At 38.1% G+C, this 57,368-nt stretch carries 59 protein-coding genes, 2 tRNA genes, 2 riboswitches and 1 other annotated feature (2 of these 64 cut by a window edge); of the genes, 33 read left to right on the top strand and 28 right to left on the bottom strand.

All coding sequences use genetic code 11. The features are described from left to right. Positions 1–460: the 3' portion of a BspA family leucine-rich repeat surface protein gene (locus tag OZX58_RS00280; RefSeq protein ID WP_277141006.1), read on the top strand. It extends 203 nt beyond the left edge of the window; the window shows 460 of its 663 coding nt (coding positions 204–663); the start codon falls outside the window, past its left edge; it ends in the stop codon at positions 458–460. 120 nt (positions 461–580) lie between these two features. Here OZX58_RS00280 and OZX58_RS00285 read toward each other — a convergent pair whose 3' ends face one another. Further along, positions 581–1,723 (bottom strand): matrixin family metalloprotease, encoded by a 1,143-nt coding sequence (locus OZX58_RS00285; protein ID WP_277141007.1) that lies wholly within the window; start codon positions 1,721–1,723, stop codon positions 581–583. Between the two features lie 214 nt (positions 1,724–1,937). Continuing rightward, the gene (locus OZX58_RS00290) at positions 1,938–2,369 is read right to left on the bottom strand and encodes a hypothetical protein (RefSeq protein ID WP_277130993.1); all 432 of its coding nucleotides are present in this window, start codon (positions 2,367–2,369) and stop codon (positions 1,938–1,940) included. A gap of 398 nt (positions 2,370–2,767) precedes the next feature. Here OZX58_RS00290 and OZX58_RS00295 point away from each other — a divergent pair, with 398 nt between their 5' ends. Then, positions 2,768–3,175 carry a hypothetical protein gene (locus tag OZX58_RS00295; RefSeq protein WP_277141008.1) on the top strand — a complete coding sequence of 136 codons (408 nt, stop codon included), beginning with the start codon at positions 2,768–2,770 and terminating at the stop codon, positions 3,173–3,175. Positions 3,176–3,213: 38 nt separating this feature from the next. Next, a complete protein-coding gene (locus tag OZX58_RS00300; protein ID WP_277141009.1) occupies positions 3,214–3,693 on the top strand; it encodes a hypothetical protein in 480 nt (159 codons plus the stop codon). A gap of 183 nt (positions 3,694–3,876) precedes the next feature. Here OZX58_RS00300 and OZX58_RS00305 read toward each other — a convergent pair whose 3' ends face one another. From OZX58_RS00305 to OZX58_RS00315, 3 genes are read right to left on the bottom strand one after another with little or no spacing between them, the layout of a single operon-like run. Further along, positions 3,877–4,449, bottom strand: a complete 573-nt coding sequence (locus tag OZX58_RS00305) for a hypothetical protein (protein WP_277141010.1) — start codon at positions 4,447–4,449, stop codon at positions 3,877–3,879. 57 nt (positions 4,450–4,506) lie between these two features. Continuing rightward, positions 4,507–5,946, bottom strand: coding sequence for an SLAP domain-containing protein (locus OZX58_RS00310; RefSeq protein ID WP_277141011.1), 1,440 nt, complete (start codon positions 5,944–5,946; stop codon positions 4,507–4,509). A gap of 3 nt (positions 5,947–5,949) precedes the next feature. Further along, a complete protein-coding gene (locus tag OZX58_RS00315) occupies positions 5,950–6,921 on the bottom strand; it encodes an SLAP domain-containing protein (RefSeq protein ID WP_277141012.1) in 972 nt (323 codons plus the stop codon). A gap of 215 nt (positions 6,922–7,136) precedes the next feature. Here OZX58_RS00315 and OZX58_RS00320 point away from each other — a divergent pair, with 215 nt between their 5' ends. Further along, positions 7,137–7,298: a hypothetical protein gene (locus OZX58_RS00320; protein ID WP_277141013.1), complete on the top strand. Its 162-nt coding sequence runs from the start codon at positions 7,137–7,139 to the stop codon at positions 7,296–7,298. Positions 7,299–7,478: 180 nt separating this feature from the next. Here the strand turns inward: OZX58_RS00320 and OZX58_RS00325 are convergent. Then, positions 7,479–7,551 (bottom strand) — tRNA-Lys (locus OZX58_RS00325). A 303-nt stretch (positions 7,552–7,854) separates the two neighbouring features. Between OZX58_RS00325 and OZX58_RS00330 the strand changes: the two genes are divergently transcribed. Further along, positions 7,855–8,727, top strand: a complete 873-nt coding sequence (locus OZX58_RS00330; RefSeq protein ID WP_277141014.1) for a hypothetical protein — start codon at positions 7,855–7,857, stop codon at positions 8,725–8,727. Between the two features lie 129 nt (positions 8,728–8,856). Then, positions 8,857–9,807: a DUF4097 family beta strand repeat-containing protein gene (locus tag OZX58_RS00335; protein WP_277141015.1), complete on the top strand. Its 951-nt coding sequence runs from the start codon at positions 8,857–8,859 to the stop codon at positions 9,805–9,807. Positions 9,808–9,857: 50 nt separating this feature from the next. Here OZX58_RS00335 and OZX58_RS00340 read toward each other — a convergent pair. Further along, positions 9,858–9,930 (bottom strand) — tRNA-Lys (locus OZX58_RS00340). Positions 9,931–10,068: 138 nt separating this feature from the next. On the opposite strand from OZX58_RS00340, the gene yycF reads away from it, so the two are divergent. The 8 genes from yycF (at position 10,069) to OZX58_RS00380 (ending at position 18,771) form a co-directional block, all read left to right on the top strand. Further along, the gene (gene yycF / locus OZX58_RS00345) at positions 10,069–10,785 is read left to right on the top strand and encodes a response regulator YycF (RefSeq protein ID WP_277130980.1); all 717 of its coding nucleotides are present in this window, start codon (positions 10,069–10,071) and stop codon (positions 10,783–10,785) included. Positions 10,786–10,851: 66 nt separating this feature from the next. After that, positions 10,852–12,708, top strand: coding sequence for a cell wall metabolism sensor histidine kinase WalK (walK, locus tag OZX58_RS00350; RefSeq protein ID WP_277130979.1), 1,857 nt, complete (start codon positions 10,852–10,854; stop codon positions 12,706–12,708). Beyond that, on the top strand, positions 12,698–14,023 hold the full coding sequence (locus OZX58_RS00355) for a hypothetical protein (protein ID WP_277141016.1): 1,326 nt from the start codon (positions 12,698–12,700) through the stop codon (positions 14,021–14,023). Before walK ends, OZX58_RS00355 begins: the two co-directional genes overlap by 11 nt. A 1-nt stretch (position 14,024) precedes the next feature. After that, complete coding sequence (locus tag OZX58_RS00360; RefSeq protein WP_277141017.1) at positions 14,025–14,849, top strand: two-component system regulatory protein YycI; 825 nt, start codon at positions 14,025–14,027, stop codon at positions 14,847–14,849. 14 nt (positions 14,850–14,863) lie between these two features. Then, entirely contained in the window at positions 14,864–15,661 is a 798-nt protein-coding gene (locus tag OZX58_RS00365) for an MBL fold metallo-hydrolase (RefSeq protein WP_277141018.1), read from the top strand. A gap of 67 nt (positions 15,662–15,728) precedes the next feature. Then, positions 15,729–16,943: a trypsin-like peptidase domain-containing protein gene (locus OZX58_RS00370; protein WP_277141019.1), complete on the top strand. Its 1,215-nt coding sequence runs from the start codon at positions 15,729–15,731 to the stop codon at positions 16,941–16,943. A 481-nt stretch (positions 16,944–17,424) separates the two neighbouring features. Then, positions 17,425–17,904 (top strand): 23S rRNA (pseudouridine(1915)-N(3))-methyltransferase RlmH, encoded by a 480-nt coding sequence (gene rlmH, locus OZX58_RS00375; protein WP_277130970.1) that lies wholly within the window; start codon positions 17,425–17,427, stop codon positions 17,902–17,904. 15 nt (positions 17,905–17,919) lie between these two features. Then, positions 17,920–18,771, top strand: coding sequence for an ROK family protein (locus tag OZX58_RS00380; protein ID WP_277141020.1), 852 nt, complete (start codon positions 17,920–17,922; stop codon positions 18,769–18,771). 36 nt (positions 18,772–18,807) lie between these two features. On the opposite strand, the gene OZX58_RS00385 is transcribed toward OZX58_RS00380, so the two are convergent. Next, the gene (locus OZX58_RS00385) at positions 18,808–19,461 is read right to left on the bottom strand and encodes an energy-coupling factor transporter transmembrane component T (RefSeq protein WP_277141021.1); all 654 of its coding nucleotides are present in this window, start codon (positions 19,459–19,461) and stop codon (positions 18,808–18,810) included. Positions 19,462–19,470: 9 nt separating this feature from the next. Beyond that, positions 19,471–20,826, bottom strand: coding sequence for an ABC transporter ATP-binding protein (locus tag OZX58_RS00390; RefSeq protein ID WP_277141022.1), 1,356 nt, complete (start codon positions 20,824–20,826; stop codon positions 19,471–19,473). A 48-nt stretch (positions 20,827–20,874) separates the two neighbouring features. Further along, positions 20,875–20,964: riboswitch (TPP riboswitch) on the bottom strand. Between the two features lie 123 nt (positions 20,965–21,087). On the opposite strand from OZX58_RS00390, the gene OZX58_RS00395 reads away from it, so the two are divergent. Next, positions 21,088–22,023 (top strand): helix-turn-helix transcriptional regulator, encoded by a 936-nt coding sequence (locus OZX58_RS00395; RefSeq protein ID WP_277141023.1) that lies wholly within the window; start codon positions 21,088–21,090, stop codon positions 22,021–22,023. 45 nt (positions 22,024–22,068) lie between these two features. Here OZX58_RS00395 and htpX read toward each other — a convergent pair whose 3' ends face one another. The 3 genes from htpX to OZX58_RS00410 form a co-directional block, all read right to left on the bottom strand. After that, positions 22,069–22,965 carry a zinc metalloprotease HtpX gene (gene htpX / locus OZX58_RS00400; RefSeq protein ID WP_277141024.1) on the bottom strand — a complete coding sequence of 299 codons (897 nt, stop codon included), beginning with the start codon at positions 22,963–22,965 and terminating at the stop codon, positions 22,069–22,071. Positions 22,966–22,981: 16 nt separating this feature from the next. Then, a complete protein-coding gene (locus OZX58_RS00405; RefSeq protein WP_277130959.1) occupies positions 22,982–23,542 on the bottom strand; it encodes a LemA family protein in 561 nt (186 codons plus the stop codon). Positions 23,543–23,648: 106 nt separating this feature from the next. After that, positions 23,649–24,749 carry an SLC13 family permease gene (locus OZX58_RS00410; RefSeq protein ID WP_277141025.1) on the bottom strand — a complete coding sequence of 367 codons (1,101 nt, stop codon included), beginning with the start codon at positions 24,747–24,749 and terminating at the stop codon, positions 23,649–23,651. Between the two features lie 184 nt (positions 24,750–24,933). Between OZX58_RS00410 and OZX58_RS00415 the strand changes: the two genes are divergently transcribed. From OZX58_RS00415 to OZX58_RS00430, 4 genes are all read left to right on the top strand, one after another. After that, positions 24,934–25,338: an iron-sulfur cluster biosynthesis family protein gene (locus OZX58_RS00415; protein ID WP_277141026.1), complete on the top strand. Its 405-nt coding sequence runs from the start codon at positions 24,934–24,936 to the stop codon at positions 25,336–25,338. An 82-nt stretch (positions 25,339–25,420) separates the two neighbouring features. Further along, positions 25,421–25,561: a hypothetical protein gene (locus tag OZX58_RS00420; protein ID WP_277141028.1), complete on the top strand. Its 141-nt coding sequence runs from the start codon at positions 25,421–25,423 to the stop codon at positions 25,559–25,561. Between the two features lie 116 nt (positions 25,562–25,677). After that, complete coding sequence (locus OZX58_RS00425; protein WP_277141030.1) at positions 25,678–26,595, top strand: HNH endonuclease signature motif containing protein; 918 nt, start codon at positions 25,678–25,680, stop codon at positions 26,593–26,595. A gap of 60 nt (positions 26,596–26,655) precedes the next feature. Continuing rightward, complete coding sequence (locus OZX58_RS00430; RefSeq protein WP_277141031.1) at positions 26,656–28,557, top strand: BspA family leucine-rich repeat surface protein; 1,902 nt, start codon at positions 26,656–26,658, stop codon at positions 28,555–28,557. 51 nt (positions 28,558–28,608) lie between these two features. On the opposite strand, the gene OZX58_RS00435 is transcribed toward OZX58_RS00430, so the two are convergent. Both OZX58_RS00435 and OZX58_RS00440 read right to left on the bottom strand, forming a co-directional pair. Then, positions 28,609–30,048, bottom strand: a complete 1,440-nt coding sequence (locus OZX58_RS00435; protein ID WP_277141032.1) for an SLAP domain-containing protein — start codon at positions 30,046–30,048, stop codon at positions 28,609–28,611. A gap of 13 nt (positions 30,049–30,061) precedes the next feature. Then, the gene (locus OZX58_RS00440) at positions 30,062–31,006 is read right to left on the bottom strand and encodes an SLAP domain-containing protein (protein ID WP_277141033.1); all 945 of its coding nucleotides are present in this window, start codon (positions 31,004–31,006) and stop codon (positions 30,062–30,064) included. Positions 31,007–31,204: 198 nt separating this feature from the next. On the opposite strand from OZX58_RS00440, the gene OZX58_RS00445 reads away from it, so the two are divergent. Both OZX58_RS00445 and OZX58_RS00450 read left to right on the top strand, forming a co-directional pair. Then, a complete protein-coding gene (locus tag OZX58_RS00445; RefSeq protein ID WP_277130949.1) occupies positions 31,205–31,903 on the top strand; it encodes a TIGR00266 family protein in 699 nt (232 codons plus the stop codon). A gap of 162 nt (positions 31,904–32,065) precedes the next feature. Further along, on the top strand, positions 32,066–32,800 hold the full coding sequence (locus tag OZX58_RS00450) for a helix-turn-helix domain-containing protein (protein WP_277141034.1): 735 nt from the start codon (positions 32,066–32,068) through the stop codon (positions 32,798–32,800). 55 nt (positions 32,801–32,855) lie between these two features. Here OZX58_RS00450 and OZX58_RS00455 read toward each other — a convergent pair whose 3' ends face one another. From OZX58_RS00455 to OZX58_RS00480, 6 genes are all read right to left on the bottom strand, one after another. Continuing rightward, complete coding sequence (locus tag OZX58_RS00455) at positions 32,856–33,605, bottom strand: amino acid ABC transporter ATP-binding protein (protein WP_277130946.1); 750 nt, start codon at positions 33,603–33,605, stop codon at positions 32,856–32,858. After that, positions 33,602–35,221: an ABC transporter substrate-binding protein/permease gene (locus tag OZX58_RS00460; RefSeq protein ID WP_277141035.1), complete on the bottom strand. Its 1,620-nt coding sequence runs from the start codon at positions 35,219–35,221 to the stop codon at positions 33,602–33,604. Before OZX58_RS00460 ends, OZX58_RS00455 begins: the two co-directional genes overlap by 4 nt. Positions 35,222–35,323: 102 nt before the next feature. Beyond that, a riboswitch (Lysine riboswitch) is annotated at positions 35,324–35,500 on the bottom strand. 154 nt (positions 35,501–35,654) lie between these two features. Beyond that, positions 35,655–36,812, bottom strand: a complete 1,158-nt coding sequence (locus tag OZX58_RS00465) for an ArgE/DapE family deacylase (RefSeq protein WP_277141036.1) — start codon at positions 36,810–36,812, stop codon at positions 35,655–35,657. Between the two features lie 25 nt (positions 36,813–36,837). Next, positions 36,838–38,448, bottom strand: a complete 1,611-nt coding sequence (locus tag OZX58_RS00470) for an ABC transporter substrate-binding protein/permease (protein WP_277141037.1) — start codon at positions 38,446–38,448, stop codon at positions 36,838–36,840. Positions 38,449–38,809: 361 nt separating this feature from the next. Further along, entirely contained in the window at positions 38,810–40,030 is a 1,221-nt protein-coding gene (locus OZX58_RS00475; protein ID WP_277141038.1) for a hypothetical protein, read from the bottom strand. A 96-nt stretch (positions 40,031–40,126) separates the two neighbouring features. After that, a complete protein-coding gene (locus OZX58_RS00480) occupies positions 40,127–40,759 on the bottom strand; it encodes a DNA-3-methyladenine glycosylase (protein WP_277141039.1) in 633 nt (210 codons plus the stop codon). A 46-nt stretch (positions 40,760–40,805) separates the two neighbouring features. Here OZX58_RS00480 and OZX58_RS00485 point away from each other — a divergent pair, with 46 nt between their 5' ends. Beyond that, positions 40,806–41,165: a DUF488 family protein gene (locus tag OZX58_RS00485; protein ID WP_277141040.1), complete on the top strand. Its 360-nt coding sequence runs from the start codon at positions 40,806–40,808 to the stop codon at positions 41,163–41,165. On the opposite strand, the gene OZX58_RS00490 is transcribed toward OZX58_RS00485, so the two are convergent. The 5 genes from OZX58_RS00490 to asnA all read right to left on the bottom strand — a co-directional run bounded on the left by OZX58_RS00490 (position 41,160) and on the right by asnA (position 45,081). Continuing rightward, a complete protein-coding gene (locus OZX58_RS00490) occupies positions 41,160–41,954 on the bottom strand; it encodes a TerC family protein (protein WP_277130932.1) in 795 nt (264 codons plus the stop codon). The two genes, OZX58_RS00485 and OZX58_RS00490, sit on opposite strands and share 6 nt — an antisense overlap. Next, entirely contained in the window at positions 41,955–42,398 is a 444-nt protein-coding gene (locus tag OZX58_RS00495) for a methylated-DNA--[protein]-cysteine S-methyltransferase (protein WP_277141041.1), read from the bottom strand. It lies immediately after the preceding gene. Positions 42,399–42,445: 47 nt separating this feature from the next. Further along, positions 42,446–43,150 carry an NAD-dependent protein deacylase gene (locus tag OZX58_RS00500; RefSeq protein ID WP_277141042.1) on the bottom strand — a complete coding sequence of 235 codons (705 nt, stop codon included), beginning with the start codon at positions 43,148–43,150 and terminating at the stop codon, positions 42,446–42,448. 445 nt (positions 43,151–43,595) lie between these two features. Next, positions 43,596–43,886, bottom strand: coding sequence for a hypothetical protein (locus OZX58_RS00505; RefSeq protein WP_277141043.1), 291 nt, complete (start codon positions 43,884–43,886; stop codon positions 43,596–43,598). Positions 43,887–44,067: 181 nt separating this feature from the next. After that, positions 44,068–45,081 carry an aspartate--ammonia ligase gene (gene asnA / locus OZX58_RS00510; RefSeq protein ID WP_277141044.1) on the bottom strand — a complete coding sequence of 338 codons (1,014 nt, stop codon included), beginning with the start codon at positions 45,079–45,081 and terminating at the stop codon, positions 44,068–44,070. A gap of 56 nt (positions 45,082–45,137) precedes the next feature. After that, positions 45,138–45,379, bottom strand: a binding site (T-box leader). Between the two features lie 122 nt (positions 45,380–45,501). Here asnA and OZX58_RS00515 point away from each other — a divergent pair. From OZX58_RS00515 to OZX58_RS00530, 4 genes are all read left to right on the top strand, one after another. Next, positions 45,502–45,987, top strand: coding sequence for a hypothetical protein (locus OZX58_RS00515; RefSeq protein ID WP_277141045.1), 486 nt, complete (start codon positions 45,502–45,504; stop codon positions 45,985–45,987). Between the two features lie 107 nt (positions 45,988–46,094). Further along, positions 46,095–46,409 carry a DUF2628 domain-containing protein gene (locus tag OZX58_RS00520; RefSeq protein ID WP_277141046.1) on the top strand — a complete coding sequence of 105 codons (315 nt, stop codon included), beginning with the start codon at positions 46,095–46,097 and terminating at the stop codon, positions 46,407–46,409. A 362-nt stretch (positions 46,410–46,771) separates the two neighbouring features. Further along, positions 46,772–47,428: a matrixin family metalloprotease gene (locus OZX58_RS00525; protein ID WP_277141047.1), complete on the top strand. Its 657-nt coding sequence runs from the start codon at positions 46,772–46,774 to the stop codon at positions 47,426–47,428. Positions 47,429–47,468: 40 nt separating this feature from the next. Then, positions 47,469–48,158, top strand: a complete 690-nt coding sequence (locus tag OZX58_RS00530; protein ID WP_277141048.1) for a hypothetical protein — start codon at positions 47,469–47,471, stop codon at positions 48,156–48,158. A gap of 78 nt (positions 48,159–48,236) precedes the next feature. On the opposite strand, the gene cls is transcribed toward OZX58_RS00530, so the two are convergent. Beyond that, positions 48,237–49,694 carry a cardiolipin synthase gene (cls, locus tag OZX58_RS00535; RefSeq protein ID WP_277141049.1) on the bottom strand — a complete coding sequence of 486 codons (1,458 nt, stop codon included), beginning with the start codon at positions 49,692–49,694 and terminating at the stop codon, positions 48,237–48,239. A 26-nt stretch (positions 49,695–49,720) separates the two neighbouring features. Then, complete coding sequence (locus OZX58_RS00540; protein WP_277141050.1) at positions 49,721–50,653, bottom strand: alpha/beta hydrolase; 933 nt, start codon at positions 50,651–50,653, stop codon at positions 49,721–49,723. 72 nt (positions 50,654–50,725) lie between these two features. On the opposite strand from OZX58_RS00540, the gene OZX58_RS00545 reads away from it, so the two are divergent. After that, positions 50,726–51,577, top strand: a complete 852-nt coding sequence (locus tag OZX58_RS00545) for a ribonuclease H family protein (protein ID WP_277141051.1) — start codon at positions 50,726–50,728, stop codon at positions 51,575–51,577. Here OZX58_RS00545 and OZX58_RS00550 read toward each other — a convergent pair whose 3' ends face one another. Further along, entirely contained in the window at positions 51,578–52,543 is a 966-nt protein-coding gene (locus OZX58_RS00550; protein WP_277130918.1) for a DUF1002 domain-containing protein, read from the bottom strand. 137 nt (positions 52,544–52,680) lie between these two features. Between OZX58_RS00550 and OZX58_RS00555 the strand changes: the two genes are divergently transcribed. The 6 genes from OZX58_RS00555 to OZX58_RS00580 form a co-directional block, all read left to right on the top strand. Next, a complete protein-coding gene (locus OZX58_RS00555) occupies positions 52,681–53,523 on the top strand; it encodes a glycosyltransferase family A protein (RefSeq protein ID WP_277141052.1) in 843 nt (280 codons plus the stop codon). Next, a complete protein-coding gene (locus OZX58_RS00560) occupies positions 53,520–54,176 on the top strand; it encodes an alpha/beta hydrolase (RefSeq protein WP_277130916.1) in 657 nt (218 codons plus the stop codon). The genes OZX58_RS00555 and OZX58_RS00560 overlap by 4 nt, the downstream gene beginning before the upstream one ends. A 113-nt stretch (positions 54,177–54,289) precedes the next feature. Continuing rightward, positions 54,290–55,270, top strand: a complete 981-nt coding sequence (locus OZX58_RS00565; RefSeq protein ID WP_277130915.1) for a ribose-phosphate pyrophosphokinase — start codon at positions 54,290–54,292, stop codon at positions 55,268–55,270. A gap of 171 nt (positions 55,271–55,441) precedes the next feature. Continuing rightward, positions 55,442–56,125, top strand: a complete 684-nt coding sequence (locus tag OZX58_RS00570; protein WP_277141053.1) for a TetR/AcrR family transcriptional regulator — start codon at positions 55,442–55,444, stop codon at positions 56,123–56,125. A gap of 11 nt (positions 56,126–56,136) precedes the next feature. After that, on the top strand, positions 56,137–56,967 hold the full coding sequence (locus tag OZX58_RS00575) for a hypothetical protein (RefSeq protein WP_277130913.1): 831 nt from the start codon (positions 56,137–56,139) through the stop codon (positions 56,965–56,967). A 74-nt stretch (positions 56,968–57,041) separates the two neighbouring features. Continuing rightward, positions 57,042–57,368 carry the 5' portion of a GNAT family N-acetyltransferase gene (locus OZX58_RS00580; RefSeq protein WP_277141054.1) on the top strand. Its footprint extends 168 nt past the window's final position, so the window shows 327 of its 495 coding nt (coding positions 1–327); it begins with the start codon at positions 57,042–57,044; its stop codon lies beyond the right edge, outside the window.

Here is a 57,368-nt window from a genome sequence, read left to right on the forward strand (position 1 = left end):
AATTAGTTCAAGCAGTCGCGGGTCACAGTTAAGTACTAAAGTTTTGAGTGGGCAGATAAGTGGTCTTATTCCTTGGAGTGGTTGGATTGAACACATAAATTTTGCTACACCAGTTAGCTTGGCAATTAATTCTGGGGGTAAATTTAGTTATCTGTATAATTTAAAAACGATTGATAATTTTAACCTTGTTGATACTAGTAGAGTTGTCAATATGGCCGAATTGTTTAGTGATGATGAAAACCTGTATAAGTTGGATTTAAGTAACCTTAATACCAGCAAGGCAGCCAACATGACTAATATGTTTAATAGTGATAAAAAGCTAACGCAAGTTGATCTGAGTAAGCTTGATACTAGTCACGTGCCATCTGCTAAGAAAAAAGGAATGTTTGATAATTCGGGCTTAGTTCCGAATACAGATAGTGTCCAGCACAGTAAAAGTGCTCATGCCGGTAAAAAATAAAAAGGAAAATAATAAGCTGCCCCTCATACTGGGACAGCTTATTAAATTTCAACTTAGGACTAGCTTTTGATATTTTGTCGGGAGACTAGTCTTTTTTATTTTGCTTATTTCGTAATTGTTTTAACTGATACTTTGATATTTATTGCCAACATCTAATTTTGGTAGTTTTATCATTTTACTGGTTTTTTTACCACGTTCGTGTTGAGTTAATCTCAAATCGTCATAATTATTGTTTTCATTAGTATCTAAAGTGATATTGTCTTCAGGAATATCACTTATTGTTGAAAATATGGGTTTATTGTGTTCCCAAATTTTAATGATATTTCCAGGTTTAGTTAGAATATTTAATTCAATAGAATTTTTATTTCTTTTAGCATTAAGTATAGTTGGTTTATCGGTAGCATATTTTGATGCTGAGATTGTTTTAATTAAATGCTTACCACTATAAATTGTAAAGTCTTTATATCCTTTGAATGGTAAAACTATTTTGAATTTAGCGCCGTTTTTCTTCACTTTATAATTTTTAACAGTCTGCTTATTGTATTTGATATTTAAATTAGAAATATCATAAGTATTCCCACTAATAGCTAATTTATGAGTTTTTCCAGAATAATTCATATGAAAATGAGTGATTCTTGGATTTAATTTAATAGGTAAATCAATAGATACAATATTATTATTACTAATTGAATCTCCTAGATTTGCTATAGATTTAGAATATGCTTTTTTCATTCCTCGGATATCAGGCTTTTCAATAGAATAAATCCTATTAGCTGGATTCATTACAGATTTACTATTTTTTAAATTATGTTTTAAACCTAATGCATGACCTAATTCATGTTCGGCCACATTAATTTTTTGTTGAGTTGTGTAGTTATATTTTTTTAGTGAAGTTTTGTTGAGTTCGACTTTGTTGCTGACAATTAAGTGATTACTTGTATTATATTGCATATGGTCTACACCAGCCAGACCTATTAAGGTTTTATCTTGTTTTTGAGTGAGTGCCAATAAGTGTGTTTTTGATGAGCTAGCTTTTGTCCATTTAAAACCAGCTTTTGTCCAAGCGTTTGTTGCTTTTTTCCATATAGACTTGTAGTACTTAGATTGCTTGTTTATTACATAGGTTGAATGTTGTTCGGGAAATCTCCAACCATAAGGTGTTATTGCTTTCGTTTTAGCTGATACATTACTTGGGACAGCGCCTAAAAATACAAGTAAAGTTAATGATAAAATAGTGTAAAATTTCATTCTTTTGTTTTTCATGTTAACCTCCTAATATAAAACAATATATTATTATACGTTTATTTAAATATATTGCAAATTAATTATTTTATTTTTGATAAAAAATATGTATTATGTTAATGACTTAATAAAAGAGTTTAGATTATTCAGTAATAAGAACAAAGAAAAAAGTCCACTAATGTAGGACTTTAAAATTATTATTCATATACAAATAAATATTATAAGGAAATATTTATTATTTTTTTGCATAATGTATTAGTAACAAAATAACTGGTAGAATTTGGCAGATAGACCAATATGCTAAATTGACATAAGCAATAATTATAATTGTAGGATACTTTAATACTGTATAGTACAAAATTACCAGACCTATACCAACTACAAGAGATAATATTTCTATAAATTTTAAAGTCTTTTGTTTTGCTATGGCTATGCTTTCATTGCCTTCAATATCTTCGTTAGTTTCTTTTTTTACCTGTCTTGTAGACGGTGCATGATTATGAGTATTGTTTAAAGATGATGCCATAAAAAAGAAAATAATTGCTATAATTATATCTACTATTGAACTAAAAGTATTTGTTTTCCATTGATATATAGCAAGAAATAATAAAGCAATAGTTATTATTAAATCTAATAAGTTTATGGCATGTTTTCTTGTTTTTTTCATAGATTCTCCTCTTTATGAAATATAATTTTACATCAAGGTTGAAAAATAGGAAATCTATTCCACAGATTTAGTGTTTAATGTAGTGATAAGCGCTTCTAGCAAGGGACTAAAAATTAATGTTTATATTTACCTAACTGTGTCTCTAGGGATATGCTTTTTTATTAAAAAATAAAAAAGCAATTAGTTGAGTAGACCCAATCAGTTTATATAGTGTACTTTAAGATTGTAGTTTTATCTCTTATTTATAGAACGATAATTTGTTCTATTATTATATTTATAATATTACATAATATCAGTGTTTGTATAGTTTAATTTATAATAATAAAAGCCTTGCATATATAACATATGTTATATATAATATTATTAGTGTTATATATTTATATAAAAAGGAATAGTAAATGAAAAAGAAAAGTAAGTATAGATTAAAAATGTTTTGTCTTTTATTTATCGCAATAGCATTAGTTGTTGCAATACTATTAGTGGAAAGACACGATATCTGGGCAATGATTAGAGATTTAGTATCTCTTGCTGTAGTATTATTTATTTTTTATATCTCATTTTCAGTAGAAAAAGATTCTAAAGATTCAGATGATAGTGTAAAAAATAAGCATAATTATAGTGCTGTTATATTTATAGTGCTATTTGCTGTAGCGTTAATTTCTATAGCGTTATATTCGTTTTATAAAAAGTCAATTATATTTCTGGGTATATTTACAATATCAGGTATTCTTATTGGTTTGTCAGTTTTTGTGGATTTTGTGGATATTCTAGTTAGTTTGTTTAATTTTTTTAAAAATAAAAAATAAACTTTTTAAATATACTTACAGAGTAAGGGTAGAGATACATGAAAAGTAAATTACAACGTTTGTTAATTGTGTTATGCAGTATAGTAATGCTTATTCAACCAATAACGTATATTACTAGTAACACAGTAATTGCTACTACAACGCAAAAGGAAAAAATAAGTACTGCAAAGAAAGATTTAAAATTACAGGTTAAACTTAGCGATAAAGATTTAAAGCTAATTTCTAATAAGAATATTTTAGCTTTAGATAAACAAATTAATGAAGTTAGACCACGTGGTTTTGTTAGTGATGTAAAATTATGCGTAAAAGCGGTTAGAGTTGCATATAAGTTATTACCTAAAAAAGTACAAAAGAAGATTTTGAAATATGGCATTACGAAGACTGCAAAACTTATAGTTAAAGTAGTTGATAAGTATAGTGGGTATTCAAGTAAACTTGTACATACAATTTGCAAAAAAATACATATACCAAGAAAATATGCAAATATATTAGCGAAAGTAGTTAATTTTTTTCTTTAACTGAATAACAAATTTGAGTTAAAAATTTCCGAGTTAAGAAATGTCATGAATCCAAAAAATAGAACTAATTTCTGATATTTTATCAGGGCTAGTCTTTTAGAATTTCAGATTCCTTGAAGATATTTATTAAGAGAAGTAAAAAAAGCGATCCCATAGGAATCGCTTTTTTCTTTTGACGTATTTTTATTTTTGCTTTAAATATTGTTCATACAAAAAGTTTTCTTTGTTTAAAATGTCTAATGTTAAAATATCATCTATTAATATGGGTGATTTGTCTAGCTCATCGGTTATGCCAAAATCTTCATAATATTCTTGCTCAGCTAATAGTAATTCTTTTTTGTTGATATTGATAAGCTTCCCAGTATGAACATAATCGTCAGTAGTAGTGGTAAGTGTAATAATCGATTTTTGTTCACAACAATAATTTAATATGCTGTTTATATTACTTTTAGGAATATTTTTATAAATCCTTTCAAGGTGTAAGCGATCAAAATTATTCTGACTATTCTGATAGTTAATAAAAAAATCAAAAGTTGACGTATAGTTATTATCCTGTATGATTTTTGCAATATTATCTTTTTTGTATAAAACATAGCTATCTAAACAGCCATATTCATCGATTGATTTGAAAATATAGTATTGGTTTAAATCATCAATTAAATATCCTAATAAAAAGTCGTTGTCTTCTATATTTTGGTAGACACTTACTAAATTATTTTTATTAAGATATTTATTACAAATTTCATTATCATTCATAGTTTATAAAAATTCCTTGTTATTTACGGTGTTCTTACCATATTTACTTAGTAATCCTTAACTCCAATCTTCGAAGTAAAGTGAATTAAGTTGTTCTTTTGTTGTTTTAACAAGCCAAGTAACCTCTTTAACTTCACCGCGGCTAACAGAAGATGATCTTAGAGTAACTGCGGCAATTGCTAAAGCATTTTCGTAATTATTTTTAAGTCCTGCATCAATTGCTATGGCGCTCAAAGTATTTTGACCATCCATAAATACCTGCTCTAATTCCTTTTTGTCGCTGGAACTTGCTTCTACTTGATCGGATTTGGCACTTTCCGGCGTGTTTAACGGCTGAAGAGTAATGTAGTTGTTATCAAATTTGATTGCGTCGGCTTTAACAAAACTGTTGTTAAAAGTTAGACGGTCAGGATCAGACGCGGAAATTATGTCATGATTTTTTCGGAATAAGTGATAGTACAACTCAGCTTTTTGGGTTTTATTATCCCAAATATAGAATAAGCCATCAGCACTGATTGTTTCATCTTTTAGCGGGGTTAATGTAGATAATTCCTTACCCATAGATGAATAAAGCTGGATTGGCTTATCAGAAATAGAGGTAAAAGTGCGATAGGCCATGTCGTCATAATCAGCAATTGGCAAATCATTCCTAATCTTGAGCAAGCTTTCATCAAGATATTCATTAGGACAATCATGTAAATGGTAGATGTAACCGTCAAAGTCTTCTGCCCAAGGGCTAACGCACCGATCGATTGTTACTTTTTGACCCTTTTTAAGCTTACGACTAGTGTTGCGATTAGAGATGTATTGCGTATGGGTATTCTTAGTAACTATTGCGGTTGTAATGCCGTTATAACGAGCAATTTGGCCATTGATTTTACCAACATTCTTAGCATTTAGATAGCGGTTGTTTCCCAGCGCATAATAATCTTGGCCCTTAATTTTATGAGTTGGCAGGTAACTTTGTTTTTTAGAATTTTGATAGTAAAAGTACTTGGGAATTGTAGTAGTGGTTTTTATTTTACCAGCATACTTAACCAAAGTATTTTTGGCTAAAGTTTTTCCTACCTTTTTTCCGTTTTTGTTGTAAATATTAGACGCGTGGTTGAGCAGCAACTTGCCTTTTTGCAGCTGCTTACCATTAACTGCCATAACATACTTTGCCTTAATGTAAGCATTGTGGGCAATTTGGTAGTATTTTGTTCCGTGAATAAAAGCGGTTCGTCCCGTGTATGCAATATCAGTAGTGTCATAGTCACAATCTAGGTAAGCGTAGCCTTGATTGTCGGTATTAATAATACGTATTCCTGGTATGTTGTTATAGTAGCGATAACGCTTGCCGTTGGCCTTGTAGATAAACGGATCATCGATAACTGTGATGGTATTTTTCTTGGTTTTACTAATAGCTTGGACATTCTGTGGCTCAAGCATTGATAAGATAGGACTGCTGAGTAGTACAGCAGCTAGAATAATAGTTATTTTTTTACTTAGTTTCATTTTTTACCACTTTACTTTAATTAATTTGCCCTTACCAACAATGTAGTAAGATGTGTTCTTGACTTTAATTGGATCGCCATAGATATTGTATGGTGTATGTGCTGGAATTTTGCCGCGTGGGTTACCCTTAGTGTCATAAAGAGTTATTGCTTTATCATTCCAAGTAATTCCGCGGCCGCTAACATTACTTGCTGGTATATAGAAGTCGTTATCAATTAAGTAAAAGGACCGTCCACTAGCGTAATGTGCGTTTTTATTTTCGATAGTATCTTCGTTAATTTTATGAACTTTAACTCGTGAACCAGCCTTTAAAATTATCGCGTTTGCGCGGTGACCTTTGTTGTTATATAAGTAAGTACTGTGCATGACACGCTTAGTGTTCTTAGGAGATGTAATTTGGTTTTTCTTGCTAACTTTGAAATTTTTAACGGGTAAGTAATGTTTCTCATCTAGAAGATAAAAATTATGTCCGTTAACTTTTTTGGTGCCATTGATGTTAACAGTTGAATCAGCTTTTAAAATTAAACTGTTAAGGCGTTGACCATTAGCGTTGAATACGTACGTATCGTGCTTGAGTTTAATCTGCTTTTGTCCGGCGATTAACACTTTGACGTTAACGGCTTTAGTCGTACCGTCGGGTAGAACAACGTTGACAGTACCGTCTACAAGGCCATTAATAATAGTGGTGGGTTTACTATGCCAAACAAAGCTTGTACCATCGGGCATGTCTTGCCAATTAGCTAGACTTAACTTAGCAGTTTCTGAATCTTGGGTGATAGTAGTACCAGTTGGGATAGTTTCTTCTTGTCCTTTGGGCAAGGCCTCAGGATTAAATGCATTATAATCAATTATTGGCGAGTCTTGATTTACTAGGCTGTCGGCGTGAGCAACTTGCTGAGGATAGCTTAAACCGCAAATCATCAGGCTTGCACCAAAGACAAGTTTGAGGATCTGGTTGACCTTTTTTTCTTTCATGTTTTTTCCTTATATAAAATTACTAATAATAAATTCATTTTCATCATAATTCTTTAGCAGGGCAGTGTAAAGCTCTTTAAGTAATGTGTGATTTTTAATATGTACAATAAAAAGAAGTCCATCCAGGTTTCATGACTTCTTTTACATGAATTTTTGGTATTAAGTGGTAATTTGATGATTATTTGTAGATGCACAAAAATAACGGGGGTGTCATTATGATAGAAAAAAATTTAGATAATGATATATTAATTTATAAAGCTGTTAGCTCTAATTCGTGGTTTAATGATGATTATGATGATATTGATTTTCAAGAAGAAATGAAAAAAGTAGGCAATCCTGATACTATGCAGGTTGGTAAGGAGAATATTCCGAGGTAGTTCCAAAACAGGGCAATATTGATAGTGTTATATTTGGCAGTGTGGTTACATTTCAGACGTTTACTAATGGTAAATTGGAATTGCTATTAAAAACAAAACAAGTTCCCCAAATTAGTATCTGAGGAACTTGTTTTTGGTATAAAAAAAGCACCGCCTACTTGCAGTGCCATTTCTATCAGATGGGTGGCCAGGGGTTCGAACCCTGGACCCACGGATTAAGAGTCCGTTGCTCTGCCAGCTGAGCTAGCCACCCAAATATATTTCTGTTGACAATTAAATATATTAGCAATTATTTTTGATTTTGACAAGAGTTTTAACTAAAAAAATTTAAAAAATGCAAAAAACAGTGATTATTAATTTGACTGCTGTTTTTTGTTTAAATCCAACTGACAGATTAGAAGCTTATTACTAGTTATTAATATGACTATTTAATTGGAAGATGATAAAACTTTTTAAAAAACTTGTTTAGGTAAAGAATTATATCATCTAACATAGAATATAATAATTCGATATGAATGTTTGTTAGGTTAATATCCAATATGGGAAAGGTATAGAAATGAATATTGGTACACTACTTAAAAAATATCGTATTCGTCAAAATAAAAGTATGAAAGAATGGGTTGGCAATGTAATGACACCATCACAATATAGTAAGGTTGAAAGGGGGATGTCACAAATTACTACTGAACGTTTACTTGAACTTCTAGATCGAAATGGAATTGTAGCAAGTGAATTTTTTAGTAATAATGAAGCTGGCGAAAATAATTATAATTTGGAGCAGCAACTACGTTATCGTTTAGTTAACGCATACTATCATAATTCAGAAGCAGAAATAAATCAGGTCAAATATATGATCGAAAAATCCAAATTACCGGATGATACTAAGCAAAACTTATCTATGATAGTAAAAGTATGCTTGGCAGATGTTAATAATGACTTTGATAGTTTGAATAGTACAGAAAAAGCTCAGATTAAGAAGGAGATATTTGAAGATGAGGACTTAGATAAACATGATATTGAACTGTATTGTAATACTATGGGGTTTTATGATTTAGACGATAATATTTTTATGGTAAATCGAATATTTGATAAATTTGGAACTAATACAGATGTTGAAATTCAAGAAATCATATTAAGTATACTTTTTAATTTGTTAACCATTTGTATTGAAGAAAATAGATATGATGATGCGCTTCCGTTTGTCCGCATGGCTGAAAAATTACCGGTACATTATCAAAACTTGTGTCAACACCTAGTACTTAATTTAGATATTTGTATGATTAAGTATTATTATGACCCAAAATCTGATTATTTAAATGAATGTGAATGCCTAATAAAAGCAGTTGCTTATTCTGGATTAGTTGAGTATAGTGATGAACTTAAGAAATTTTATTTGAAGTATGTTCGAAAGTCTAATACAAATAATTAATTATGGGGACAATTAAAAATTTATGTCATGTAATGACATAAATTTGAATTATATAACTATTTTGTTTTTATAAGTTGGTAATAAACTACAATAAAAAGATGATTTAAAAACGGGAGGGCTGTTCAAAATATGAAACTAGGTAAGTCGAAAAAATACATCATTGTACTTATTGCACTGGCTGTAATTGTTATTGCTGGTGTTAGTATTCATAATTCGGGTTATACTAGAACTAGTAATACAGAGCAAGTAAGTACAAAGCATATCAAACATAAGCAGCGTACGCGCGTTATTTCACCAGCTGAATTTAATAAAATAAGTATCAATGTTTCGGCAACAGATATTGCTGTTCGTAGCGGCAATAAGTATCAAGTTAAAATAATGGATACTAAAGATACCAATGTATCATCACAAGTTAAGCAAGATACATTAATAATACGTGACCACGGTCCCGGACGTCCTTTTGGTGATGCTGGCTGGGCTAATCAGGGATTAAAATTAAAAGTTTTGATTACTATTCCAACTAATCAGGTGCTATCAGCAGTTATCGCTAATTGTTTAGATGGAGATTTTAGCTTGAAGGATGTCCAGTTACAGACTTTAAAGTTCAGATCTGATACAGGCGATTTCAAATTAGCAGATACTCAACCAGAAAAATTAAATATTAAAACTGATTCTGGCGATAGTAAATTATCACATGTTGTAATTAAGCAAGATTGCAAGTTTAAAACTGATTCTGGCGATAGTAAATTATCACATGTTGTAATTAAGCAAGATGGTAAGTTTAAAACTGATTCCGGTGATTTAACAGTGTTACATTCACAATTGAAGAATTTCTTCTGTAAAGGTAATAGCGATGTGAATATTACTAATAGTAAATTATCTGGTTATAATACATATGATCTTTCAGGTGATTTTAACTTACATCAGGCTTCTAAAAAAGATAATTATCAGTTGATGACAGATGAAGGTGAAGTTAAATTTTTTGGGAATAATTGTGGCAATAAATTTAGTAAGAAGAATTCAAGTAATGATAATCTAATCAAAGTTGAAAATGATTATGGTGATATTCTGATTAATTAAAGGTAATAAAAAACAGCGGTCAAATTAATGATCGCTGTTTTCATATTTAATGGGTGGCCAGGGGTTCGAACCCTGGACCCACGGATTAAGAGTCCGTTGCTCTGCCAGCTGAGCTAGCCACCCAAGTTGTGATTACACATAACCAACAGAAACTATTATGCTATTATTTTTTGTGAATTGCAAGTTTTTTTATTAAATTTCGGTGACTTTTTTGGCTAATAGGGTAAAAACCAGTATAATAAAAGCAAAGGAGGACTTTCGATGCCAAAGAAGATTCTGGTTGTCGATGACGAAAAACCGATTTCCGATATAATCAAGTTTAACTTAACTAAGGAAGGATTCGATGTCGACACTGCTTATGATGGCGAAGAAGCCGTCAAGAAAGTTGATGAATACAATCCAGATTTAATGATTTTGGATCTGATGCTGCCAAAGAAGGATGGCTTGGAAGTTGCGCGTGAGGTTAGACAGACGCACGACATGCCAATTATCATGGTTACAGCCAAGGATACCGAAATTGACAAGGTTTTGGGCCTGGAAATGGGTGCCGATGATTACGTCACTAAGCCTTTTTCTAATCGGGAGCTGGTCGCTCGGGTTAAGGCTAATTTGCGGCGCCGTGATATTGTTAAAAAGGTTGAGAGTGCTAATCAAGACACGGCAACTAAAAATATCACGATTGGTAACTTAGTAATTATGCCAGATGCTTACATTGTTGAAAAAGATGGTAAAAAAATCGAATTAACCCACCGTGAATTTGAGCTGCTTTATTATTTAGCTCAACACATGGGTCAAGTAATGACAAGAGAGCATCTATTACAGACCGTCTGGGGTTATGATTATTTCGGCGACGTCCGGACCGTTGACGTAACGGTTCACCGGTTGCGCGAGAAGATCGAGGATAACCCAGTACAAGCGCAAATCCTATTGACGCGCCGCGGTGTCGGCTATTACGTCAAACAACAAAATGAAGAATAAACCAAAACAAGCCTGTCGGACTATTTTTTAGTGCGCGGCTTTTTTACTATCTAATTAATAAAAATAATGAAGAAACTCAAAAGCAAATTTAAACATCTATTTATTTCGATTAATACCACACTCGCAATTGTCTTTATGGCGATGATTATTGCCATGATTGAAGTGATTGGGGCGTACTTTACCAGACAATTGGAACAAAGCAGCATTGAAAGCTTCCAGTCGTCAATTCAAGTCCCACCGATTGTCACCAACCAATTGTCGCTGCAATTGTTGCGCGATAATAAGCGCTCAAGTACCAGCTTGAACCGGATTGTTAATGATTATAGCAATGGTACTAACACGATTAGTGAGATTATCGTGGTTGATAATAAGGATATTATTCGCGCAGTATCGAATTTGAACGATAAAAGTCGAATTGGTCAGCGGGTTAATAACCTGCTGGTTAAGCAGGTCACGTCAACGGGCCGCCAGGAAACCAAAGTAATTAATGATAATGACAATTATATGGTGCAAGTTACGCCGCTGAATGCGGGTAATGGGTCGGCCAATACTGTTGGCGCCATTTATGTGCGGGCCTCAATGCAGGGTGTCTTTAACAATTTGCGTAATATTTCCTTTATGTTTTTGGTGACGTCATTAATCGCGGCCTTAATGGGGGCAGTACTATCCTTAGTCGTGTCACATGCGATTACCAAGCCGATTGAAGAAATGCAGGGGCAGGCCTTAAATATTGCCGATGGCGATTATTCCAGTCAGGTAAAAATATATTCTAATGATGAATTGGGGCAATTAGGTCAAGCCTTTAATACCTTGTCGGTGCGCATTGAGCGTTCTCAGGAGGAGTCCGAGAGTGAGCAGCGGCGGCTGGACAGTGTCTTGTCGCACATGAGTGATGGGGTTCTAGCGACTGACCGTCACGGCAACGTCAGCGTTGTTAACCAGATGGCGCTCAACTTTTTAAATACAACCAAAGAAGCAATTATTAACAAGCCAATTGCGACAGTGTTGGGTCTAGAAGAGACCTCGCAGGATTTGATTTCTAATCAAAAGGGAATTGTCATCACGCTTAATCAGGGAACACGTGATGAAGTGATTTTACATGCTAGCTTCTCTTTGATTAAGCGGGTAACGGGCTTTGTGTCTGGTAGTGTTTGTGTTTTACATGATATTACCGAGCAGCAGAAGAATGAAAACTCACAAAAGCAGTTCGTATCTAACGTGTCGCATGAATTGCGGACACCATTGACGAGTCTGCACGCTTATATTGAAACTCTAAATGAGGGTGCGTGGAAGGATCCCGACGTTGCACCGCAATTTTTGCAGGTAACGCAAGAAGAAACGGAACGTATGATCCGCATGATTAATGAGCTGCTTAGCTTGTCGCGGATGGATCGCGGCGTGTCGAAGGTTGACTTTGAATGGGTTAACTTTAATGATTTTGTGGCCCATATTTTGGACAGGTTTGACATGATTGTTAAAACTGATACCAAAGAAGGCAAGAAGAAGTACACGATTAAGCGTGAACTGGGCACTCAAGCATTGTGGGTCGAGATTGATACCGATAAGATGGCGCAGGTAATCGACAATATTATGAATAATGCGATTAAATATTCGCCAGATGGTGGTACAATCACGGTTAAGTTGAAGCGGGAACAGAACCGCTTGCTCTTGAGTATCACTGACCAAGGACTGGGGATTCCGCGCGAGGACCTCAATAAAATCTTCGACCGCTTTTATCGAGTTGACAAGGCACGCTCGCGGGCTCAAGGCGGCACCGGTCTAGGCTTAGCAATTGCCAAAGAAATTGTGGTGGCCCATCATGGTCAAATTTGGGCCAGCAGCAGTGAAGGTAAGGGTTCTACCTTCCACATTGCCTTACCGTACGAGCCGATGAGTGAGGAGGATGATTGGGATGAAATTTAAGTTTAAGTTTGGCGATTTCTTCTTAATGTTGGGCACATTGCTCGTTTTTGGCTTGTCGATTGTATTGTGGATTTTTGTTATGACAAACGATCAATATTTTAGCCATATTAATCAGACCAGCAGCGTAACCCAGCAGGCGCGCAATCGGCTCAATAATTCGGTATATGATCTGTATATCCCCACTAGCTCTTACGGCTTTAAAAACGGGCAACTGTACAGGCTTTATGATGCGAAGAAGAACTTGCCGCTTGAGTTCACTAAGGAATTGAAGGGGATCAAGTTTAAAAATCTCAGTATTGCGAGCACTAGCCGTTCGGAATATGAACACCTGCTTAACAATCCTGATTATATCCAACTGACTTTTCCTGATGAGGTTAGTATTAAGCTGTTTACTAAGCAGGGCTCATCTGCAAGTGGGCAAAAGTTTCGGCGCGTGTTTATTTCTGCTAATAATGACCGCCTCTATCTAGGTAATGACCAGACAATGACTGTCTATCAGCTTGATCTGGCACGGGCTAATTTTGCCAAGTTGCGTAATTATGCCAATCACGCGCGCAGTAAGACACCGGTTAAGTTTGTGCGGCTGAAGAATAATTATGAGGTCTTTTACACGAAGGCTGAGAGTTGGCGGGTATACAGTTATTTGACTAACAGCCAGACGGATTCATACTTTGTTTCGCGCCTGCTCGGGACAACCAACGTGACAGCTCGTTCGAGTAAAAAGGGCTGGGTGACTTATTCGCTTAATTATTACACCAAACTGCGCATTCCCAAGAGCGGCACTAAGAAGCATGATCTTTTGTACACTAAGTATGAAAAAAGTAAAAATTTAGCGATGCATGAGCAGCTGCTCGATAGTGTCGACTATGTCCATAAGGTGGGATTAAGTGAGCAGGATTTGCGCTTCTTTGATACGAATGGGATGGCAATTAGTTATACCAATTATATTGAAGGTCTGCCCGTCTTTACCGCACAGCATACGCCGCAGATTAAGACGACTTTTACTCCAGAATCAATGCAGGTAGCCTTTAATAATATTGATTTGCAAATTCCAATCCCATTTGACGGGCAGACGCGCAATTTGCCCGCGACTGATACGGTATTGCAGGAATTAGTCAACAAGGGTCTAAAAAAAGACCAAATTCAACGGATAATTGTTGGCTTTAGGATGGTTAAGGACAACAGCCACGACCATCTAGCTAACTTAATTCCAACCTATTATGTTAAGGCTTATAATCGCTGGCAGAGTTTGGATGAATGGCAAAAGCAAGACTTATCAGTTTTAAATAAGACCAATAAGGAAGGAGCGCAATAAGATGGACCGCAAACGAATTGAATGGTTATTTTTTATTGTTTTCCTATTAATTGACCTTTATTTAGGGGTTGAAATCTGGCGCTCACCTGTTAATCTAAGCAATACCGACAATACCCAGTCGACCAGTATTCGTTCTGAGATGCGGGCAGATGGCATTGATTTACCGGCGCATATTTCACATAAGCAGCAGTCAGGTTACTACCTTGCTGCCAAGAAGCGCAATTATTTATCTGGCAAACTTGCTGGTTTGACTGCAGTTAACACCCATTTTTCTAAAAGTGACAATGTTTTAACTGGAACGCCCAAGGTACTAGTTTCTCTAAGCGGCAGTCATAATCAGGTTTTAAAGCAGCTTGATAGTTTTAAGAATGATGCGGAAAATGTTCCTTATGGAGCTCAGTTTAAGTATGAGCCTCGCATGTCTGGTTCTAATACCTACTGCTATGTTCAAAATACGGATTATGGGCAAGTTTATGACAATGATGCGCAGTTAACAATTAACGTTCGAAATAATACCATCGTTAATTACACGATTTCTTATATGGGACCAATTAACGCGGTTCGTGAACCGCAGCTGATTATCAGCGCGTGGCACGCAATTAAGGCGATGTATACCGACCGTGAGATTGTTAATAATTCGCGCGTTATTCAGATTAAGCTGGGTTATTCCAAGTTGACGGAAGTTCGCGGCAGCACAATTTTATTACCGACATGGCTGATTTGGGTTGAGAATAAGACAACCAAAAACATTACGGTTAAGCGAGTTAACGCTTTTACCGCCCAAATTTTGCAGGCGGGTAATTCTTATAGTGTACAAAAGAATTAGAAAGGAACAGTTAGGTGCGGGTTTCGATTTTAGCTAGTGGTTCAACGGGCAATACCAGTCTGATTGAAACAGGACAACATAAAATTTTGATGGATGCTGGCTTGTCAGGCGTCAAAATTAAAGGGTTGCTTAGTCAAGTTGGTGTTGATATTGCGGACATTGACATGGCCTTTTTAAGTCATGACCACTCAGACCATAGTAAAGGCTTGGGCGTATTGATGCGGCGCTATCCCCAGATTGCCGCCTTTAGTAATAGCGGCACGTGGCAATATTTATGCGAAACAAATAAAATCGGTAAGCTGCCGGTGGAGCAGATGAATACGATTGAGCCAGGGCAAACGCGAACGTTTGGTGACTTAGACGTTACCGCGTTTGCGACCAGTCATGATGCGGCTGAGCCGCAGTATTACGTTTTTACCAGCGGCGGCAAACGGATGGCTTTTTTGACAGATACTGGGTATGTGTCACAGAAAGTTGAAAGCGTAATTGCAGATGCGGATGCTTATCTAATGGAATTTAACTACGATAATATGATGTTGCGTAATGGCCCGTATTCTTGGGGATTAAAGCAGCGGATATTGTCAGATGAGGGGCACTTGTCTAATGAGGAAGCTGGACAAGCACTGCTGGATGTTGTGACCCCGCGAACGAAGCATATTTTTTTAGCTCACCGCAGCCAGCATAATAATACGGCAAAGCTGGCATATGACGCAGCTAAGCAGATTTTGGTTGCTGGGGATGCTAATTTACCTAGTGATGTCCAAATTCAGTTGACTGATCCGACGCAGCCAACGAACTTAGTACAAATTTAATATTTTTGCCGATAATTTTTCAAAAATTATTAGTATATTAGGCGATATATGTAAAGGAGATAATGATATGGATAATCAAAATTCTAATCATGGTAAGAATAAGTTTCTTGTTAAGACCGCTGTTGTTGGTGTCGTAGCGGGACTTATTGGGGGCGGGGCTTCCTATTTTGCTATTGACCAGATTAATAATGCTAATTTGAACAATAATCAAGCGCAAACAACAATTAGTTCTAATAGTGCCAAAACTTCTAAAAACAGTGCCAAAAATAGCGGCGCAATGACCCCAGCATATAACGATGTCAAGGGTGCCGTTGTGTCTGTAATTAATATGAAGCGGCAGACAAATAATAGTAGTAATTCGTTGTTTGATATTTTTGGCGATGATGATGACAGCGGCAGTAAGAAGGGCAAATTGCAGACTTATAGCGAAGGCTCTGGTGTCATCTACATGAAGTCTGGCAACAAGGGCTATATTGTAACTAATAACCACGTAGTTTCCGGCAGCGACAAGGTACAAGTTATGTTGTCAAATGGTAAGACAGTTAATGCGCGGATTGTGGGAACAGATGCGACGACCGACCTGGCCGTGTTAGCAATTGACTCTGGTTACGTTACGCAAACGGCCGAATTTGGCGATTCTAAGACTTTACAGCCTGGACAGTCAGTGATTGCGGTTGGTTCCCCACTTGGTAGTGAATACGCGTCAACCGTCACTCAGGGGATTATCTCGGCTCCTGCTAGAAGCATTACAACTTCATCAGCCAACCAGCAAACGGTTATTCAGACAGACGCAGCAATTAATCCGGGTAACTCAGGTGGTGCCTTGGTTAACTCCGCTGGTCAAGTTATCGGCATTAACTCAATGAAGCTGGCGCAATCAAGTGACGGGACTTCTGTTGAGGGCATGGGTTTTGCCATTCCGTCGAATGAAGTTGTGACAATTGTTAACCAACTGGTGAAGAAGGGCAAGATTACCAGACCGCAGCTTGGGGTTAAAGTTATTGCTTTGCAAGGTATTCCAGCCAGCTATAAGAAGCATTTGAATATTAAATCTAACTTGACCAGTGGTATTTACATTGCTTCAGTAACTAAGAATGGTTCAGCTGCCATTGCTGGTATTAAGACTGGGGACGTTATCGTGAAAGTTGACGGCAAAAAAGTGACAGATGTTGCTTCGTTACACAGTATTTTGTACGATCACAAAGTCGGAGATACCGTCAGTTTGACCGTTGATCACAACGGCAAAACACTCGATTTGCGGGCTAAGTTACAAGCTGATTAAGAAAATAAGTTAAACAAGAAAAAGGCTATACTAAGCGGTTTAAGTCGTCAGTATAGCTTTTTTGTTAATATTAATTATGGGAAACATTTTTTTATTCGGTAATGAGGACTGTCAAGTAAAATTTTAGCCGGTAATTCTTGTTGATAACTGTGGAAAACTTTGTGGATTGTGCATAAAAGATGTGAGAATGCTTTTAAATGGCTGTGGATAATCTGTTAATTGTGTTTAAATATTAGTGAAAATATATTTGCACAAACAATTGTTCAAGTTGATATAACAGTATTTTAGCGCGATAAGTTTGTGAACTTGGGCTGTGAAAAGTATGTGTGTGGGTAAAATTCATTAAAAGACAGAAAAAAATTTGGCAACCACAATTTAGCTGAAAATAAAAGAAGTGAACCACAAAATATAGATTTTGCTTTTACACAGATGTGGAAAAATTGAGTGGAAAGATTGGGAGTTAGGGGATAAACTAGTAATTATGAATATTAAAATTATTTGTGTGGGAAAACTAAAAGAGAAATATTTTAAGGATGCAATTGCTGAATACCAAAAGCGGTTAAGTCGCTTTGCCAAGGTTCAGCTAGTTCAGGTGGCTGATGAAAAGGCACCGGAAAAGTTCAGCCAAGCTGAACAAGAACAAGTTAAGGAAATTGAGGGGCAACGGATTTTAAGTAAAATCAAGGATAAGGAATATGTCTATGTGACGGCAATTAAGGGCAAGGAACGAACCAGTGAAGAATTTGCCGGTGAATTAGCGAATCTTGCAACCTATGGCCATTCCGATATTACCTTTGTAATTGGCGGCAGCTTGGGAACTAGTCCAGCCGTTAATCGCCGGGCGGATGACCTGCTTAGCTTTGGTAAGTTAACTATGCCGCATCAATTAATGCGGGTTGTTCTAATTGAGCAAATTTATCGCGGCTTTATGATTAATAGCGGTAGTCCGTATCACAAGTAGATTGGAGATTTGAAAATGAAGTTAGCAGTTTTTGATATTGGCGGGACCACCGTTAAGACAGGAATTTATGAAGATGAGCATATTCTTGAGCAGGAGAGTTTTAAAACGCCTAAAACTTTCACAGCTTTGAAAGAAAAAATGCATGAACTAATTGATGATCGGCATTTTACAGGACTGGCAATTAGTGCGCCAGGTGATGTCAATATTAAGACTGGCGTAATTGAAGGCAAAAGTATGGTGCCGTATTTGCACCAGCGGCCAATTTTTGCGGAATTGCAAGAAGAATTTGGCTTGCCCGTGGCAATTGAAAATGATGCAAACTGTGCGGGAATTTGCGAAACTAAGATGGGTAATGGCCGTAAGTTCAATAATGTTGGGTTCATCGTTATCGGAACTGGAATTGGCGGCGCGATTTTTATTAATCATGAATTGTACCGAGGTGCGCACTTAGTCGGCGGTGAATTTGGCTTTATGAGAGGCGGCACTGAGCGGATATTAAGCATGGATGCGACCTTAGTTAAGGCTGCCCATGATTACTCTGAACAGACTAAAACAGAGGTTGAGGGGAAAGAATTATTTGCTCTGGCCGAGCAGGGTGATCAATTGGCTCAAAATTTGCTTGATCGTTTTTATGATCTTTTGGCAAGCAGCATGTATGATTTGCAAGTATCTTTTGATTTTGATGCCTTTATTTTGGGCGGCGGCGTATCTGCACGCGCAGAAATCAGCAGTGAAGTTGCCAAGAGGCTCAAGCAGAAGCTGGCAGATTTCGATATGACCCGAATTATGCCGGAAGTAATGACTTGCCAGTATCATAATTCGGCTAACCTTTACGGTGCAGCTCTGAATTTCTTAGCTCAAAATTAAGTTAATAAAAAATGCAGTCGTGATTCGGCTGCATTTTTATTTTAATGTGAATAAGGCTAGATTAAGTAGAACAAGAATAATGGCACTCCAGAGCCAGTCTGATGTCTTAATTAGGACGGCAACAATTGTCGACCGCTGTTTGTCTTCTTGGTAACCGTGAGATTCCATACCTTGTGCCAGATTTTCGGCAGAATTAAGTGCTACTAAAATTGCTTTGAAATATAATACCGGCGACCAAAAACTGAGATAAACCCCCCGCATCATGCCAGCTGTCCGAATTTGCTTAACAGCTTGCTTCATGCGGGGAACAATATTGAGCGCGGCTAAAACACCGTAGGCGAATTTGCTTGGTAAGTGGAAATTCTGTTCAAAAGATCGTGCTAATTCTTCCGCGCTGGTGTCGATCGTGACGCAGCTAATGGTTAAGATATAAACGTAGATCCGGCTGGACAAGCCAAGGGCGTTAAATAAGTCGGGTGTTGGCGTAAACCATTCAAGTGTCGCAAAAATCGTAAATGCGGCAATAAACGGCACTATTAGTAGGAGCAGTAAGCTCTTTAACTTAATTTTTTTGACTAATAAATAGATAATTGCCAAGATAATAATCGCAAAATTGGTTGTTAGGCTAATTTTTAGCGATATTTCAAGCGAAATAATTAACGCTAAGATAAATTTAAAACTAGGATTCATAAAGGTACCTCACTTAGTCACGTAATGCAGCTGCTTGTCGGCAAAGACCAGATGATAGTCGCACCAATCGGCTAACCCATCAAGTTCATGGCTGATAATTAGTAAAGTCTGACCGCGTTCTTTTTGGCTTTGTCTGAGCAGATGCATAACTTTTTGACTGGATAGGTGGTCTAAGCCACTTAATGGCTCATCAATGAGTAATACATCTTGATCCGCAATTAACATCAGCAGAATTTGGAGCTTTTTTTGTTGGCCACCAGAAAGAGAATACACTACTTGGTCCAGGTGCTGGTCGAGGCCAAGGTCAGTTAAAACTTCCTTGATTTTTTGGTCAGTAAAAAAGTCATTAGTTCGCTGTTTTTTACTTAAATTAATTTCATCTTGAACAGTAACACTCAAGAATTGGTCGGTCGCATTCTGAAAAATCTGGGCAACATGCAGTAAGTATTTGCGCGTCTTTTGTTGGCGGATTTCACGGTTGCGATAGGTCAAACTGCCACTATAAGGTAGCATCTTAGTTAGCGCGTTAAATAGTGAGGTTTTGCCGACACCGTTGGCACCAGTAATCAGTGTGGTTTTGCCTGCAATAATATTGAGCTGATTTTGGTCTAACAAAAGGCGATTTTGCGTTAGCTGTGTCTTGTTTAGGGTAAAACAAGCGGCCTCATTTTGCGGCAGTGCAAATGAATAATTATTTTTTTGCATGCTTGTTTGGAGCAGTTGTTTTTTGGCTGCGGGATCTAGCTGCTTGACGTTATGGTCCTTAAACTCAAAAAGACAATCACAGACGCTTTGATAGCCGTCTAAAACGTGGTCACTTAAGATAATGGTCTTACCTTGATCGCGCAAGTGCGCCAATTTGCTAATCAAAAATTGCCGCGCTTGTGGATCACAGCTGGCAAAAGGCTCATCTAGCAAGAATAAGTCGATATCCATTGCTATGAGAACGGCAAGTGCTACTCGTTGCTGCTCGCCGCCAGACATTGTATTGATTTTTTGATCCAATAGATTTTCAATTTGGGCAAATTCGACGCCGGCGGTTAGGTGCTTTTGGTAATCTTCACGTTTAACTTGTAAGTTCTCAAGAGCGAAGATAATTTCTTCACGTGGTGTTGCCATGGTGAACTGTTCGCCAGCATTTTGAAACATAATGGCTGATTTTAACCCGGCAAGATTAAGGTAACCGCTGAGTTTACCCGCGTATTTGGGATAGAGCCCGGCAAGTATTTTAAGTAAAGTCGACTTGCCGCAACCAGTAGGCCCAATTAAGAGTGAAAATTTTCCCGTGGGAATTTCAAGATTAAGGTTGTCAATAATTTTAATATTTTGTTCGTATGAAAAAGTTAAATTTTTGCTTGTAATCATTCTTTTTACCAATTAAAAAAGTCGCTAGGGCAGGCTGCACTAACGACGTAAAAATTCATTCATTTTCCCTTCGCTGGCATTGTCCATAGCAGGTTCAACGGGTATTCTCTCAGCCTTGCGGCACCCCAAAGTTATCAAACTGATTGTACACGAAAGAGTTTTTTCTGTCTAGTCCTTGTAACTTTATGAAAATAAAATGGTAGTGGATATGATTTTTGCTATATAATAAAAGTATTAAAATAACAATAAGAAGGTGAAGCTATGGCAGCAGTTAAATTAGCGCAGTATTTGGCTAGTATTTTAAATTCAACCAATAGTGATACAAACGAATTGCGGTTGAAAGCAGAAGGCAATTTTGACTTGTTTAGGGTCTATCTTGAAAATCATAATACCGGTGTTCATCGCTATCAAACAACAAATGCGATGATTTTTTATGAAGCTGGCGGCAAGTCAAACATTAAAATTCATGGTCAGGACTTTGCACTAAAGGTAGGGAATATCGTCTTTTTGCCGGCCAAGAGTGACTATGAAGTGCAAAAGCAAACTAAGACTGATGTGTTGGTAAAGCTAGATTTAAATTCTAAGTATGATTTACAATATTTCCTGGGAAATATTGTCCATGATGAGCCGCGTGAAGAACAGGCAGTTAAGCAAATCATTAGCAGTTTACAGACCAATCGGTTGTTATATTTAAAGTCAACGCCAATTTCTAAGTCGGCTCAATTAATGAATAAGATAATTGATGAATATTTAAATCAAAACTTGTTTGCCCAAAGTGTAGCTGCAGCGGAATTAAACTTGTTGCTGGTTTCAGCTGTCCGTAATCAAAGCTTTGAATCAGCCGCAGCAGAGAAGCAAGGCTTTGCGAATGTAACACTTGAGAGCTATATTGATGCCAATTTTGCCGATATTACTTTGGATTCGGCTGCCAAACATTTTGGCTTTAACCCAAATTATTTTTCTAGCTTAGTTAAACAAAAAACGGGAAAAAGCTTTGTAGAGCATGTTGATGAACGGCGAATGCAGGAAGCACGTAATTTGCTTGCTCGCCCCGACATTTCGGTTAAGGAAATTATTGCCAGGGTAGGTTACAATGGTAAGTCCTTTTTCTATAAAAAGTTTAATGAATATTATCATCAAACGCCGGTCCAAATGCGTGCAGAGCTGTTTCGTCAAGCTAATATTAATTTGAAATAAAATAAAAAAGACATCTGTTTAATTAACAGATGTCTTTTTTGGATATTACATTTTTTCTAGCCGTTTGATCCGGTCTTCTGTCGGCGGATGGCTATCGAATAGATGAGTAAAACCGTGCTTTTTACGCAATGGATCTTCAATATACATGCCAGCACTACTTGGATCAGCCTTTTTCATTGGCTTACTGCCGTCGATTTTCTCTAAAGCAGAAATCAGACCTTGTGGGTTGCGGGTAAGGTCGACTGATGAAGCATCAGCCAAGTACTCACGATTACGCGACAAGGCCATCTGGGCAAGGCTGGCACATAATGGCCCAAGAATAAGCACAAAGACAATTGCAACAATTTTAAAAATAATGACTACGTTGTTATCATCGTCTTTGTCGCTGCCGCGGTCATCGTCAAACCACCAAATATAGCGGCTGGCAATTCCGGATAGATATGAAATTACCCCAACCAGAACCGCGGCAACTGTTGATAAGCGAATATCATAGTTGCGAATATGCGAAATTTCGTGTCCTAAGACACCTTCCAGTTCCTCACGGTTCATCATGTCAAGTAGGCCTTGAGTTACCGCAACAGCACTGTGGTCAGGATCACGGCCGGTCGCAAAAGCATTAGGACTGGGATCATCAATAATGAACACGCGTGGCATGGGTACCCGGCCAACCATGGCCATATCTTGGACGATATGCCATAATTCTGGATTATCCTGTTCGTTAACTTCTTGGGCATGATTTAAATTCATGACTAGATTTGCAGGATCACGCATGACAAAAAATAGGTAAAGAATGCTAATGACAAGCGCAATAATTACACCGCTCCATGGACTGTTACTAAAAATGTAACCCAATCCAGCACCAACAAGGGCTAAAATCACGGCAAACAGGACCATGATGATGCCAGTTTTGCGCTTATTACGAGCAATTTGTTGAAATAACATAGTGGTGACCTAATATTTAAAATTTAACCTTAGGTGCTTCTTTTTCGGCTTCACTGGCTTGTAAGTAGTCAACCTTCTTAAAGCCGTGGATCCGTGCAATCATATTTGATGGGAAAGTAAGCAGCTTTTGGTCGTAAAGGGCTGCTGATGAATTGTAGAGCTGACGTGAGTAAGCAATCTTATTCTCAGTATTGGTCAATTCTTCTTGTAATTTCAAGAAATTTTGGTTGGCCTTCAGGTCAGGATAGTTTTCTTGCAAAGCAAAAATTGACTTTAAAGCATCAGATATTTGGTTAGAAACCTTTAAAGTTTGGGCGCGGTCATCTTTAGGAACGTTAGTTAACTGATTGCGCAGCTGCACAACATTTTCTAAAGTTTCTTGTTCATGCTTAGCGTAACCCTTGGTGGTTTCAACTAAGTTAGGAATTAGGTCGTTGCGCCGCTTTAATTGGACATCGATTTGGCTCCATGATTCATCTGTATAAACTTTGGCTTTTTGAAGACCATTGTAGATAGCAATATAGATAGCGATTAATAAGACAATGATAATTAGAATTATCCAAGTTAATGATGGCATAGGTTAAACCTCCTTATATATACTGCTTCATTATAACTGATTATATATTTTTTGGACAGAAAAAAAGGATATGGCATTGTGCCATGATTCAAATAAGTCAAGCATACTAAATAAGCAATAATAGCCAACCAATAATCATCAGGATAAATAAGCCAATAAACTGCATAACGCTCCATTTTTTGAAGAATTCGTTCCTAGGGACAGTTCCGTTTTGCATGAAGGTTTTGAGAACCAGCATATTGGCCATTGAGCCGATAGGTGAGCCGAAACCGCCGATATTCGTTCCTAAGAAGAGTGCTTTGGCATATGGCGTGAACTTACCAACAAGGATTGTGGCCGGCACATTACTGATAATTTGGCTGGATAAGATTGACGTAAAGTAAGTTGAGCTTTCTGAATTAATCATTGTATGAATAATCGTGACAATGATTGGAATCTGCTGAATATCGCTAATAAAGATAAAGAAGCAGGTAAATGTAAGCAGCAAGGCAAAATCGACTTTAAGTAAAATGCGCGGATTAATCAAAAGCGCAAGAACAATTGCCGCCAGCATTGGCCAAGCAACATTGACAACTTTGAAGACACCCAAAAAGAAGAAGGCGAACACAATGGTCGTTATTATGGTTGGCCGAATACTGATATTAATTTGCTTTGTTTCTTGAACAGGAATTTGCTTACTCGGGATAAAGTGAAAAATAATGAATGTAATCACCAATGCACTAAGCAAATATGGCAGTGACCATGAGAAGAAGGTCAGAGCATTGACTGAATATTTGCTAACCAGAAAAATATTGTGTGGATTACCCCAAGGCGTAAATGCCGCACCGATATTTGCCCCCATTCCGATTAAAGTAACGGGCAAAATTTGCGGTAAGTCATATCTTTTAGCAATGTTAAGATAAAGTGGAATTAATGTAAGCGCTGTTATATCATTACCCAGAAACATCCCAGCGATAATTGCTAAAAGTGTGAACAGAATATTCAGTTTACGTGTATTGTCAGCGATACTAGTTAATTTGTATGCAAGTACATCAAGTACGTGCAGGTACGCGTAGATTTGAATGATAATTAGCATCGCAGCGACTGAAAATATAGTATGCAAGTTGATATCTCCAAGTCGCGGTCTAGCAAAAAAAAGACTTATAATTGTGACTATAGCAGTAATCTGCAAGATTCTATCACTAAAAATTTTCTTTAAGACGGTCATAAAATGTCCCCTTTCGCAAGTTACAATCATCTATAATCATTACTTCTATTTTGAGCTTTTTTTCCGCTGTGTGCAACGATAAATTTTTGACTATGAAAATGTAAATTTACTAAGCAGGAATTTTGCTTTCTTTTATGCACACAAGCTATACTTTAGTAAGTAGAAGAAATAAGGGGGATTTATGATGAGTAATTCTGAAACAATTGAAATGAATATAAAGCCTGAAGCTGCAGCCAGAATTAAGAGCCACGTTAAGCAAGGCCAAATTGTACTGTTGGCGCTGAATGACGGTTCTAACCAATATTCTAAGATTGGCGGTACTTGTACCATTGGGGCTAACTTTCAATTTGTGATTTTGGATCAAAAAGACCCCGAATTTTCAATTACAATTAATAATAATGCCGGCTTGAGTTTATTTACTAGCCCTGCAGAAATGCAGTATTTAGATAATAACTTAGTTATCTCTGAAAAAAATGCCACAATGAGTTTGGCAGATGACAGCGGTGTGATTGATGGCGCGGTTTCAATTAACGAATATCAGCCGTCAGCAGTAACTAAAAAGGACCTAGAGGAAGGCAAAATCTGTTAAATTAGTGTTATACCTTGATTCATGACCCTTAACGTGGTAAACTAAGTGAGATTTTCGAAAATCTGAAAGGAAGTATAGTACTATGCGTAAAGGTGAAAATTACAACACTGGTTGTGAACCAAACCAAAGACCTAAGAATAAGAAAAACGGTAAGAAGCGTGTTGCTCACGTTGCTGCTGTTGTTGCTTTCTTGAACAAGGCCAAAGAAGACGAAAACAAGTAGTCTGATAATAATAAAATAAAAAGGTAGATTGCAGTTTGCAATCTACCTTTTTTTCTTACGATAAATTGAGTAAAATTGAGATAATGATAACTTTTAACCTAAAGGAGAAGGGCAACGTGAAATTTCAATGTAGCAGCTGCGGCTTACGGATGAACTCCGTGCATTTCAAGCAGCAGGGTTTGATGAACCCTAAATTAACGAGTATCTGTGATATTTGCTTGCAAAGAGGACAAGATGCTAAAGATTTTGCTAATTCAGCGGTGCAGATTTTTGCGCAAGGGCTGCTCTATACCTTTGTGGGTCAATCAGCAAGTGATCGTGAACATGACTTTCTGGTAAGTAAAAAGGAATACCGCAAGCGTTATGAGGCCTTTATTCAGGATTATGACGGCAATAGTTTAGCCCAGCAGCAATTATCCCGCAATGATTTTAACGCGGCAGTTATCGCCAGTGAAACTGGTGAAAATAACTTTGTGCCTCAGCTTGATTTAACTTTTGCAGATAATTTGACGCAATTGGGGTTAAAAGTTGATTTTCAATTAAATGAAGTTGATTACATTGACCGTGAACGTATTCGAGCCAAGTACCATTATCGCTGCCAGTATTGCGGTCGGCGCGGCCGCAGCGTTGACCATAAGGATCCAGTGTCACTCTCGCATAATAATGACTTAGATAATTTGATCTTGTCGTGTCAGGAATGTAATCGGATCAAGTCTAATATGCCGTTTAAATTATTTACGCAGCTAAACGACCAGATTTCTCAGATTAATCAGAAGTTAGTTAAGTATGAGAATGCATTAGCAACTTTGAAGGGTGAATTTGAAGAGCGGAGACGTAAATTGGCGGCAACCATGCATCTTAAGGGTGTTGTTAATGATCCGGAACTGAATGAGATGCGCAAGCAAAATAAAAAGCTGCAGGATGCCATCGATAGCTTGGAGAGCGATTATCGTGACTTGTGTAATTTACGTGAGCAGCACTTTATTACTGGCTGGAAATTAGTTGAGGAACAGAAAAAAACTGATATTATTTAGTAAATTTATGCTAATTAGCTGGTAAAATACTTATAACTATAAGTAAAAGAGGCAATAACGATGAAGTTAAAAATAAGAAAATTAGGACTTTGCTTGGCAATAACATATTTAGGCCTGGTGGGTTTGGCAAGCAGTTCGCCTGTGTCTGCGGCTGAAGCCACTCCGGTGCCCACCAATTCATGGGCTTGGGATAATGCTATGTGGACAGGGACAGATGGTGACTGCACTTGGAGTTACGATATTGTTTCTAAGACCCTAACAATTAGTCCCAGTCAAAATGGCGACCAACTTTCGAGTACACCTCTTACAAAAAAGTTGTCAGGAATCAGTGGAGTAAACCATCTTGTATTTGCAGGACCGGTTAAATTAGCGATTAATTCAGAAAATAAATTTAGCGGCTTAGGTAAATTGCAAACAATTACGGGTTTGAACCAAGTTGATACAAGTCAAGTAGTTAATATGGCTGACATGTTTGCTCAAGATCAGAATTTGCAAAGTTTGGACTTGAGTAGTTGGAATACAGAGCGTGTAGTTAACATGTCGGGGATGTTTACCCAGGATTCAAATCTGGCTAATCTGAATTTGGCAAATATTAAGACAGACCAGGTAACAAATATGTCTAATATGTTTGATGGCACTAGTAAATTGACACAACTTGATCTAAGTCAATTTGATACTAAGCGTGTAACTAATATGCAGATGATGTTTGCTGGAATTGGTGTGGCAGCTCTGAATCTCAGTTACCTGAATACCAGTAATGTCACTAATATGGCCGGAATGTTTATGAATGCTAAGGTAGCGAATATCAATTTGGCTAGCCTTAATACTAGTCATGTGACAGATATGTCTAGTATGTTTAGTGGTGACCATAATTTGGCTAAACTTGATATGTCTAATATCGATACAAGTCACGTAACGAATATGTCTAATATGTTTAATGGCGATAGTGAACTGACGCGACTTGATTTAACTAAATTTGATACTAGTAGTGTAACAAACATGTCTGGGATGTTTGCGGGAGTTAAGCTTGCAGAAATAAATTTGCACAATTTAAATACTAGTCATGTTGTTAATATGAGTAATATGTTTAATAAGGCAACATTTACTAAGTTAGACCTAGCGCAATTGAACACCAGTAGTGTAACAAATATGTCAGAGATGTTTGACAATGCTGATATTGCCCAGTTAGATTTGACACATTTTGATACTAGTCATGTTCTTGATATGTCGAGGATGTTTGAAAGTGCAAAGATTGCCAATTTAGACTTAACGCAGTTAAACACCAGCCATGTAACAAATATGTCGCGCATGTTTGCTAATTTTGCTAACCTGAATCAATTGGATTTTGGCAAATTCGATACTAGCAATGTCACTAACATGTCAGGGATGTTTGCGGAAAATAAAAATATTACAAGTTTGGATTTAAGTCATTTAAACACCAGTAATGTAGCTGGAATGTCGAGAATGTTTAATAATGACACTAATTTAAAACAACTTAATTTGCATCATTGGAATACTAAAAACGTTACAACAACCGAAAACATGTTTACTAATTGTAGTAGTTTAACTAAATTAGATCTTAGTGATTTTAGATTACCTAAAGTAAACGTCACGGCAGGGATGTTTCAATATGATTATAAGTTGAAGCAGTTAGATTTAAGTCATTTTAATCAGAATAATAATAGTATATTGACTGATGCAGGTTCTGCTAGTAGATTTGCAGTAAAATTGGGTAATTACCAGTTAAGAAAATATTCGGGATTTGGTCAAGGATACAAGACCATTCAAGCTGTTGGCAAGGGAACAATCAATCATCCTCGTGGGAAAAAATACACGGTTAAGCAAATATTGCGATTATATCGTAAGTCTAATAAGCATCGGCCAGTAGAAACATATGTGATGAAGAAGGGGCCGAAACGCCAAGCACCTAAAAATATCTCACTGACTGTAAGTCATGGATAATATATTAAAATAAAAAACTAGTAGTCTTAATGACTACTAGTTTTTTTGGATTTAACTCCATGGTTCAAAGTATAGATCACTTAATTGATCTTCAGTTGTTTTAAGCAGCCAAGTTGCTTCTTTGACGTCGCCACGGCTGGCTGTAGTTGATCGGATAACACTTGCGGCAATTGAGAGAGCATTATTGTAGTTTTGCTTTAATGTAGCATCAGTATATGCGTTTGCTAAATTTTGTTGGCCATCTGCAAATAGTTGTCGCAGCTCTTGTTTATTTGCGTCTGTTGCAATAACGTTATCAGCTTGTGCATCTTGAGCAGTATTAAGGCTTGCTAGTTTAACACCACCGGTAATTTTTATGTCACTTGCTTTTACAAAACTGTTACTGTAATCAGGAATTGTTTCATCTGCAGTTTGATCGGAATCTGAGTCTGAGTGCAGTATGTGGTAGAACAGCTCGGCTTGATGATCGTGTTCAACCCAAAGATAGAACTTACCGTCAACTGTGAGTTGATTGTTGTCTTTGATTGTAAGAGTTTGAGCTATTGTCGACCCATCTACTTTGTAAGTTGTAATTTGGTTACCATTAATGGGTTTAAAATAAGTATAAGCCATGTCATTGTAACCAGCGATTGGCAGGTCATTTCTAATCTTGATATATCCTTCATCAATATATTCTTTAGGATAGTTATGTAAATGATAAATATAGCCATCAAAATCTTCTGCCCAAGGTGCGACTGCCATGTCAATTTTGATTTTTTGTCCTTTAACTAATTTATGATTTGTTAGTCCATTAGAAATGGTTTGTGTGCGGCTGCTTTTGGTGACAGTGGCATAGGTAACACCGTTAAGGCGTGCAATTTCACCATTAATGGTACCGACATTTTGTGCATTGACATAAAGGTGATTCTTTAGAGCGTAATAGTCGTGACCGTTAATTTTTTTAGTTGGCAGGTAAGCATATTTATTGGTGCCGATATAATAAAAATATTTGGGACAGGTCGTCTTCTTTTTAACTTTGCCAGCATAACTGATAATTGAGTCAGCAGCTAGTTCTTTGTTAGTTTGATGACCATTTTTAGTGTAGAGCTTTGATTTATGATTCAGGGTTAGTTTACCTTTTTTAATGTTTTTACCGTTCAGGGTAAGAACATTAGCTGCCTTAATATAGGCGTTTTTGGCAATCTCGTAATATTTTTGGCCCTTAATGGTAATTGTTTTGCCAGTAAAAGAAGTTATTGGCGTCGTGTCGTTACCGTCAAGATAGCTATACCCATCCCCGTCAGTATCAGTAAACAGATGCTTGGCGATTTGGTTATAGTAGCGGTAGCGTTTGCCACTTGGTTTATAAATGTAGGGACTACCAATAAAGCCTAATTTGTTTTTTTCTATATGTGCAGCACTAGTTATTTGTGCTGGCATAGTAGTAACTATTGGACTAATGCAAAGTAAAGCAGTCATTAATACTAGGTTTAGTTTTTTCGTTAATTTCATTTTGTGCCTCATCTTAGATAGAGTCTTTAATTAATTTTCCTTTGCCGACAATGTAATAAGGCTTGCCTTTGACTTTAATCGGATCACCATATGTGTGATAGGGAGTATGTGCCTTAATTTGTCCTACTCGTTTACCATGATAATTATAAACTGGGATTGGCTTATCTTGCCATTCGGTTTCTAAGCCAGTAACGTTCCGAACGGGAACGTAGAGTTGTTGGCCAACTAAATAAAAGTAGCGTCCAGCAGCAATGTGAATGTTGTTATCTTCGTCAGTTTTGTGAATTTTGACACGGGAACCGGCTTTTAAAATTAGTCCGTTTGTGCGATGTCCCTTCTCATCATAGAGGTATGTGCTGTGCATCACGCGTTTTTTAGATTTGGTGATTTTAATTTGCTTGGTAACTTTTTTGATAGGAGTAACAGGCAAAAAGTGATTGTCATCAAGCTCATAGTAGTCATGGCCATTAATCTTTTGCGTCTGAAGTATATTAGCAATTGATCCCTTTTTAAGCTGTAAATCGTTAATTTGTCGTCCCGTTTTATCATAAAGATAGCTGTCATGATGCAGTTTTACTTGTTTAGTACCGGCAATGTTAACAGTAACGCTAACAGATTTACTTGTTCCGTCTGGTAAGGCTACTGTGACTGTGCCTTTACTTAAGCCGTTATATAAAGTAGATGGCTTTTGACGCCATGAAAATTCTGTCCCGTTTGGCATTGACTGCCAATTGGCAATGCTTAATTTGGCATAATTGGTATCGCTGGCTAAGTTGGTATTTGTAGGAATAGTAACTTCTTGCCCTGGTTTTTGTGCCACAGGGTTGGCAGCACTAATTTCGTCAGCAATACCTAATTCCTCGGCGGCTGTGATCTGTTGAGTAGATTGGTAACCAATAAGTGTTAAGGCTAATCCAGCAATGATTTTTATTGAAAAATAATGATTTCTTTTTTTCATAATTCATCCTCATATTTTAATTTTGATTATAGTTAGCATAATTCTTTGATGTGGCATTGTAAAGAAGCTTAATAGCTATTAAGACCATTTAGCTAATCAATTTGCCTAATTTTTATTCTATCAATTTTGTTATAATTAATGATGAATATTTTTATATAATTTAATGCAAAAAATATTGGCTGAAGGAGTAAAAATAATATGGAAATCAAAATTTTTAATAAGGGGCTTTCGCCACTGGTTGAATTGTCCTTAGCTAATGGTGAAACTGCTAAAATTCAACGTGGCAGTATGGCTTATATGCAAAATGTAAAATTACACGCAAAAATGAATTCTAACGATCACAAGGGCTTAGGTGGGTTAGTGCGCTCGGTTGCTCGCAGCAAGGTCACAGGAGAAAGCATGATTATTAATGAAGTTAAAGCAACTGGCGATAACGCATTAGTAGGAATAGCTCCTAACACGATCGGGGCAATAGAAGAATTGACTTTGGCTGAAGGGCACCAATATCGACTAAACACGGGCGCTTTTTTGGCAGCGGATGAAAATACAGGCTATGAAGCTATCAGACAAAAGGGCCTATCGAAAGCTGTGTTTGGCAAAACCGGTGGCTTTTTCATTTTACATACCAAGGGAACGGGCAAATTATTGATTAATGGTACAGGTAATATCGTCAAAATGGAACTTACGGACGAAAATAACTTCCAAATTGATAATGATAATGTTTTGGCGTGGGAAGATTCGCTCGATTATAAAATTGAATCAGCCAGTGGGTCATTTGGTTTTATGTCTGGAGAAGGCTTAGTTGATAGCTTTTATGGTCATGGCGTTGTTTATTTACAAACTAGCAATCTTAAAGAATTGGCTCGTTCGGTAAGACAATTTTTACCAGCCGAATAAATTGTTGTAGTCAAAAAGAACCAACTTGTCGTGAGCTGGTTCTTTTTGATTAAAAAACATTTATCTATTAAGCCGCTTCTGGCGCGGATGTAACATGATAATTGCGTTACTTTTGCGGCATATCTTGTTAAGTTATTGTTTAGAAAGGAAGGTAAAGTGCAAATGGAATTAGCTCGAGTTTTACGTGAAAGAAGGCAAGAATTGAATTTGACCCAGCAGCAGTTGGCAGATAAGTTGCATGTCACAAGGCAAACACTGTCGCGCTGGGAAAATTCATTGAGCTATCCTAATTTGGACACTTTGGTAGAACTGAGTGATCTGTTGGCAGTTCCGCTTGACACTTTATTGAAAGGAGACAATAACGCAATGGTTAAGAAAATTAGTTCAGATGTAAATGATAAGCGGAGATACCGCCGCTATTTAATAATCATTGGCAGTATTTTTGCCGTGATTTTGATATGGCTCTGTGTTTTGGGCTATGATCGAGCAAATCAAGTGGAATGGATTGATCGCTTTAATCCATTTTTGGAGATTAAGTATGGTTATGCTGTTTTGCCGGATAAAGTTGAATTGAAAAAAGAACGTGGAATTGAGCAGCATGGTAAAACTAAGAAAAAAGTTTGGCTTAAAATTCCACAAAAAGTGGACGCGTATGTTACTGACAATCCTTTCGATCATGGTTCGTGGCTAAAGTTCTCTACTGGCGAATACGACTTAAAGCACCGCTGGGCGTATGTGATGCATAAGGGCTCTTATGTGTATGCAATTCGCTTAGTTAAGAAGAGTGAAATACCCATGCAAATGCGTGGAACGATGCTGGATTATTATATGCCGTTTAAAGACGGAGCACCTGCATCTAGATTGAATAAAAATTTCCCGTGGTGGCCATTTAATTAATGAAAAAGAAAGATCAAAAATAAAAGCCTGTCTATTAACAGACAGGCTTTTATTTTTAACTGTTTTGGAAGTTACGTAAGAACTTCGCGGTTTTTTCATTTTGTGGGTGGTTAAGCAATTGGTCAGGACTTCCTTGCTCAGCAATGACGCCGTCGCTGATGAAGAAGACTTGATCGGAAACGTCGCGGGCAAAGGCCATTTCGTGAGTAACAATAATCATTGTTAATCCAGTAGTGGCTAGGTCCTTCATAACGCTGAGAACTTCGCCGACCATTTCTGGGTCAAGGGCACTAGTTGGCTCATCGAATAATAGAATTTCTGGATCCATCGAAATCGCGCGGGCAATTGCGACCCGTTGTTGTTGACCACCGGACAATTGCTTAGGACGGGCATTAATGTATTCTGCCATGCCGACCTTTTTCAGGTTGTCGACAGCAACTTTGCGGGCTTCTTCTTTAGAACGCTTCAAAACTAGTTCTTGGCCAACCATGCAGTTGGCTAAGACGTCTTTGTTCTCAAATAAGTCAAACTGTTGGAAGACCATGCCGACTTTAGCACGGTAGATATTACGGTTATAACCTGGTGCCAAGACGTTTTCACCATGGAAGTCGATTTCACCAGCTGTTGGTTCTTCCAGCATGTTGATGCAGCGCAAAGTGGTTGATTTACCACCACCAGAGGGACCAATAATTGTAGCAATTTCGCCCTTTTTAATATCAAATGAAATATCCTTCAATACTTGGTGAGTGCCAAAAGATTTTTGAATATGCTTTAAACTTAAAATCGTATCGTTTGCTTGCGTCATGATTTGTTAACCTCCGTCTTTTCGGTTGAGCCGACCTGAACTTGGTTGGCCATTAAATTATAGTTTTTACTGCCTTCAAGGTGCTTTTCAATTAAATTAAAAATTCTGGTAATCGTGAAGGTCAGAATTAGGTAGATTACAGAAATTGTTAGGTAAGTTGGGAAGAACTTGAACGTTTGACTGGCAATCGTAGTCCCAACAAAGAACAGTTCGGAAACAGAAATAATACTTAAAACTGACGTGTCCTTGATGTTAACGATAAATTCGTTGGTAATGGATGGCAGACAGTTTCTGATGGCTTGCGGCAGAATAATGTGCCACATTCTTTGGTTATGGCTCATTCCTAAGGCACTAGCTGCTTCAAATTGCCCTTTTGGCGTTGACATAATCCCACCGCGGATAATTTCGGCTAGGTAAGCACCAGTGTTAATGGAAACAATTACCAAGGCGGCGATTGTTCGGTCAATGTTCAGGTGCCATAACTGGGCGATACCATAATAGATAACAGCAGCTTGAACCATCATTGGCGTGCCCCGGAAAATTTCAATATAAACTGATAGTAACCAATCAATAAACTTCAATGTCCATCTTTTGCCGCGAGTTGTTGGTGTTGGAATAGTCCGGATAACGCCAACGAATAGTCCAATGAAGAAACCGGCAATAGTACCAACTGAGGCAAGCAATAAGGTCATGCCAATCCCGCTAATAATCATGCCGCCGTATTGTTGCCAAATGGAGACAAACCAGTTTTGTTGTTTGCCCTTTTTACCTTTAGCATTATCGGTTTTAGGTTGCTGCTTAATAGCTGCGGTCATTAACTTTGTTCTTTTGGAATTAGGAATTGTGGCGAGAATTTGGTTAACTTGCTTGAGCAGCTGTTTGTTAGGCTTGGCAATTCCGATAGAAGTTACTGATTCTTCCTTGGTTGCGTGGAAGCCTGCCATCTTGTTGACAGGAATTGCCTTGATGTCGGGGTCAACCATTTTGAATGATGTGGCTTCGGTATCTTCGGCAACGTAACCATCAATCGTGCCTGAAATTAAACTTTGGCGCATTGCCGCGAAGTCGCGCATTGCCGGTTGCTTCTTAGCGCCCTTTAATTGGCTGATTAATTGGTAGTGGAACGTTCCTTGTTGCCCCGTTAATTTGGCACCCTTAAAGTCACTTAGACTTTTGGCATTTGCGTATTTACTGTTAGCTTTAGTAATAACGACAAACGTGCTGCGTCTGTAAGGCTGAGAAAAGTTAATTGCCTTCTCACGCTCAGCAGTAGGACTCATGCCGGCAATAATTAAATCTGCCTTGCCACTGGTCAAGGCAGGTAATAGCCCGTCCCATTCAGTCTTAAAGACGACTACTTTGCGGTGCAGTTTTTTGCCGATAATTTTTGCGATTTTGACATCGTAACCGTTGGCAAAAGTATGGGAACCGTCAATTGGAACGGCACCGTTGGCTTTATTAGTTTGGGTCCAGTTATATGGCTGGTAGTTAGCCTCCATTGCGACTTTGAGGACACCATTATCTTTAGCGTAAGCTCGCGGAGACAATCCTAGTGTGATTGCTAGCCCGAGCAAGATTGCAATGAAAATAGATAACCATTTACTTTTTGACTTCATTTTAAAACCTCCAAATTGTTTTAAATAAAGCCAACACAATAAAAGCGTAAACCAAAAACCTCGCTGCGTTCGCAACGAGGTTACAATTAATCATATTTAGACAAATCATATAGCGCTCCCCGGGGACGAACCGGGACAGTCTGCAAGATATGCTCCTGCAGCCCAACAAAAAAGTGACGCAAATCAAATTCTTGTTTCGGCGGCAATTCTTCTAACTAGCCATTATTGCGTTTGCGCGCTAGGACTAGGTTCGTAATTGTCGCGACCTCTATTGCATTGGAAATTATTTAACTTAGAGAGAATGATAGGCTAAAAATTACGTCTTGTCAACTCAAGGCCTGATGATGATTAATGATGAAATATAAGATGAAGCGAGATAGTAGTTAATTTAAACTGCTGCTTGATGTGAAAATGAATGATAAAGCTCTTGGACTTATTTGGTTAAGTATTTTTTGGCAAATTGTTCATAAAATTCAGTGGCTGCCAAGTAGTCGGGAATATCAACGTACTCGTCAACTTGGTGGCAACTGTCATTTCCGGGTCCAATGCTAAACATGGTTGGTGCTGACGGACTATTGACGAATTTAGATGCATCGGTGGTTCCTGACTCGGTGAATAAGTTAACTGGGCGTTTTAGAATATTTTCAAGTAACTTTTGAGCTGCTTGGACGTATTCATCGTTTTCGTCACCAGAGACAGCTTCGCCCAAATAATCGTATTGCAATTCAAAATGGTGCTGCGGCATCTGGTTAACTTCATTAATAACATCTTCTAAAATCGTTTGAATGTCTTTAACTGTATAGAACGGGTTAATGCGAATATTGCCGCGGGCAACGACCTTATCGGGCATACTGTTGACTTGGTCACCGCCGGAAATCATCGTAATGTTGTGCAGAACGGGGCCTAATTTTTCATGAATTTTTGGTAAATGACGCAACTTTTGATTGGCTAATTGAATGAAGTCGGTCATATTGTCAATGGCATTGAGAACATTCAATTGGGCAGAGTGAGCGACTTTACCATAGGAGGTGACGGTGTAGTCAATGTCGCCGTTATTGGAATAAGAAATATCGAGGTTGGAGTCTTCGCCAATGACGATAACGTCCAAATCGTCGATAAAACCTTCTTTAGTCAGTTCTTCAGCGCCCCATTGCCCAGTTTCTTCACCAACTGACATTAACAGCCGCAATTCACCTGTTAACGGCACATTATCTTCAAGTAAAGATAGCAAGGTCGCAATCATTCCGGCTAAGCCGCTCTTCATATCAGTCGTGCCGCGGCCGTACATTTTGGTGTCATTATCGTATAATTTGCCGGAAAATGGATCGTCGCGCCAAGCTTCGCGGTTCCCTAGATTAACGACATCCATGTGTCCGGAAAAACCGAGCTTGAAATTACCGTTGGTAGGTCCAATTGAAATGACACAACTTTCACGGTCGCCTTGGTAGGGTACGCGAGTGATGCGGACGCGATCGCCAAACGGGGCAAACAGCTTAACAACATAATCAACGACCTTTTTTTCGTGGTCGTCAATGGTTTCAATTTGGATTAAATCCTGCAATAACTTAATTTGTCTTTGTTTATCTAACATATTTTTCCCTTACTTTTATAGATAATTATTTGTCTCTAGTAGCAACTTGAACTTGGTTAGCCATTAAGTTGTAGTCCTTACTACCATCAAGATGTTTTTCAATTAAATTGAAGATTCTGGTAATTGTGAACGTCAAAATCAGGTAAATTGCGGAAATTGTCAGGTAAGTTGGGAAGAACTTGAAAGTTTGACTGGCAATAGTTGAACCGACGAAGAACAATTCCGAAACGGAAATGATGCTCAATACCGAAGTATCCTTAATGTTAACGATAAACTCGTTAGTAATTGACGGTAGACAGTTTCTAATGGCTTGCGGCAAAATAATGTGCCACATTCTTTGATTGTGGGTCATTCCCAAAGCACTGGCAGCTTCGAATTGGCCTTGCGGTGTGGAGATAATCCCGCCGCGGATAATTTCAGCTAAGTAAGCACCAGTATTAATGGAAACAATGATTAGAGCAGCCGCGGTACGGTCAATATTAATGTGCCAGAACTGAGCGATACCATAGTAGATAACGGCAGCCTGAACCATCATTGGCGTGCCCCGGAAAATTTCAATATAAACGGATAACAGCCAGTCGACAAACTTTAATGCCCATTTCTTGCCGTTAGTTGTTGGTGTTGGAATGGTGCGAATAATGCCGACAAACAGACCAATGAAGAACCCGGCAATGGTACCGACTGCTGCAAGCAGCAAGGTCATGCCAATCCCGCTCATAATCATGCCGCCATATTGCTTGAGCATGGAAATGAGCCAACTTTGCTTTTTACCGTTTTTGCCTTTCTTGGAATCAGTTTTTGGCTGCTCCTTAATGGCTTCGGTCATTAGCTTAGTTCTCTTAGATTTCGAAATTGTAGCTAGGACTTTATTAACTTGCTTGAGCAGTTTCGGGTTAGTCTTGGCAACACCAATTGAGGAAACCATCTGTGCCTTAGTGACGTGGAAACCTTTCATTGGGTTAAGCGGTATGGCTCTAATGTCAGGGTCAACCATCTTGAAGGAAATCGCTTCAGTTGAATCGGCAATATAACCATCAATGGTACCGGAAATTAAACTTTGCCTCATCGCCGAAAAGTCCTTCATGTTAGGCTCTTTTTTAGCGCCAGGCAACTGGTTGATTAATTGATAGTGGAACGTTCCTTGTTGAGCAGTAAGACGTGCACCCTTAAAGTCGGTTAGCTTTTTAGCATTAAGATATTTGCTGCCAGCCTTAGTGACAACGACAAAAACACCGCTCCAATAAGGATTAGTAAAGTTAATGGCCTTTTCCCGTTCTGGTGTAGGACTCATGCCGGCAATGATTAAGTCGGCTTTGCCGCTAGTTAGAGCAGGCAATAGTCCGTCCCATTCGGTTTTCATGACAACAATTTTTTTGTGCAGCTTTTTACCAATAATTTTGGCTATTTTGACATCATAGCCATTGGCATAGGTGTGAGAACCATCAATGGGTACAGCACCATTGGACTTATCGGTCTGAGTCCAGTTGTTAGGCGAATAATTGGCTTCCATTGCGACTTTGAGGACGCCATCATCTTTTTTAGCAGCACTAGCTTGATTATTATTCAAGCTAAGGCCACTAATTAAAGTGAAAACGACTGCAAATAACGCAACTAGCCATCTGGTTTTTGACTTCATTTTAAAACCTCCAAATTGTTTTAAATAAAGCCAATACAATAAAAAGCGTAAATAAAAACCTCACTGCTAAATAGCAATGAGGTTACAAGTGATCATATTTAAACAAATCATATAGCGCTCCCCGGGGACGAACCGGGACAGTCTGCAAGATATGTTCTTGCAGCCCAACCATGAACTTGCGCTGGACAAATTCATGGTTTCGGCGGTAATTCTTGAGCTAATCGTCATCGCATCACGCGTGCTCGGATTAGGTTTGTAATTATCGCGACCTCTATTGCATTGGAAATTATTAACTTGGTGAAAATATTAAATTAAATTTTACTGATTGTCAACTATATTATCAAAAATAATTTATTAATATTTAATTTTTAATAACGGGAGTTTTTTCGTATTCAGTCAAGTCTTTACCAAAAATTAGGAAGACAATCACGGTAATTATTGCGACAAAAGCTGGCAGTAAAAGTGGTTTTTTAAGTAAGTCAAAAATACCGGCAACAACGGTACCAAAGAAGACATCAAGAAGAGAAGAACCAAAGGTAATGAAACTTGCCTGACCAGACTGAATTGTGACCGCAGTTCGTCTAATGCGCAGCCGCGAAATCCACGTGCTGACGGGGATGCAGGAAAGCATGACGGCGATAATGCAAATGCTCAAACTGTAAACGCTGGGGCTAACGGCAAAGATGATTAGGCATAGAGCAGGTAAAGCGATTAACATCATACTTTTCTTGAAATTCAAATTGGTGCGTAACACTAGATTGCCCAAGGTAGTCCCAACTGCATAATCGACAACCAAATAGACGATCTTGGTATATTCGGGATCAACGCTGCTCCAGAGATAAACCATTAGACTATTAAAGTAGCCCATCAAAAGACTAACAAAGATTGCCAGAATAATTGAACTGCGCAAACCAGTATTAGCTTTAATTAGCCGGTAAATCTTTTTGATTTGGGCTAAAGTTGAATTGGTTGCTAGGTCATGACCAACAAGGTTTGGGTCATAGTTTTCATCTAATAAACTAGTGGGGATAAAGAACAGCAGGTAGGAAATACTGCCAACTAACAACAAAAATTTGTAGATAATTGAACCATCATTAAATTCGCTAGCTAGAACGTATGCACAGCCAATTGCCAGATAACTTAAAATTAGGCCAATATTGCCAAAAGTGGTATTCTTACCGATTACCATGTCAACTTGCTCGTCAGGAATAAACCGCTTGGTAGCCCCGTTATATGCGGATTGAGCAAAGAGAGAAATAAAAGTCATTATAATATCGCAGCCAATATAGGCATAAATAAAGTATCTGCCTTTAAATAGGAATGGGATTAGTAGAATTAAGCCAAGTAGGGGATAAGTAACTTGTAAGGCTTTCTTCTTACTGATGTGATCCATAGTAGAACCGACAAAAAGCGTCAAGATGATAACGCCAAAGGATTCTAAGCTGGAAAAGATACTATTGACGGTAACTGACCGCGAAAAAGACGCGATTAAAATTGAGCCGCCGATGCCGACAGCTAGGTCACCAAGATTAGAAATCAATGCCATAATTGGTAAGAGAGAAGAATTACGTACTTTTTTCATATTTAGCTCCTGTAAAAATATTATTCAATAATTATGAACTTAATATGAATAATTTTCAATAATGCTAAATATTTTTTAATAATTAAAGAATGAAACCTAGCCCCAACCATGATTTTTATCATAATCGCGCTTTTTCATTCGCGAGACATAAGGATTGCCACTGACGTAATAACGCAAAGGCTTCTGTGCCCATTCTTGGTTGGATTGATTAATCCCAATTCGCGGACCAGCAATAATTTTAACTGCATGCCTTTTATGAGCATTATCAAGGTCAATGCTAAACGGCGAATCAGCTAAAAAGTGCAGGTTCCAATGTTTATCATGGATGCCAAAGGCCTGCATCATTTTGGCAGGGCCGTTGGTTAATAAAACGCCGTCTTTGCCATTGCGATTGATAATCATCTGGTCAATGCCCCATGCGGGTTCGATTGCCCTAATTAAAATTCCTTGTGGTTCGTCCAATTCTTGGGTGGCAACGTCAAAGAAAAAATATTGCCTTTGGCTATAAATATAAATGGTGCCGCCAGCGCGATATAGCCCTTCATTAGCTGGACTGCGGCGGTTATTATAGGAATGAGCAGCGCGGTCGTGAATACCCAAATAGGCCTCGGCTTCAACGATATAGCCGCCCATTAAGTGGTTGCCGTCATTGTAAGTTAACGGGCGGCCGATTAGGTCAGCCGTGATTTTGGCGGTAGAATTGTTAGTAAAATAAGTTGAATAATCCATGTTTCTTTCCTAGTAGTACACGATAAACATTAAAGAGGTAATTACGATGACAGAAATTAAATTGGTTCGGATTTATAACCACCAGCAACCTGAAGGATACCGGATTTTGGTTGATCGACTGTGGCCGCGCGGAATGAGTAAAGTTAAGGCTGATTTAGATGAATGGGCCAAGGAAGTGGGCCCGAGTACTGAATTGCGCAAATGGTTTAATCATGATGATGCGAAGTTTGCGTCTTTTAAAGAGAAATATCTTACTGAATTAAAGGCAAATCCTGCGGTGCCGCAATTTTTAGCATTAGTGAAGACACAATTGTCTAAAACAGACGTCTTATTTTTATATGGTGCTAAAAATAAAGAGCACAACCAAGCGGTTGTACTCAAAGAATATGTATTGCAATCCCTATAGCTTTTTGTGGCCGTGGCGTTTAACCCGCCAGAAGTGAAAGGCAATTGTCAGTAGAAGAATGCCAAAGACAATCATTGCAAACACCGTATTAGGCAGTTCGTAATTAAATGGCGGCAGCGACAGCAACAATTTAAGTGCGATAATCCCAATTAAAATGTAGGCCATTGGCTGTAATTCGGGGATAATGTCCATTAACTTGATGATAACTTCGGCTACGCCCCGCATGCACAGGATACCAATCATACCGCCGATTAAGACAATTACCGGATTGCTGGACACTGCCAAGGCAGCCAGAACGGAGTCAATGGAGAAGACGATATCCATTGCTTCAATTGAAATAACTGTGCGCCAGAAAAGGGATAAAACGTGTTTGCCTTTTTTGGTCTGGTGCTTACTAAGCTTAGCTTCTTCCGCCTTTTCTTTTGCGGCTGCCTTTTGCGGGTGGCGTTGATCGTAGAAAAACTTAACTGCCAAATAGAAGAGGTAGAAACTGCCGGCTAACTTAATCTCCCAAAAATTAATCAGGTAAGTTCCGATACCGATAACAATAAAGCGAAAAATATATGCGCCCCAGAGACCGTAGAATAATGACTTTTCCTGTTGCTTTTTGTCAGGTAAGGCCTTAGTTTGCGCGGCTAGGACCACTGCATTGTCAACGGACAACAGACATTCCATTAAAATTAGGGTAAGGATAATCATCCAATCCTTACCGCTGGTTAAAACGTGCAGCCAGTTGCTGGCACTGAAAAACGGCGCGTACATTTTAATAATTGAATTGATAATCGACATCTAAAAACTCTTTTCTAAATTAATCAGGTGCTTTTTATAGTTTTTGCCCAAACGATATTGCCCATAAGTACCATCAGCGTGAATTACCCGATGACAGGGAATAAAAAATAATACTGGATTAAGAGCAACGGCATGAGCAACTGCCCGGACAGCACTAGGCTGGTTAATCGCCTGAGCCAAGTCCTGATAACTAATGGTTTGGCCATAAGGAATTTGTCTTACTTGATTAAGCACTTTGTGCTGCCAAGGGGTGACTATTTGGCTGATACTTAACGGTAAATCAAATTCCTTTCGACTTCCAGTTAAAAATTCGGCTAATTCGTGAATGTAGGGAGCTAGTTTTGCTGGGTCATATAATAACTTTTCCGTTGGATAAAAATGACTGATTGATAAGGTTGGCAAGTCTTTTTGCCCAACATAGGTTAGACCGTTTTTGTTTGCCATTAGCTCAAACGTCATATAGTTAACGGTCAAATCGGCGTAGTAAAGCATTAGAGTTGTTCAAAAACGTCCAGCGCGTCCGCGATAATTGAAGAAATGCCGGCTGCTGGAATTTCGGTCTTATTAATTGCCCAAACTTTGGCGTTATTTTGCCGGTAAGACAATAATTGGGCGAACGGATAAACAACGAAGCTTGTTCCAGAAATAATTACTAGGTCAGAATTTTGCATGGCGTTAACGGACTTGGATAAATTATCGCCGTTGATGGCTTCACCATAGAGCACGATGCCGGGACGAATGATGCCGCCGCAGTTTTCGTGGCGGAAGCTTTTGGCATATTCTGCGTAAGCAACAGGTTGGTGGCACTTGGTGCAGTAAATATCGTAAAGGTTGCCGTGAAATTCGGTCACGTGTTGATTGCCGGCTTTTGTATCAAGATGGTCAACGTTTTGGGTAATCAAGTCGCCTTTTTCATTGCAAAGCTCAGCGATTTTTTGGTGGATGGCGTTAGGCTTGGCATCAGGGAAGTACATGTTATCCATGACAAATTTGTAGAAAAAGTCAGGCCGACTGTTGAGCGTTTCTGCGCTTAAAATGGTCTCGGGACTTTCGGACACGCCATCGTAAATACCGTTTTTGGAGCGATAGTCGGGGATGCCGGAATGGGTAGAAACACCAGCACCAGTTAGAAACGTGATGTGTTGGGCTTGGTCAATGTCGTGCTTTAATTCGGTTATTTGTTTTGGGTCAATCATTAGTTTTGTACCTTTCTTAAAATCAATTCACTATCTGTAGTTTACTACAATGTGGTTCCAATGAACGAGTTTAGTAAGGCAGACTAAAGCTTTTGAGTTTTTAAATCAGACAAATATTATTTGACAAACTGCACTCTACCTGAGGCCCACATGGCATAGAAGAATAGGATTATACAAATTATTGCTGAAATCACTAGTCCTAAAATTATAGCAATGAAGGAATTGATGTTCTTTCTTTGAAAGAACGTAGTTAATGTGTCATTATATCTAATAAATAAAGTCCCAAAACTACCGTAGAAAAATTAAATAGTTTGAACCACGGGCAAATCAAAATTAGAAGTAACTCTACTACTGAAAGAATCTTTACCCATTTATATACCTTAGGGGATAATAATTCGTACATAGTTTCTTTATCTTTAATCATTGATAACTCCAATGTCTAAATTTATTTAACAAATTCAACTCTACCTGAGGCCCACATGGCATAGAAAAATAGGATAGCTGAAGTTATCATTCCTAAAGCGAATGCAAGCAAAATAGCAATAGGACCAATAATTCGATGCTTTTGAAAGAAAGTAGCCAGTGGGTCTACTAAAAGCATCAAATAAGTTCCAATCAAAGATACGCTAAAATCAAACAATTTGAACCATGGAATAATTAAAATCCCAAGTAATACAATTATCGTGATTAACCACGCGAATTTATATCCTTTGGGATTTAAAATTGCTTCTCGCATAGTTCCTTTATATTTATCTTTTATAATTGTCAACTCCAGTCATGTATATACTGCATACATTTTTATATTTTAATAGTATATAAAAGAGGCGATATATATTCAAGTTTGTTTTCATTAGTAGAATTAAGCAAATAAAAATACACGACCCCGGTAAACTATCGGAATCGTGTATTAGCAGTTTTTATAACAAAGGAATATCATGCTTGGCGCATTCAGCGATCATTTCTTTAGGCCAGATGCTGGCTTGGACTTCGCCAATGTGCGCCTTGCCCAGCAGCAACATGCATAGTCGTGATTGCCCAATGCCGCCGCCGATTGAGTAAGGAAGCTCACCCTTTAGCAGCATTTGGTGGAATGGCAACTTTTCACGGTCAAGGCAGTCAGCCTTGGTTAGTTGTTCGTGCAGACTTTCGGGGCTAATGCGAATTCCCATTGAAGAAACTTCCAGCTTTTGTTTGAGTGGTTCATACCAGAAGATCAAATCGCCGTTTAGTTGCCAGTCATCGTAATCTGGTGCGCGACCATCGTGAGGTTTGCCGCTGCGATTTAACTTGTCGCCAATCTTCATTAAGAATACGGCTTTTTCTTCCTTGGCAATCTTGTTTTCACGTTCCTCAGGGCTGATGTCTGGCCAGCGGTCTTCCAGTTCTTGCGTTGTTACGAAGTGGACTTCGTCAGGCAAGCGATAAGTCGAAGCGGGATAACGTTCGGCACATTCAGCTTCAATTTGCTTAATTGCGGCGTAAATCTTTTGCACGGTTTGCTTTAGGGTTTCAATCGTTCGATCTTCCTTGCTGATGACCTTTTCCCAATCCCATTGGTCAACATAGATGGAGTGGAAGTTATCCATTTCTTCATCGCGGCGGATAGCGTTCATGTTGGTGTAAAGTCCTTCATGCATGCCGAAGTCATACTTCTTCAGCGCCATCCGTTTCCACTTGGCAAGTGAGTGGACAATTTCAATTGTATCGTCCTTAGGCATGTCTTTGGCGTCAAAGGCAACGGGTCGTTCAACGCCGTTTAAGTTGTCGTTTAAACCTGTGTCTTTTTCGACAAACATTGGTGCAGACATCCGCTGCAAGTTAAGCTTTTGCGCTAGAATGGTTTGGAATCGTTCCCGAATGAAGACAATAGCTGCTTCAGTGTCACGAATTGTTAAAGTTGGCTGATATTTTTCTGGCAAAATTAAAGTCATGGTTGTTTACCTCCAAAATTAGGTCAAAGAAAAAGCCCTTTGTCCAATTGTCAATTCAATAGGACGAAAGGCTTTTTCCGCGGTACCACCTAAATTGCTCAAACTATGAGCCAACTCATGAAGCACTAACATGCTTCACCAGCGTGGTAACGTACTGGGGACGACGCAACCTACTCTAGTAAAATTTCAGTGCGTTGCTAAAAGGGTTTTTCGATAATTCAGGGTCTGGTGCATTCTCACTAACTGCACCTCACTGAATAGAGATAAATTATTTACTCGTCTTTATCATTGCATTTATTTTAATGATATTTAACACTAATTTTAATAAAATTGCAAGCAAAAATTAATTATATTCGATATGACTATCGAAATTGGGTCACTCTGTTATAATAATAAAGAATAATAGCGAGGAGAATTTTTATGGGAAATTCGACATTTTTATATTTTCTTTTTGATGCTGTAGTGCTTGGCTACACCTGTTACAGCTGGTTCTGGCAAGCAAGCATTGACTTGAAGGGGCGTTATCGAACTTCATCAATTGTCTGGACAGTAATAATCATTTGGGCCGGCTTTGCGTGGGAACTTTTAGAAAAAGGTGATCCGGGCCTGAGTATGTTCCTAGCTATCTTCTTGTTAATGGGAATTATTGATGGCTTTTCCGGTTTAACACCCAAAAGGGCAGTAGTTTCAGGATATATTAGGCGGACAGTTTCTTATCAAGATATTGCCCTAGTAACTTTAATTAAGGTACCCAACCCTAAGAAAAAAATGGTCATTTGCATTCTGACTACTAATAAGCACCAGCAATATTATCTGCGATTTTCTGAAGGGGTTGCGCAAATTATTGCCGTCTTGAAAAATCGCATTGGTCATAATGTTCGAATTGAAGTACAAGATATTTTATAAATAAAAAAGGCAGTTAAATAAATTCTAACTGCTCTTTTTATGCCTTAAATCTTATGATAAACTATTTATGTATTTATTATTTTTTATAGGTATATATGGGAGTATGTATGAAGGTAAGATTGAAAAACAAGAATAACAATATAAAAGAAGTGAAGCTAGGATTTAGCTGGACTGAATTTTTCTTTGGTTGGTGGCCAATGCTAATCAGAGGTGATTTTAAGTGGGCCATCATTTCTTTTGTGATAAATGTGGTTCTATTTATATTTTTAGGTGCATTTTCGGCAGCAGCTTGGTATCCATATACATTGATAATGGCCTTCTTCTATAATAAGCTTTATATTAAAGACCTGATAGCCAAAGGTTATGCACCAATTGACACTGGTGATGAAGAGTTACTGAAGAGCAAAGATGTTGATTTTTAGTTAAATTAAAAGACACAGTTTTGATATGAACCCCGAAATTAGAACAATTTAATTTCGGGGTTTTATTATGGCTAAATTAATTAAACTAGACAAAATTGATATTTATAACTTATGAAAAAACTATCATTTTGGTTCAAAATTACTGAGAAAAAGTTTGTGATAATTTAATGTTTCACACGTAAAAACCAATTTAATTTAAAGGCTGATAGCGAAAACATATTCCTATAGTTACTACAGTTTATTATTATTTTATATAATTTTTAAAATTATAAATAAATTAATTCTGTATTTTAAAAGCGTTTGACATAAGACTAAACCAGAATTAAAATTATAAATATTTAAAGTGCGAAAAAGTAGTATATATGCATGAAAATAAAATAATTATATTTATAGAACTATTAGCACTTATGGGTACATCTACGAGTACGGTGTTTGCTAAAACTAAGTCAGTTACACCTGCTCAAAAATGTCGTTTTCCAGAAGCTACTTCGACGTATGTAATTGATAAGCAATCTAAGTATTATAAATCTGTTTGGAAAAAAGCAGTATCTGGTTGGAATAAGGTAGGATTTGATTGGAAGAAAAGTAGTGATTCAAAAATTCATTTGATGGCTCTTACGATAAAGCAAGATAAACGCAGAGTTAAGAATCCTGCTGATAGATTAAATAAAAAAATTGCGGGAATTTGTCTTACGTGGCGTTATGAAGGTACAAATATAATTGCTAAAGAGGATGTAAAGTTAAATAAAGACGCATTATCTAGTAATCATTATACAAAAAAGCAAGCTATAAATGTTGCAGAGCATGAATTAGGTCATGCGTTAGGATTAAATCATAATTTGCCAGGAAGTAAGTCTGTAATGAACCCAGCTAATAGAATTTATCCCATTAGTAAGCCTGATATTCGAGGAATGAAAAAAATTTATTCTACGTCTGTAAATGATGATTTGCTATCAGGTACTAAAAAACCAAAATTAGTACTAACTGTTTTACGTATAAAAGTAAATTCTTTAAAATAATTTTAATAGTTTTAATTATAATAATGAACGAGGAATCTTTATGAATAAATCTAAATTTATGAAAATGAGCATTAGCTTAGCAAGTGTAGTATTAATGCTTGCTGAGAGTACGATGCCTGTAATTGCTAGAACTAATAAAATTTCTCCTGTTGTTCATAGTACAGTTTGTCCAGTAACAGGGGTAACCAATTTACATACGTATTATTCTGGAAAAACACATAAGATAACATTTAAAGGGAATGTAAGTGGTGTTACTAAAATAGCTTTTAAATATAATAATCGAGTTATTAAAAGTGTTAAGGTTCATAAAAACTTTAACACTACGTTAGCCTTTCATGGATATAAGACCTTTAAAATTTGTGATGCTTCTAATAACACTGTGCTCAGAAAAATTTCTGCAACTGAATATGCAACTAAGAAGCCAAAGGTTTACTCACTTAGAGAGGAAAATAATAGATTACAGGTGCAGGTATATGGCAAAAAAGGTGATATTGTAAAGATTTGGAAGAATAGTAAACCTATATTGAGTAAGAAAGTTATTTCTTCAGGAATAACTACTGTGTCGGTAGCAAATAGTAAATTCTCCAATAAAGCTAAGATTAGCCTGACTATGCATACTCTTGGTAAGAAGACCAGTAAGCCGCATGCACTGTATAAATTGGATAAAAATCAGCAAAATATTATTTATTTTCTGCTTATTTATTCACGAATAAACTACGGAATACTGTAAACTTCGCAGGCAATTTTTACAACTTGAACAAAATAAAAAAAGCTTTTACAGATAAGTGTAAAAGCTTTTTTCATTCAATTATAAAATCGGTGATAACATTCTGGAAAAACTCTGCAAAGTGCGCAGCCAGCGGCCTTGCTTGGCAATCATGTCTGGTGTAAGCAAAGTTGACTGCTTCATATCTTCTTCAAAAGCATGGGCGACTTCACTGGTGAAGTTCTTGTCATAAAAAATCGCAATGTCCTCAAAATTCAGGTCATAAGAACGATAATCTTGATTCATGGAACCAACAGTTGCAAAGTCGTCATCAACGACAATTGTCTTGGCATGGATAAAGCCATTATTGTAAATATAAATCTTGACGCCATAACGCGACAATTCATTGGCGTACCACTGTGTTGCCCGGTAAATGAATGGATGGTCCGGCTTGCACGGAATCATGATACGCAGGTCAACTCCCGACATGGCAATTGTCTGCAGGGTCGCAAACATCGCATCATCAGGAATGAGGTAAGGTGTTTGCAGCCAAAGTCGCTTTTTGGCTTGCGACATTAGCTTCATAATTCCGTTGCGCATGTTGGCGTTGTAATGGTCGGGACCATCGGAAATGATTTGCGTTGCGACATCGCCGGGGTGGATTTCATTTTCATCTAAATCAGGGAAAAGCAGGTGGTTAAAGGTAATCAGCTGACTATCTTTTTGAATTGAAGCATTCCAATCCATGACGAACCGCTCTTGAAGCAGCAGTGAAGCTGAACCAACGATGCGTACCTGACTGTCGCGCCAGTAGCCGAATTTCTTTTTGCGGCTTAAATACTGGTCGCCAATATTAAAACCGCCAGTCCATGAAATCCTACCATCGACAACTACAATCTTGCGGTGCAGGTGGTAATTAATCCGGTACCGCGTAATCATGTTGCGTGATGTAACAAAGGGTAGAACTTGTCCGCCGACTTGGCATAATTGGTTAAACCATGACTTGGTTGCTCCCATTGACCCCCAAGCATCGTAAAGGACACGGACAGTCACACCCTCGCAGGCTTTTCTAATCAACAAATTAAGGATTTCGTTGCCAATATCATCATTATAAAAAGTATAAAATTCCACGTTGATGGTTTCACGGGCATTTTTAATATCTTGAATCATGTCGGCAAACATTGGCTGTCCGTCAGTATAGAGCTTGACCTGATTGTTCTTACTTAATGGCGATTCACCTTGGCGGTCAAAGAAGTGAACGACCATCTTGGCCTTGTTAGAAGTATCTGATGAGCTAATCTTCTTGGGTGCCTTAGTGATTGACTTTTGGACGTTGCTCAGACCGATGTGGTGCTGCTTGTTAATGGCGAAGATGTTTTCTTGTGAAATTCCCCGACCAAAAAAGCCGTACATAATCATTCCAATTACTGGAAAGACAAGTAGGATAATTAGCCAGGCCCACGTTGTTGAAACAGACCGGCGTCTGTGAAAGACAATGTAAAAGGCGAGAATAGTGTTGGTAATAACGATGATACGCGCAATGTCGCGAAGCAGACTCACGGAAATCCTCCAGAATAATAAAAAAGTTACTGTGTCAGGCCGATAAATTTATCGACAATTTTGATAACGAACGGATTATCATGCATCCAGCTGTGCTCGGCGTATTTTTGCCCACGAATTTCAACTTCATGGTATGAATGAGCGCCAGGTGCCAGAATGTAGCGAATACTTTTGGCAGAAATAACAGAAATGAACTTGTCGCTGTTGGTGTTGTCTAGGACGTTACCATAGATGTTCAAGACCGAAATGTCGGGATTGAACCGTTTGCGCCTAAGTAAAAGGTAAATGTAATGCGGATTAATTACCTTGGGGCGGCCATTGGCGTTAAGTCCGTTAACGTTAGGAATATCCCCCATGTAGGTAACACCGTCAAATGGTCCGGCAATCAGGGCACACTTGGTTAATCGCGGAAAGTTCTTCTTGCGGGAAGTACGCATTTCGGTCCGGACAACGCAAGGACAGGCCAATGAATGAGCGACAGCCATATAATTTTTAAAGTGAAATTTTTGTGCTAGAAATGGCAGCAGCATGCGCAGATAATAATCAATCGCGTAGATGCCGATTAATCGCTGGCGGAAGACGACTTGAACGATTGGATGTAAGTCATTAGTCCAAGTACCTTCGAGTTTAAAATTACCTAGTAAATCAATGGTTACTTTAAGATATTTAGGATTATCCTTATCTTTTAAAGCCTGCTTAACCATCACGTTGGTTGTGTAATCGCCGCCGCGAAAGCCGTGAAAGTAGAGCACAGGTATTTGTTCAAAGTTACCAGTTTTTTCTTCAATTACAGCCTTGTCGTCAATGTGCTTTTTGTGCAGGCACAAGAGCGGCCTAGTGGGAGCAATGCTGGCCAAAATTGCCAAAAGGAGCATATTAAACCGACTGGGTTCTTCAGATAGATTATGTTTGCGATTTTTTTCTGCTTCTTCCTTATATTTTTTGGTATTGAAGAACATTGCGCCCACCTTTAAAATAATAATTAATTACATTCTAACATTGCTAACAACTTTTTAGTAAATGAGGTACATATGAAATTTTACGCCGTAAAAAAAGGCCGTGTTCCTGGGATTTATCGTACGTGGGATGCAGCCAAAAAGCAAGTCGATGGGTTTTCTAATGCAGTTTATAAATCCTTTAAGGAAGAAGCTGATGCAATAGAATACATGGACTGGCCGCAAAATAAATCATCACAGCAAATTGGAGAAGTTGCAGGATCTAAGCCAGAATACAAAAACATTGCTTCAAGTAAGCCGCTGCCTCAGAGTGAAGATACATTAGAAAATGCTCTTGCTAAAATTCAAGATTTTAGTAAGCAGGTTGAGTCCCAGCCGTCAACTAAGCTGGCAATTAAAAAAGCACCCAAGAAAACTCGGGTGCAGAATACGCGGACTTATTTTGCGACAACTTATACAGATGGCGGGACACGCAATACCGGCAATTATAAGGGTGGCCACGTTAAGTCGACGGACAAGGCAGCGTGGGCTTACTTAATCGAATGGCAGGAAAAAGACCAGCACAAGTCAACTTATGGCACAAACGGTGAGTTTGGCGCTACTAACAATAAGATGGAATTGACCGCCTTAATTGAAGCTCTCAAAAAGCTGCTTGAACTAAAGTTTAATACCAAACCGCTTTTGTTTGTGCTTGATTCACAATACGTCTTAAATCCGATTACCAAGGGCTGGCTTAAAAATTGGAAAAGGCAGGGCTGGCACAAGAGTTCCAAAGGTGAAATTGCCAACTTAGCTGGATGGCAGGAATTAGATGGCCTGCTTAACCAGTTCACTGATGCCCATTTTGAGTGGACTAAGGGTCATGCCAATAATCGCGGTAATGAGTTTGTCGACCATACTCTGAATAAGTTTATGGATCAGATGTAGTTACTTGATAGTGACAATTGTGCCGCCAAACAAATGACCAAAGAAGCTGGTAATATTATCCCAGAGCTGCTGGAACCAGTTGCGGTTCTCTTGAGTGTTGAGCTTATTGAAAATATCCTTGGCATTCTTTTCAATCCCTTTAGAAAGGGTGGCAGCCTGTTCTTTGAAGTTGTGGTTCTTTAAAGCTCCAGAATCACGCACCTCAATCAGCACATTAATGATTTGTTGCTTTTGATTGTTATTAATAGTGTTGCCAAGGTGGTTGATGTTGATTTGATTATTAACAATATCGTGAATTTGACTGTCGGAAATGTTGTTGCCGATCTTGCCCATTTCTTGCTTGGCACCAGCAATGGCGTTGTTTAATTGGGCATCGGTGTAACCATCTTTGCCCTTGTTTTCCTTAGTGATTTTGCTTAAAGTACCCATTTCATCTTGAGCCGCATTTACTTGGCTTTGGTTTAAATGGTTGCCGGTCTTGGCATAAGCAGCATAGACTCCAGCTAAAGCCCCAGAACCATCAATTGGCACGGCACTGGTCACATAAATGTTGGCGTCGGCAATTCCGGCAGTTAAAGCGGCGTTCTTGTATTGGTTAGCGGTAATTGTTGTAATGTTGTTATTACCCTTGTAATCTAAGATTTGCACATTGATGCCGCTGCCGCTTGCTGTCTTTTGGATCATCGCACTTGACCAAACTCCTGAACTGGTAGTGAAATTATCGCCTGATGGATTAAGGTACTTGACAAGGTCGGAGCCATCAATTGTGATTGTTTGGTAGCTGGCCCCGTTGAGTGGCTCAGTCAGGGTCTTTAGGGTACCGTCACGCTGGGTATCAGTTAATGACGTACCTAAGCAGACAATTGGCAAGTCATCAGCTTTGACCGTTTGTCTGGGCACAAAAACTGCACAAATTGCAGCTAGAGAAACGATTAATGTTGTTATTATCGAAATTGTTTTTTTCATAAGAATCTTAACTCCTTTTGATGTCTTAATTATAATAGGTACTCATAGTAAAAGGTCAAGTTACGATTTCGTGTCGTTTATTTTACGTTTTTTTAATATCTTAGATGGTATAATAAACATAATATTGAGGAGGACCTATGCTCGAGCAACCTGAATTAACTATCATTATGCCAGTGTACAATGTTGCTAAGTATCTAGCGCGGGCGCTAGATCACTTGGCGGTGCAAAATGACATGAACTTTAAGCTGCTGGTTGTCAATGATGGCTCAACAGATAATACACGTGAAATAGCTGAGAGCTATCAAGATCGCTTTCGTTATTTTAAAATTATTAATAAACCAAACGGCGGTTTGTCCGATGCCCGTAATGTCGGCCTAGCAAACGTTGATACCCCGTATGTGACTTTTCATGATGGTGATGATTGGGTTGATCCCGATTATACGGCGTTTTTTGTGCGAGCTTTTCATGCTCATCCGGATGCGGCCATGGTTTCGTGCGGTTTTTGGCTGGATTATGAAAATAAATCGGGTTCAATTCCAGCAACGAAAAAGGTTGTTCACGGGATGAAGCCGAAGTTTAGGACGTATCAATTGGTCAGCAATCCTCTTGGTTCGTTATTCAACAACCGGATTTTGGCAACGTCAGTTAAGGGCTACACGTGGAATAAGGGTTATAAAATCGCGGTCATTCGCCAGCATCATTTGCGCTTTGTGGAAGATCTTGCTTTTATGGAAGACCAGATATTCAATGTCCAATATTTGTCACTGACCGAGGGGTTCTATTGCGATAGTCGACCGCTGTATCATTATTGGCAGCGTAAGGACAGTATGGTGCACAATTTTAACCTGAAAATGATCCCGGATGACTTCAAGGCTAATTATTTTGTAGCTAAAATTGTGGCAAACAGTTTGTGGCATGAGCATCATCACAAGCAGCAAAAACAGCACTTAGTTGAGGCAAGTGAGAGGGATAGGCAATGAGAGAAAAGGTTAACGGCAACGAACTCTACTATAATAAACTAGGTCAGGGTGCTCCGCTTTTATTGTTGCATGGACATCACTTAGATGGCGGGATGTTCGACCAAGTGGTAGCACCACTATCGCTTTATTACACGGTTTATGTGCTGGATATGCGTGGTCATGGTCTAAGTCAGGGCGAGGTTGCCGAGCATTACCAAACAGAAGTTGAGGATTTGGCGGCTTTTATTAAGCAGGTCGATATTCGCGGTTGCTATTGCTTTGGCTTTGATGCCGGTGGACTTGTTGCCATGATGCTTGCCAGTCAAGACCAGCAGATTTTTAAAAAGTTAATGGTTGCCGGCGTCTTCGTTAATGGTAACGGCATTCGGTCTTACCATTACTTAACTGAGGGCGTCTTGCGCTACTTGCATTTTGACCGTGACAGTCAGGTGGAATTAACTGAGAGCTTTATGTCCGTTGACAGCTTAAAGGCAATAACAATTCCAACTTATTGCGTTGTTGGCGAGAAGGATTGGGTCAAGGTTGACCATGTCCGCTGGTATAGCCAGATAATTCCGCAAGGGCAGCTATTAGTCATGCCGCGGCAGAAGCATGACGGCTATGCGGTAAATAGTTTTAAATTATTGAATTTGATGGAAGATTTTTTCAAATAAAGCTGGGTGTAATACTCAGCTTTTTTGTTAGAATTTGTCCCTTTCCTAGTCAGGAAGAGTGTTTTTTGGTTATAATAGACGAAAAGATAGTATTTTTGGATAAAGAGGTAGCTATGAACAAGGAAGAAATCTTGGAATTAATGCATCCAATGAAGTTGATTGGCTTGGGCGGGAATCCGGCTTTAAATGAAAAAATCGCGACAATTTTGAAAAAGCCGTTGATTGAGACTGCGGTTCAACATTTTAGCGATGGAGAAATTCAAGTAAATATCGGCGAAAGTGTTAGAGGCTGTGACGTTTTTGTTATCCAATCAATTCAAGATCCAGTTAACGAAAACTTTATGGAATTGGAAATCACATTAGATGCTTTACATCGCGCATCAGCTCACCAGGTTAACGTAGTAGTGCCATACTTGGCATACTCACGTTCTGATACCAAGACGCGTTCGCGTGAACCAATTACTGCTAAATTAGTTGCTAACTTGTTGCAGTTGACAGGCATGGATCACTTAATTGCACTTGATTTGCATGCTTCACAAATTCAAGGTTTTTACAATGTACCAGTTGACCACTTGCACGCACTGCCGCTTTTGGGTCAGTACTTTTTGGATAATGGGATTGCTTCTAAAGACGATGACGATTTGGTAATTGTTTCGCCTGACCATTCTGGTGCTAAATTGGCCCGGAACTTTGGCCAAATTTTTAATGCGCCAATTGCAATTGTTGACCAGCGTCATGCTCGCTATGATGAAGATGTGCACGACATGATTGGTGATGTTAAGGATAAAAAGTGTATTGTTGTTGATGACTTAATCGATACCGGTTCACGAATTGCTTCTTCAACTAAGTCAGTTATGGCTGCAGGTGCTAAGAAGGTTTACGTTGCTGCAACTCATGCATTGTTGTCACAAGATGCGACAGAAGTTTTGAATGAATTGCCAATTGAACAGATTGTTGTCACTGATACGATCAAACATAAGCGTTATCCAGACAGAATGGTAAGGATTTCAGTTGATTTACTTTTAGCACGAGGAATTAACTGTGTTTATAATGACCGCTCAATGCACTCAATTAATGAAAGCGATTTTAAATAAAAAGCAGCTAATAATGTAAATTATTTTCTATACTGTAATACTTCTCTGACAAAGAACAAATATAAATCTAATTATGAGACTTTTAATTAATATTAGTACATATTTGTTTATTTATTCCACATCATTGTTATAATAAAACAAGATGTATAGGAAAACGGAGAGAGAAAAATTATGGCAAGAAGAAAAAATTTAGAGAGACGAAGAATAATACTAAATAATACATTCCATTTAATTAGAGAGAATGGAATGGATAATGTTTCTTTTCAAATGATTGCAGAGAAGTCGGGGATTTCCAAGTCCCTGCTGCAGTCGTATTATTCACATAAGTCTAAATTGATTGATGACGTTGTTCGCAATCTGCTCAACACCTTGGATCAACAAGTTGAGAAGTTTAACCAAACTGATGATAGTGACATTTGTGCTAGAACAAAGGCATTTATCTACACGATTGCGAAATTAGGAGTTTATGATCGCGGGCTAGATCGCATCATTTCCGAAGTCTTCATGAGTAATGAAACGCTTGATAACTGGAGTCGAATGCTAAACGGTTGGATTGAAAACAACCGCTTGTTTGCTGAGGATAATTATGATCTTGATGATGTGCAGACAGGAATTGCTTTTGTAGTTACCGGTGTTGGCCGACTTTATCATGATCGTGATTTACGTGGTTTATCAGCAGAACAAATGGCCGACTATGCAACTAGTTCATTAATGTTTAGCTTTTTGCATTGTTCACCTAAGCAAATCGAAACTGCACTTGATGATGGGCATAAAATTATCGCTTCAATCGATATTAAAAAGATTCATCACGCAATTGATACCATGTTTGCTGAAGGTAAAGAAATTGTGTGTTAGAAGGGAATAATATGGTAAATGGCGCGCGAACTGGTTTGCGCAGAGTAAATCAAGAGCAGAACACCCAATATAAAAAGGTGCTGTCCTTTATGATTTTCCTAATTGTGACGCTGATTATGATTACTGGAACTTTTTTAAACCCTTTGTTTATGAAAGGGCAAATTAGAACCAGCAACAATGAAGCGGTTGTGGTTAGGCAAGTTAATCGTCATTTTGACACGTTGGCGGAAGCAATTGGCGCTAATCAGAGTGGCAACTCGAATTTATTAACCAGCAAGCAAACCCAGCCAATTGCAGATCACATTATTGATTACACATTTGGCCTTCATTGGTTTAAGTTTGATAATCTAAGGCTAGCCAAGCAGATTTTGCATGATATTGATTTAAATATCGATCAAGGCTCGTCTAGTAATGCGCAATTGGTCCAGGAAAAGTTAAAAAAGCAAAAAGATAATGCACCGCATGAAGTGGTTGCAGCCTTTAGTCTGAATACGATTAGAGTTGGTGCTAATATTGCACTGATCTTGCTCATTATGAATATCGTAATCATCGTAGTGACGATTATTAGTCTGAAGTCATTAATTGAAGAAATGATGACAATGATGACTACTAAGATGCTCATTCATGATGTTACTGCTGCAGGAATGTGGGCTGGTTTCTGGCTGATTTTAATTGCTGGCTTGCTGGCCTTAATTCCAGTTGTATTCAATGTTAGTGGCTTAGCCGTTTTGGGTTATGTACTTGAGATTGGCAGCAGTATATTTTTGGATTTTGTAATTGCTGGCGTCATTGTCTATATTCTGAGTACTATTCCGTGGGAAATTACCTCACCGAATAATTAATAAAAAGGTCCTGTTTTTAAGTAAACAGGACCTTTTTGGGTAAGAAAAATTATACAGATTAATTGGGAGGGATTATGGCAGTTGAGTTTATTCCGGCAAAGCAGGAAGATTTACCAGCAATAGTTGCAATTTATAATCAAAATGTCGCTAGTAAAAGTGTGACCGCGGATTTGCAGCCAGTTAGTGTCAGTCAGCGTCAGGAATGGTTCAATGACCATAACGAAAAGCGGCCATTATGGATAATTGAGGTTAATAACCAACTTGCTGGGTGGCTAAGTTTAGAATCCTTTTATGGACGAGCAGCTTATCACGCAACAGTTGAAATTAGTATCTATCTTGACCGCAAATTTCAACATCAAGGCTTGGGCACTAAGGCACTAGAATATGTAACGGCGCAGACT

This window comes from Lactobacillus sp. ESL0680, assembly GCF_029392855.1.
In the GTDB taxonomy this organism is placed as follows: domain Bacteria; phylum Bacillota; class Bacilli; order Lactobacillales; family Lactobacillaceae; genus Lactobacillus.

Excerpts from the sequence above, each read along its gene's own strand:
- OZX58_RS00285 (WP_277141007.1), bottom strand. The coding sequence starts at position 1,723 with ATGAAAAACAAAAGAATGAAATTTTACACTATTTTATCATTAACTTTA.
- OZX58_RS00290 (WP_277130993.1), bottom strand. The coding sequence starts at position 2,369 with ATGAAAAAAACAAGAAAACATGCCATAAACTTATTAGATTTAATAATA.
- OZX58_RS00295 (WP_277141008.1), top strand. The coding sequence starts at position 2,768 with ATGAAAAAGAAAAGTAAGTATAGATTAAAAATGTTTTGTCTTTTATTT.
- OZX58_RS00300 (WP_277141009.1), top strand. The coding sequence starts at position 3,214 with ATGAAAAGTAAATTACAACGTTTGTTAATTGTGTTATGCAGTATAGTA.
- OZX58_RS00305 (WP_277141010.1), bottom strand. The coding sequence starts at position 4,449 with ATGAATGATAATGAAATTTGTAATAAATATCTTAATAAAAATAATTTA.
- OZX58_RS00310 (WP_277141011.1), bottom strand. The coding sequence starts at position 5,946 with ATGAAACTAAGTAAAAAAATAACTATTATTCTAGCTGCTGTACTACTC.
- OZX58_RS00315 (WP_277141012.1), bottom strand. The coding sequence starts at position 6,921 with ATGAAAGAAAAAAAGGTCAACCAGATCCTCAAACTTGTCTTTGGTGCA.
- OZX58_RS00320 (WP_277141013.1), top strand. The coding sequence starts at position 7,137 with ATGATAGAAAAAAATTTAGATAATGATATATTAATTTATAAAGCTGTT.
- OZX58_RS00330 (WP_277141014.1), top strand. The coding sequence starts at position 7,855 with ATGAATATTGGTACACTACTTAAAAAATATCGTATTCGTCAAAATAAA.
- OZX58_RS00335 (WP_277141015.1), top strand. The coding sequence starts at position 8,857 with ATGAAACTAGGTAAGTCGAAAAAATACATCATTGTACTTATTGCACTG.
- yycF (WP_277130980.1), top strand. The coding sequence starts at position 10,069 with ATGCCAAAGAAGATTCTGGTTGTCGATGACGAAAAACCGATTTCCGAT.
- walK (WP_277130979.1), top strand. The coding sequence starts at position 10,852 with ATGAAGAAACTCAAAAGCAAATTTAAACATCTATTTATTTCGATTAAT.
- OZX58_RS00355 (WP_277141016.1), top strand. The coding sequence starts at position 12,698 with ATGAAATTTAAGTTTAAGTTTGGCGATTTCTTCTTAATGTTGGGCACA.
- OZX58_RS00360 (WP_277141017.1), top strand. The coding sequence starts at position 14,025 with ATGGACCGCAAACGAATTGAATGGTTATTTTTTATTGTTTTCCTATTA.
- OZX58_RS00370 (WP_277141019.1), top strand. The coding sequence starts at position 15,729 with ATGGATAATCAAAATTCTAATCATGGTAAGAATAAGTTTCTTGTTAAG.
- rlmH (WP_277130970.1), top strand. The coding sequence starts at position 17,425 with ATGAATATTAAAATTATTTGTGTGGGAAAACTAAAAGAGAAATATTTT.
- OZX58_RS00380 (WP_277141020.1), top strand. The coding sequence starts at position 17,920 with ATGAAGTTAGCAGTTTTTGATATTGGCGGGACCACCGTTAAGACAGGA.
- OZX58_RS00385 (WP_277141021.1), bottom strand. The coding sequence starts at position 19,461 with ATGAATCCTAGTTTTAAATTTATCTTAGCGTTAATTATTTCGCTTGAA.
- OZX58_RS00390 (WP_277141022.1), bottom strand. The coding sequence starts at position 20,826 with ATGATTACAAGCAAAAATTTAACTTTTTCATACGAACAAAATATTAAA.
- OZX58_RS00395 (WP_277141023.1), top strand. The coding sequence starts at position 21,088 with ATGGCAGCAGTTAAATTAGCGCAGTATTTGGCTAGTATTTTAAATTCA.
- htpX (WP_277141024.1), bottom strand. The coding sequence starts at position 22,965 with ATGTTATTTCAACAAATTGCTCGTAATAAGCGCAAAACTGGCATCATC.
- OZX58_RS00405 (WP_277130959.1), bottom strand. The coding sequence starts at position 23,542 with ATGCCATCATTAACTTGGATAATTCTAATTATCATTGTCTTATTAATC.
- OZX58_RS00410 (WP_277141025.1), bottom strand. The coding sequence starts at position 24,749 with ATGACCGTCTTAAAGAAAATTTTTAGTGATAGAATCTTGCAGATTACT.
- OZX58_RS00415 (WP_277141026.1), top strand. The coding sequence starts at position 24,934 with ATGAGTAATTCTGAAACAATTGAAATGAATATAAAGCCTGAAGCTGCA.
- OZX58_RS00420 (WP_277141028.1), top strand. The coding sequence starts at position 25,421 with ATGCGTAAAGGTGAAAATTACAACACTGGTTGTGAACCAAACCAAAGA.
- OZX58_RS00430 (WP_277141031.1), top strand. The coding sequence starts at position 26,656 with ATGAAGTTAAAAATAAGAAAATTAGGACTTTGCTTGGCAATAACATAT.
- OZX58_RS00435 (WP_277141032.1), bottom strand. The coding sequence starts at position 30,048 with ATGAAATTAACGAAAAAACTAAACCTAGTATTAATGACTGCTTTACTT.
- OZX58_RS00440 (WP_277141033.1), bottom strand. The coding sequence starts at position 31,006 with ATGAAAAAAAGAAATCATTATTTTTCAATAAAAATCATTGCTGGATTA.
- OZX58_RS00445 (WP_277130949.1), top strand. The coding sequence starts at position 31,205 with ATGGAAATCAAAATTTTTAATAAGGGGCTTTCGCCACTGGTTGAATTG.
- OZX58_RS00450 (WP_277141034.1), top strand. The coding sequence starts at position 32,066 with ATGGAATTAGCTCGAGTTTTACGTGAAAGAAGGCAAGAATTGAATTTG.
- OZX58_RS00455 (WP_277130946.1), bottom strand. The coding sequence starts at position 33,605 with ATGACGCAAGCAAACGATACGATTTTAAGTTTAAAGCATATTCAAAAA.
- OZX58_RS00460 (WP_277141035.1), bottom strand. The coding sequence starts at position 35,221 with ATGAAGTCAAAAAGTAAATGGTTATCTATTTTCATTGCAATCTTGCTC.
- OZX58_RS00465 (WP_277141036.1), bottom strand. The coding sequence starts at position 36,812 with ATGTTAGATAAACAAAGACAAATTAAGTTATTGCAGGATTTAATCCAA.
- OZX58_RS00470 (WP_277141037.1), bottom strand. The coding sequence starts at position 38,448 with ATGAAGTCAAAAACCAGATGGCTAGTTGCGTTATTTGCAGTCGTTTTC.
- OZX58_RS00475 (WP_277141038.1), bottom strand. The coding sequence starts at position 40,030 with ATGAAAAAAGTACGTAATTCTTCTCTCTTACCAATTATGGCATTGATT.
- OZX58_RS00480 (WP_277141039.1), bottom strand. The coding sequence starts at position 40,759 with ATGGATTATTCAACTTATTTTACTAACAATTCTACCGCCAAAATCACG.
- OZX58_RS00485 (WP_277141040.1), top strand. The coding sequence starts at position 40,806 with ATGACAGAAATTAAATTGGTTCGGATTTATAACCACCAGCAACCTGAA.
- OZX58_RS00490 (WP_277130932.1), bottom strand. The coding sequence starts at position 41,954 with ATGTCGATTATCAATTCAATTATTAAAATGTACGCGCCGTTTTTCAGT.
- OZX58_RS00495 (WP_277141041.1), bottom strand. The coding sequence starts at position 42,398 with ATGGCAAACAAAAACGGTCTAACCTATGTTGGGCAAAAAGACTTGCCA.
- OZX58_RS00500 (WP_277141042.1), bottom strand. The coding sequence starts at position 43,150 with ATGATTGACCCAAAACAAATAACCGAATTAAAGCACGACATTGACCAA.
- OZX58_RS00505 (WP_277141043.1), bottom strand. The coding sequence starts at position 43,886 with ATGCGAGAAGCAATTTTAAATCCCAAAGGATATAAATTCGCGTGGTTA.
- asnA (WP_277141044.1), bottom strand. The coding sequence starts at position 45,081 with ATGACTTTAATTTTGCCAGAAAAATATCAGCCAACTTTAACAATTCGT.
- OZX58_RS00515 (WP_277141045.1), top strand. The coding sequence starts at position 45,502 with ATGGGAAATTCGACATTTTTATATTTTCTTTTTGATGCTGTAGTGCTT.
- OZX58_RS00520 (WP_277141046.1), top strand. The coding sequence starts at position 46,095 with ATGAAGGTAAGATTGAAAAACAAGAATAACAATATAAAAGAAGTGAAG.
- OZX58_RS00525 (WP_277141047.1), top strand. The coding sequence starts at position 46,772 with ATGCATGAAAATAAAATAATTATATTTATAGAACTATTAGCACTTATG.
- OZX58_RS00530 (WP_277141048.1), top strand. The coding sequence starts at position 47,469 with ATGAATAAATCTAAATTTATGAAAATGAGCATTAGCTTAGCAAGTGTA.
- OZX58_RS00540 (WP_277141050.1), bottom strand. The coding sequence starts at position 50,653 with ATGTTCTTCAATACCAAAAAATATAAGGAAGAAGCAGAAAAAAATCGC.
- OZX58_RS00545 (WP_277141051.1), top strand. The coding sequence starts at position 50,726 with ATGAAATTTTACGCCGTAAAAAAAGGCCGTGTTCCTGGGATTTATCGT.
- OZX58_RS00550 (WP_277130918.1), bottom strand. The coding sequence starts at position 52,543 with ATGAAAAAAACAATTTCGATAATAACAACATTAATCGTTTCTCTAGCT.
- OZX58_RS00555 (WP_277141052.1), top strand. The coding sequence starts at position 52,681 with ATGCTCGAGCAACCTGAATTAACTATCATTATGCCAGTGTACAATGTT.
- OZX58_RS00560 (WP_277130916.1), top strand. The coding sequence starts at position 53,520 with ATGAGAGAAAAGGTTAACGGCAACGAACTCTACTATAATAAACTAGGT.
- OZX58_RS00565 (WP_277130915.1), top strand. The coding sequence starts at position 54,290 with ATGAACAAGGAAGAAATCTTGGAATTAATGCATCCAATGAAGTTGATT.
- OZX58_RS00570 (WP_277141053.1), top strand. The coding sequence starts at position 55,442 with ATGGCAAGAAGAAAAAATTTAGAGAGACGAAGAATAATACTAAATAAT.
- OZX58_RS00575 (WP_277130913.1), top strand. The coding sequence starts at position 56,137 with ATGGTAAATGGCGCGCGAACTGGTTTGCGCAGAGTAAATCAAGAGCAG.